Consider the following 57,671-nt stretch of genomic DNA (forward strand, 5'->3'; position numbering starts at 1 on the left):
GCGAGAGGTAAAAAAGGCATACCCGCATATAAAAGTTGTCATTCTCAGCATCTCTGATGATGTGGGAGATCTGATCACAGCCATACAATTTGGGGCCCAAGGCTATCTTTTGAAAAACCTGGAGCCGGACGACTGGATCACCTATTTGCACGCCCTTCTCGGTGAAGACAGCGAGCTCTCAAGAGAAATGGCCGCGCGCTTGTTTACCCGCTTCCGGCAGGAAGAAAGCATGAATGAGCCTGTCCCCGACGTGTTGACTCCGCGCGAACGCGAAATCGTGATGTACGTCGGCGCAGGCAAAACAAACCGGGAAATCAGCGACGCCCTGATCATCGCAGAAAATACCGTAAAAAATCACATCAAGAACATTCTTGAAAAGCTGCAACTGGTCAATCGCGTCCAGCTCGCAGCCTACGCCGTAAGGCATCATCTGATGCTCAGGCAAAGCGACGAGCGTTAGCTGCCCAGCCAGGTGAAAGCGATAGGGCCAGCGGGCACGCTCTGCTGTCCCTTGCGTGTGTATTATGGTTACAGCAACAGCACGTGTATTCCAGGATCAAAAAACTTGTACAAGCGAAACATTTTTGTCCTGAGAAAATAGTGTTGCGCTGTGCCATTTTTTTGTGTTAAAGTTGCACGAGGGAAACATTTATGTCTAAGGATAAAATATTTGAGGAGGGACAACTTTTGAGTGCTAAGACTACATATCAAAGAGTGCTGAAAGGAACGTTTTACTCTGTCTTGACAGCTGCTTTTCTATTGACCGGCTGCGGGACAAAGGAGGAGCCGGCAACAAAGCCGGCTGCTGGTGAGACTGTCTGGAAAGTCACGGCAACGACAGGCATGGTCGCCGATATTGTAAAAGAAGTGGGCGGCGAACATGTCGAGGTGACACAATTGATGGGCGCCGGGGTCGATCCTCACCTGTACAAAGCGTCCGAAGGAGATATCAAGCGGATTGACCAGGCCGATATCATCTTCTACTCCGGGCTGCATCTCGAGGGGAAAATGGTCGAAATCTTCGAGAAAATGAGTGCGAAGAAGCCGGTAAAAGCGGTTACCGCCAGTTTGACAAGGGAGCATCTGCTGGCTGACCCTGCTGCTCCTGAAAGCCCCGACCCGCACGTCTGGTTTGACGTCTCGCTATGGATGAAGGCTGTCGAGCAGGTACGGGACGATCTCGCCGCGTTTGACGCTGCTCACGCATCGAGCTATCAGGCCAACGCGGAGCGATATTTGCAAGAGTTGAAAGAACTTGATGATTACGCACGGGAGCAGCTCGGCTCGATCCCGAAAGAACAGCGCGTTTTGGTCACGGCGCACGACGCTTTCCAATACTTCGGTCGCGGCTATGACGTAGAGGTGATGGGGCTGCAAGGAATCAGCACCGCTTCCGAGTATGGCCTGAAGGATGTGCAGACGCTTGTAGATACGCTGGTTGAACGCAAAATCAAAGCCGTCTTTGTGGAATCGTCCGTTCCCAAGCGCTCTATCGAAGCAGTAGTGCAAGGTGCAGCTGCGAAAAATCACACTGTAGCCATTGGCGGCGAGCTGTTTTCGGACGCCATGGGAGAGCCCGGCACACCGGAGGGCAACTACATCGGGATGGTTCGCCACAACGTCGATACGATTGTGAACGCTTTAAAATAAACTAACTTTTCTAAAGGAGGAAGACAGATGAGCAGCCAGACTGGAGCTGTACCTCTGCTGGTACGCGATATGACCGTCGCCTATCAGAAAAAGCCGGTACTGCGTAATGTAAATCTTTCGGTCCCGGAAGGAAAACTGATCGGCATCATCGGACCAAATGGAGCGGGAAAGTCTACGTTTATCAAAGCGGTTCAAGGCTTGATTCCGACCGCTTCGGGCACTGCGGAGGTGTATGGAAAGCCGTTTTCCCAGCAGCGCAGATCGGTGGGCTACGTCCCCCAACGCGAGTCGGTAGACTGGGATTTTCCTACAGACGCTCTCGACGTAGTCTTGATGGGAAGATACGGACGATTGGGGTGGTTCCGGCGTCCCGGCAAAGCTGACCGGCAGTTTGCCCTGGATTGCCTGAAAAAAGTGGGAATGGCGGATTATGCCGACCGCCAGATCAGCCAATTGTCCGGCGGCCAGCAGCAGCGGGTTTTCCTCGCCCGCGCTCTTGCCCAGGAAGCCCAGCTCTACTTCATGGACGAACCGTTCGCAGGCGTTGATGCTGCCACCGAGAGGGCTATCATTCAGCTTCTGAACGATCTGAAAAAACAGCAAAAAACCGTTCTGGTCGTCCATCACGACCTCCAGACGGTCGATGAGTACTTTGACTGGGTCATCCTGTTGAACAGACGCGTGATCGCCGCAGGTCCCGTCAAAGAGATCTTCACGGCTGAAAACCTGCAAAAAACGTATGGCGGCCGCTTGCAAGTGCTGGGGACCCAGGTTCTCCTCACCAACGACAAAACGTCCGGGGAGGCGGATGCAACATGAATCTCCTTCTCGCCCTTCAAGACCCCAATACGCAATGGGTTTTGATGGGATGCATCCTGCTCGGCACAAGCAGCGGGATTCTCGGCTGCTTTGCCTTTCTGCGGGGGCGTTCGCTCGTCGGCGATGCTCTTGCCCACGCCGCGTTGCCCGGTGTATGCATGATCTTTCTTTTGACTGGCTCCAAATCGATCGGACTGTTTCTCATCGGAGCCGGAGTAGCCGGTTTGTTGGCCAGCTACAGCATTACGGCCATCTCCCGCTACAGCCGGATCAAGGAGGATACTTCACTGGCCATCGTCCTGTCCGTTTTTTTCGGCATCGGCATCGTGCTTTTGACGTTCATCCAGCACAGCGCCAGCGGAAATCAGAGCGGTCTTGACAAATTTTTGTTCGGGCAAGCTGCTTCGTTGGTGAAAAGCGATGTGGTGACGATCATGATCGTGGCCAGTGTACTGATCGGGCTGACGGCGATCCTCTTCAAGGAGTTCACCCTGCTTTCCTTTGACCCGGGATTTGGCCGCGGCCTTGGCTATCCGATGGGCCTCTTGGACGGATTGCTCATGCTGATGCTGCTGATGTCAGTCGTGATCGGCTTGCAGGCAGTCGGAGTCGTCCTCGTCGCCGCCATGTTGATCGCCCCTGCCGTGACCGCTCGATACTGGACGGATAAGCTGAGCAGAATGGTCGTGTTGTCGGGAGTATTCGGTGCGCTTAGCGGCGTGCTTGGTACATTGATCAGCACCCAGCAGGAAAACCTGCCTACCGGCCCGACTATCGTCCTTTCCGCAACCTGCTTTTTTGTCCTTTCGATCCTGTTCTCTCCCCGCAGAGGGGTGCTGGCGCGTCTTTTCCGTTTTTTCAAGCTGCGGCGCAAGGTTCTGATCGAGGATGTTCAGCAGGCCTTGTACGAGTGTTTGGAGGAGCAAGCAGGCAGCTCTCGTCCGGGAGGTGTCTACCTCGGAATCGGTTCGGCCGAGCTCGCTTTGAAAAGCGGAAAAAGCTTGTCCCAGGTGAAAAGCGCTTTGGCAGAGATGGTTCGGCAAAAAATCGTGGCCGAACGTGCCAAGGCGGATGGAAGTTCAACCTGGACGTTTACACCGGATGGGTTGAAAAACTCCTATCTGCTTGTGCTGAACCAAAGGCTGTGGGACCTGTACCACATGAACCAAAATGAGTATCATCACGTTCACATTGATCAATCTCAGGAAGAGCTGGCACCGCAGTTGACTGAAGAAATGCTGGAGAAGATGCTGGCCCAGCTCGAAGCGTATGATTTGACGCCGAAGCTGACGGAAGGCACACAGGCCATAAGCCGCTTGTACGCCCGCGAGCAGGGAGGATTGTCACTATGAATACGTTCTGGATCATTTTGACCGGGGCATTGGTCGCTGCTTCATGCGGTTTTCTGGGCTGCTTTCTGATCCTTCGCAGAATGGCGATGCTCGGGGATGCGATCAGCCACTCGATCCTTCCCGGCATTGTGATTGCCTTTTTGCTGAGCGGGAGCCGCGATATTTTGCCGATGCTGATCGGTGCTGCTGTCGTCGGCCTGTTGACCGTCTTTATCGTGCAGCTTCTCAGTCAAAACGGCGTGAAAGCGGACGCTGCCATTGGCGTAACGTTTACCGCTCTGTTTTCTGTAGGCGTCGTGCTAGTCTCCTTGTACACCGCGCAGGTCGATCTCGATCTGGACTGCGTCCTGTACGGAGAAATCGCTTATGTCCCGTGGGATACATGGCAGTGGGGCGGAATCGACATGGGCCCGCGTGCCGCTTGGGGAATTGGCGGTGTGTTTCTGCTCAGCCTGCTGCTTGTCGGCCTTTTCTTCAAGCAGTTCAAGCTGTGCAGCTTTGATCCCGCCCTTGCTGCCGCGATCGGCATTCCCGTCGTATTTTTCCACTACCTGCTGATGACACTGGTCTCCTTTACAACCGTGGCAGCGTTTGAGAGCGTAGGGGCCATCCTGGTAGTGGCGATGCTGGTCGTGCCCAGCGCGACGGCATACCTATTGACGGAAAAGCTGCACGTCATGCTTTTTATCAGTATGGGGGTTGGCGTTCTCTGCTCGGTATTTGGCTATCTGCTCGCCTCCTGGATGGACAGCTCGATCGCCGGATCGATGACAGCCGTCTCCGGTCTTTTGTTTTTGCTGGCGTTCCTCTTCTCGCCGCGCCACGGGATGGTTATCCGGATGCTGGCCCGCCGCAGGATGCGCTTGGGCACCAATTGATCCGGGAATTGAGTCGTTGTCGTTCCCATGACTTTTCTCATTCAGTTCCCCGAAACGCTGACCTGTTTTCGGAAGAGCCTATGTTTTTTGGTGTAACCACTTCTTGAGTTACCCAAAGTCTAGGGCCATAAAAATAGCTGACGGCAGATACCGTCAGCTTCTTTTTTCTTTTCGGCAAAAGCTCCCCGCTTCGGTGCGTTAACTAGTTTGATCAAGGCGAGGGAGCCGTTTCAAAATTGTAATAGACATACGGGTCCTTCGGCGCCTCTACCTTTTCTACCTTCGATGCCTTCAACACGAGCATGTCGTACTCGTTTACTTTTCTCAACTCCAGCTTTCCCCGAACCTGCACCCAGCTGTCCGTTTTCCACTTGCTGGCCTCCGGCACTTCGACCAGAATGCCAAAGACTGTCGCATCTGCCGTGCAGCAAGAAACAGAGAACCGGGCGACGACGAATTGCTCCGGTGAAAATCCTGCCTCCCGGTACACAAAGCCCATTGTTTGCACTTCTTTGCCGGCAAATTCCTTGGAGAACAAATCCATCGTCGTCAAGCCGTCGAGAAACAGCTTGTCATCCAGCAGAATTACCGGTTGTTTGTACATCTTGACTGCCAAATCGGTATAAAAACCGCCAAATTGTTCAGGATTGAACAAGGCGCGTAGTTCCTCGTCTGTTGCGGCTGTATTGCCAGAAGCGTGACCTGTGTCCGTATTTTTCGACTCGATGCTGTTTGTTCCGGATGAATTCGAGTCAATCGGGACGACTTCCACCTCCTGCCTAGAGCTGGATGCATCCCCAGCTTCTCCTGTAATTGCAGCGGCATTCGCTTTCTGGCCTGTTCCGGACGACTCCGGCAACCGACCGCTTCCGCTCTCCCCTCCTGCACCTTCCTCTGATAAAGGCGCAGCAACGGTGACTTTCTTTACCCAATGGCTTTCCCCTGTCAAGAGCGTAACACCCCGCTTTTCCGCCAAAGAGCTGCCGAGAATCTTGTCCGGCATCACAAACCCCATCAAGAGCGGCAAAGCAAACAAGGAGTACACAACAATCGAAATCCAGCGGTTGCGAGGGAGCTTGTGGGCGTCCTCGCAGTCACACTCATAGGCTGTAGGTCCAATGACAGCCTGGCGGATACTGGCAATCGTAAGCAGGCAAAAAACCCCGAGCGTGACATAGCTCAGCATATGCAGGCGCGGAGCCAGATACTGACTGAGGCTTCCCGACCAGATCAACTCCGCGAGCAGCACCGTAAATCCGGCCAACAGAAAGCTGCGCACCCAATAATGACGTTTTACAGCATTCGCATCCATCTGTCTCCCCCCTACACTGGTATGAGCAATGTGACGGCAAGCACCAGCAGCGTCACAGTCAATAGCAGCTTGACGACAAAGCCGAATCGAAACGAGCCAAACAGCATCATTGTGCTTTTCAAGTCAAGCATCGGCCCGTAGACTAGAAAAGCCAACAGCGAGCTGGCATGAAACGTATTTGCGAAGGAAGCCGCGATAAAGGCATCCGCTTCCGAACAGAGCGAGAACACATACGCCATGCCCATCATGACCAAATGGGAAGTAAACGGTGTTTGTCCGATAGACAGCAACGTCTCCCGACTGATCCAGACTTGCAGTACTGAGCTGATCAGGGCGCCAAACAGCAAGTATTTGCCCATATCAAAAAATTCGTCGACCGCGTGGTTCAGCGTAGCACCGAGCTTGCCGCCGACCGCTTCCGCATGTGCCGTCTCATGGCGAATCTCTTGCTCCACACCGATCCGGAGCGGATTCTTTTTGACGGTCAAAAATATCAGCACACCGGTGATCACGGCGACGAGAAAAGCGGCCAAGACCCGGTAGTAGGCCAGATCAGGAAAGCGTTGAAAAGCAACCACCGTCGATGTAAATACGACCGGGTTGACGACAGGCCCTGCCAGCAGGAAGACAATGCCCACATGAACCGGCATCCCTTTTTGAATCAATCGCCGGACGACCGGAATGATCGCACACTCGCAGACGGGAAAAAGGATTCCCAAAAGGCCCGCAAAAGGAATCGCCGCAAGCGGATGCCGAGGCGTCCAGCGCCTTACCTGCTCTTCCGATACAAACGTCTGAATAAAGGCGGAAAAGAAAACTCCCAACAATACAAACGGGATGGCTTCCAGAAGAATGCTGAGAAAAAGTGTTTTTACATCAAGCAAGCTCGGGGATTGAAGAAAGCCAAGCAAGCCGGACTCGCCACTTCCACCTCTGCCCAGCAACAAGACGACAAACGTTCCCAACAAAAGAGCCCCCATGATTTCCAGAGACAGCCCCCGTATCTTTGCCAGCACAGCTCGTTCCTCCAATCCAGCTTCAAAATTGCTTGTCCTTACTCATTATATGCATTCTTTACAACAATTCCACCTATTGGGAAATGTAAAAAAGAGATTGCTTGCACGAATTGCATACCTGTACTTTTTTTCCAGCTCAATCCGTTTTATAATACCTAAACAGGGAGGTGATGACGTGCCATCTGATGATACGCTCGGAAAAGACGCCCACATATGTGAAATGCAAAGTGTCGATGAAGCCAAGGTAAACCGTTTGAAGCCGCGCATGCAGGAAACCGACGGCGTAGCGACCATCTTTAAAGCGCTTGCTGACGATACGAGAGCGAAAATAATATACGCCCTCGCCCTCGAAGGGGAGCTATGCGTCTGTGATGTAGCAAACGTGATAGAGGGTACGATCGCCAATACCTCTCACCATCTGCGCCTCTTGCGCAATATGGGGCTGGCTCGTTACCGGAAAGAGGGCAAGCTGGTCTACTACTCCCTCGATGATGATCATGTCCGCCATCTGATTCTCTCTGGCGTTGAGCATGCAGCCGAACGAAGACAAAACTGACCTGATATCCCGGAGCCCTTCCCCTTTCTCCCCCTGCTCCGGGCACTTCCATCATCCCGCCAACAACTTTCTTGTCATTCACGCCAGTCTTCTTCCACTTTTATGTTTTCAGATTACCGTGTACTGCATGGAAAGGAGGTGGTCGGCTTTTCCCACGATATAGATTCACCGTTTGACGTTGCTGACTGGTCTAGAGCAAACTCTTGACAAAAGGAGGCGTCATCTATGAATCAACCGGATATCGGGAATATGGATCTGTGCATTAAAGACGTGATGGAGGCAGCCTTGGACAACAACCGAGGACCTGAAGACCCTACGGACTTTCAACAGCTGTATACTCGATTAGTCGCCGCACGGGAAAAGCTCCCGCCACTCTATCAGGATCGCGTCTACCAGCCCTTCATCAAGGCACTGGACGAGCTTTCCGAAAAAGGCTTTGCCGAGCTGCTTCGCCGCGATCCCAACCGGGAGCAGGCTGCCGGTTTGCTGCTCGACATCGCACAGGCCATTCTCCAAAACGGAGAAGGCTATGAAGACCGCGCTACCGATGCCTTCCAGGAAGTGGTCAGCGACTTGTATGACGGCTTTCTAAGTGCATCCGACCGAAATGGAATCAAGCCTCCCGACCTCAGTGTGACAGCTCCGCTGGTCAAGTGGGGACGGCCTGAATACGGTCCTTATACGTGGACCATTGCGGCCGCCTCTCACTTTGGCCTTGAAACAGGCATTGTCAATCTCCCGCCCTCTCATGCCAAACGGGGCCTGCTCGGATGGTCTGCGCTGAGCCACGAAACCGCGGGGCATGACATTCTTCACGCAGACACAGGCCTATTGAAAGAACTGGCGCAAAAAATTCGCGAGCAATTGTTGAAGCAAAATTTCACCTTGGGATTGGCCAATTATTGGTCGCAACGAGTGGATGAGACCGCTTCCGATGTACTGGGAATCCTCAACATGGGACCCGCAGCCGGTATCGGCCTGATCGGCTATTTCCGGGGGCTGAACGGTGCATGGAACGGGACGCCGACCTTGCGAAACACGGGGCCTGAGTACGATTCCCATCCTGCCGATATTTTGCGCGGCTATCTTGCTGCCGAAACCGTTCGCCTGCTTCAATTTGACCAGGCGGAAGCGTGGGCAGAGGCGATTTCCGCCGAGACCGACAAGGATTTGACTACCATCCAGCTCGGAAGGCAGACAGTCGATGCCAAAACTGCCCGGAAATCTGCTGCTGTCGTCGCTCAAGCGATAACAGAATCACGTCTCAATAGCCTCGAACAGCATTCACTCGGACAAATCCAGAACTGGCATAACGAAGATGAGCGCATCGCAAGCCAAATCCGGGCACATATCCACTCAGAGTCAAAGCTGCATGAATGCTACGTTTCAGGGATGTATGCCGCGCATGTCGTGGCGGCTTCCGTCACTGCTTCTCTGGAGAAAAACGCAAACATCGAAGCGATTTTTGCCGGCATGCTCGCCTTGCTCAAGGAGATGCACGATGCCAACCCTGCATGGGGACCACTCTACGTCAAGCATCGAGGCGACCTTACGCGTCATCGCGCCTATCGGTTCCCCGCTGCTCAATCAGTCGCTGGATAAGCTTTTGCTGGGCCGCTGAAACCTGGCGGCCATTTTTTTATTCTCATCATTCAAATATATGCTTGATTATTGTTTTGTTTTTGGTATACTTTTCCTAACAGCATGCGGTACTTCATCTGGAACCTTTAAAATGGGAGCTTTCCCCTAAGAAACGAGGTTTTTGCATGAAAACATACGAGGTTATCGTCGTAGGAGCCGGCCAAGCCGGTTTGGCGATGGGATACTACTTGGTCAAAAAAGGAATATCCTGCCTCCTGATAGACAAACATAAGCGGATTGGGGATGTATGGAGAGAGCGTTATGATTCGTTGGTGCCGTTCACCCCGCGCAAACAAAGCGATCTTCCCGGACTTCCTTTTCCCGGCGAACGGAGCGGCCTTCCTGCAAAGGATGAGGTTGCCGACTATCTGGAGCGGTATGCTGCGCATCATTCTCTCCCGATTCAGCTCGATACGGAAGTACAGACCCTAATCCCAACCGGCTTGGGTTATCGCGTGGAAACCTCGGACGGCACTTATAGCGCCCGACAGATCGTCATTGCAACCGGGCCCTTTCAGGTTCCGAACATTCCGCTGATGCATACGCAGGCAGCCGATGATATTGTGCAGCTCCATACAGCTCACTATAAAAACGAAACGCAGCTTCAAGACGGGCCGGTGCTCGTCGTCGGCTCCGGCAATTCCGGTGCGCAAATCGCCGCAGAGCTTGCTTCCCATCGAACCGTTTACCTCTCCATGGGGCAAAAGAGGATGTTCCTTCCCCGTTCCCTGTTCGGGAAGCCCATGTTCTGGTACTTTCAGGCTACAGGCCTGTTGACGGCACCGATAACCTCAAGCTTGGGAAAATGGCTACAATCAAAACCAGACCCGATCTTTGGCTACAGGCGTGAACTGCGCAAATGGGAAAAGGCCGGAACTCTCCAGCTAAAGGAACGCACCGTCGCTTTGTCGGGACGAACCGCAGTTTTTGCAGACGGCAGCCGCACTGACATAGCCAATGTGATATGGAGTACAGGCTTTTATTCCCGCTACGATTGGATAAAAGTTCCGGGAGTTCTCGATCCCAAGGGTCAACCCCTGCATACTCGTGGAGTTTCGCCCGTAAAAGGCATTTATTTTCTGGGGCTGCCCTGGCAGTATCGCCGCTCTTCTGCCTTGCTCGGGGGAGTTGGCTTGGACGCGGCGTACTTGATCGATCGGATATGCAATTACTAATTTCAATGCTTTCATTCTCATTGACAGAGGAGGCGTATCTTATGGGTTTCCATCACCACCACGGCGATTCCCACGACCACTCGCACCATCACCATGGAAAGGGCGCAAGCAAACGCGCTCTCGGAATTGCCCTGTCCATCATCACCGTCTTTCTTGTCGTCGAGGTAATCGGCGGATTCATGACCAACAGCCTTGCCCTCCTGTCAGATGCCGGTCACATGCTAAGTGACGCAATGGCTCTGTTGTTAAGCCTGCTTGCATTCATCATGGCTTCCCGCCCGCCTTCTGCCGAAAGAACGTACGGTCTGCACCGATTTGAAATCCTCGCTGCTCTAGTCAACGGGGTGACACTGGTCGTCATCTCGCTTGTCATCCTGTGGGAGGCCTACCAGCGGCTGTGGGATCCGCCTGAGGTGGCCAGCGGCACCATGGTTGCGATCGCCGCCATCGGCCTTTTCGCCAATATCGCCGCTGCGTTCGTACTGATGCGGGGCGACTATAAAAATAACGTCAACGTTCGCAGTGCCTTCTTGCATGTGCTCGGCGACCTGCTCGGTTCTGTCGGGGCCATTATCGGCGGCCTTTTGATGATGTGGTTTGACTGGTATTTGGCCGACCCGCTGATCAGCATCATCGTAGCTGTCCTGATCATGTTCAGCGCCTGGCGCGTCACAAAAGAATCGGTCAACATTTTAATGGAGGCAGTCCCATCACGGATTGACACGAGAAAAATAAAAGAACGCTTGGAGCAAATAAGCGGCGTTCAAGAGGTCCATGATCTTCACGTCTGGACAGTCACGTCAGGCTTTGATTCGCTCACCTGCCACTTGACCGTTCACGACAGCTTGCCAAGCTACCCGATCTTGAATGAAGCCATCCGCATTTTGCACGATGAATTTGGCATTCCGCATACGACGATCCAGGTGGAAAACTCCTCGATCAGACACGCAGAGCTGGCTTGCGAAAATCACGGCGACAACCACCAGAAAAAGCAGCCATGGGCAAATGTTCACGGGCATGATCATGGGGACAATCACGGGCACAAGCACGATCACAGACATGATCGCGAACACAACCACGAACACGGCTACAATCACGGACATGTTCACAGCCACGCACCCTCCGATCATGATGACCACGGCTCTGCTCCTGGTCACAGCCGTAGTCATCATCACGATAATCCAAAAGCTACTTCCTGAGTCCTTCTTTCCACGGATCGCAAAAAACTGGAAAGCAAAAAACTCCTGACGCGATTGTCAGGAGTTTTTTCGTATTGTCGGGCGATGCAGGCAAGCTTGCGCTTCTTAATCTTCCAGCGTGGACAGATCGCCGGTTGGAAGTCCAAGCTCCCAAGCCTTCAGCACTCGGCGCATGATTTTGCCGGAGCGGGTTTTCGGCAGTTTGTCGCGGAACTCGATTTCTCTCGGGGCCGCATGCGCAGCCAGCCCTTCTTTTACAAACTTGCGGATTTCTTCCATCAATTCCTCGCTTGGCTCGTAGCCGGCCCGCAGCGAAATGAACGCTTTAATAATTTCCCCACGCACCGGATCGGGCTTGCCGATCACGCCTGCTTCAGCAACCGCCGGATGCTCCACCAGCTTGCTCTCTACTTCAAACGGACCGACCCGTTCGCCGGAGGTGTTGATTACATCGTCTACCCGGCCCTGGAACCAGAAATAGCCATCCTCGTCTTTGTAAGCAGAGTCGCCGGATACATACCAGCCCGGAAAGCGGAAATACTCCTCATACTTGGCCGGGTTTTTCCAGATTTGCCGCATCATTGACGGCCAGCCGGCGCGGACGGCCAGATTCCCCATGCGATTGGGCGGCAGTTCATTTCCGTGATCATCGAGAATCGCCGCGTAGATGCCCGGGAACGGCTTGCCCATCGAACCAGGCTTGATCGGCATGCAGCGGTAGTTGGAGATGATTTGTCCGCCTGTCTCGGTCATCCACCAGTTGTCGTGAATCCGTCTCTGGAAGACCCGCATTCCCCAATGAACGACTTCCGGATTGAGCGGCTCGCCGACGCTCAGGACGTGCCGCAGGGACGACAGGTCAAACTGCTTGACGAGCTCATCGCCCGCACCCATCATCATGCGGAAAGCTGTAGGCGCGCTGTACCAAATCGACACCTTGTACTGCTCGATTGTCTTGTACCAAGCCTCCGGCGTAAATCGTCCACCCCGCACGACGTTGGTGACGCCGTTCAGCCATGGGGAGAAAATGCCGTAAGCGGTTCCCGTTACCCAGCCTGGGTCCGCTGCACACCAGTAGATGTCTCCCTCCTGAAAATCGAGAATCCATTTGCCTGTCTGCAGATGCTGAATCATCGCGTTGTGTACATGCAGGACCCCTTTCGGCTTCCCTGTAGAACCGGAGGTGTAGTGCAGAATCATGCCGTCTTCCCGGTCGACCCATTCGATCTCCAGGTCGGAGGAAGCTTCGCTCATCGCTTTTTCAAAGCTGATCAGCCCTTCACCCAGCGAGTCATCCGCCCCTACTACGATCACGTGCTTCAGATGTGGCAGGTCTTTTACAGGAATGCGAGGCAGCAAGGCTGGAGTCGTGACGATGGCGACTGCTTCACTGTCCTCCAAGCGGTCACGGACGGCAGCCTCCATAAAAGCTTCAAAGAGCGGCCCGACGATAGCGCCGAGCTTCAAAATGCCAAAAAAGCTTACATACAATTCCGGGGAACGCGGCATAAAGACGAATACGCGGTCTCCCTTTTTAATCCCCAGATTGCGCAGCACATTCCCGAATTTGTTGGACAACTCGCTCAACTGGGCAAACGTATAGCTTTCATTTCTCGTTGCGTCGCTGAACAACAGAGCTGTTTTATCCCTACGTTCTGTCAAAAGATGTCGATCAAGTGCTTCGTAAGCCATGTTTACCTTTCCCGTTTCGTACCAGGTAAACTGCTTTTCCACTTCGGACCAATCAAAGTTGGCATATGCTTCCTCATAATTCGTCAGGTTGCTTTGTCCTTCCGTAGTTGGAATCATTTCCACTTTCATACCTCTCACTCTCCTTGTGTGGCTGAAGGATCTTTTTCTTTCAACTTTCATAATATTTCTTCACTTCTTGACAAATTCCTCCTACCAAAAACCTACTTCCCCTATCGAATCTTTTATCCGGTATAATAGACGTACAAATCATAATGCGGAGGTGAGATCCGGGATGACCTGGATTTTCTTTTTTTTGCTGATTGCTGTCCTCTTTGCCCGTGCCTACCGCAATACGTTTAAAGTAAACACCACATTTGTCGATATTGCACTGAAACAGTCGGAACGAGTGCCAAACGCAGAACGGCATTTGCCGCTTTCCATTTTGCACCTTTCGGATTTGCATATGGAAAACCTTTCGATCAAAGCGGAGCAGATCGCCCGTGACTATGCTGCTCGCAACGTCGACTTGATCGCGATCACAGGGGACCTGCTCGATCGCGAGAAAAATATCCCCAAAGCCGTCCGCTACGTGGAAACCGTCATGTCGCTTCAGCCCCGTCTCGGCACTTACGTTGTTCTGGGCAACCACGACTATGTCCTCTCCTCTCCAAAACTGGCCCAGCTAATAGCGGAGCTGAGACGGATCGGCTGCAAGGTCCTGATCAACGAGCACGTAACGGTAAATGCGTATGGCCAACCGCTGCACATTATCGGAGTTGACGACTACGCTACCCGCCACAGCGATCTGAAAAAGGCGTTCAACGGCGTTCCCGAAGAGGGACTGCGACTTGTATTGACGCATGACCCCAACCTCGTCCTGGAAATGAAGGACTATCCGTACGACTATTTGCTCGCAGGCCATTTTCATGGCGGGCAGATTCACTGGCCCAAGCCATACCATTTGGCAAAGATGGGGAAACTGCCAAAGCTCAACATGGTGAAAGGCTTGCATCAGTTCGACGGCCGTCCCTTCTACATCAGCGAGGGCGTGGGACAGACCGGGTTGAACATTCGCCTGCGCTCGCGTCCCGAGATCGCTTTGCACACCCTCGCGCCTGCATCGTATTTCGCCCTGGCTCAGTCTCACGAAGTGAATTCTGAGACGGTGCATGCGGCAGAGGACATCCAAGCTGTAAAGAAGGTACCTGCAGCAGAAGCTGCTCCCACCCTGGCTCTCGATTAAGGTATAATGAGGCCAACGGATAAAAAGACGGGGTGCGGAGATGAACGATTGGAAATACGAAGTCGATAAAATCCGGCAGGCGACAAACCTGCCTATTTCCTATTTGTGCGGTACCGTAGAACAGATCAGGGCGGAGTCGCTGCGACTGGAAGAGGAAGGCTGGGAGATCGTCGCCCAAGCAAGCTCGAGCGGCCAATGCAGCATCGTGATGATTCCGAGCACAGCGTGGGAAGGCGTTCCGCGAGCGCTCCTCTCCCTCATGTTTTCGGAGAAGCTGCAGGCCGCCTCGGACCAGTCACAGCTTGCGAACTGGTTACACGAGATCGCTTTGGGAGCGCCTACTCCCCCTCCTGCCGGGTTGGCAAAACAACTGCATTGGCAAGAGCCGCGGGTTCCTTTTTTGCTGGAGCAGTGCCGGGAAGGCTTTTCATGGCATTCCCTTGCTCCGATCCTGCCGGACTTTTTCAAGGGGGCTTCCCTCTCCCAGTTTCCCCTGCCTTTCCCCTACCTGTTGCTGGCAGTCCCTTTGTCTGCTCTTGGCTCAAAGCTCGACGAGGAAACGGGCTTGGAGTGGGCATCCGGCTTGCATGACCTGATCTCGACGGAATGCATGGAAAATGTGCGGGTTATCGTCGGCGAGCCAGTCGGGCAGCCGCCACAGCTGGGGGACGCTCTGACGCGGGCTTTAACCCTGTCCAGTGCCTTGCGTAAATTCCGGCCAAAAACAATGGTTGCCAGCGTACGCCAATTTCCGCTGGAGCGCTGGGTGATGATGCTTGGCCCGGAGACAACGGAGTCTCTGCAAAAGGCCATCGAAGAGATGATCCCTCTGCCTCAGTTGAATGCGGAGCAGGTTGAGACGCTGGAAACGTTTTTTGCCAGGCACCTGAATGTCAGCGAGACAGCCCGGCAGCTTTTTCTCCACCGAAATACGCTGCTGTACCGGTTGGACAAGCTTACCGAACAGACCGGACTGGACCCGCGGCAGTTCACCGAAGCCGTTCTGCTGCAGCTTCTTCTGCTCTTTCGTCAAAAATAACCAAACAATTCGTGCAATTTGACCATAGAGCACCTCTTTCTGTTGCTGGTACGATATGGATACCATACGTATCAGACAGCATGTATATTCCGGGGAGGTGCCGTTCGTGGCTAAAGTTAGCTTGCAGCACATTTACAAAAAATTCGGAAACAATGTCATTGCTGTTAATGATTTTCATCTTGAAATCGAAGACAGGGAATTCCTTGTTCTCGTCGGACCATCCGGCTGCGGGAAATCTACAACTCTGCGGATGATTGCGGGCCTGGAGGAGATATCGGAGGGCGACCTGTACATCGGGGACCGGCGTGTCAATGATGTCGCACCAAAAGACCGGGACATCGCCATGGTCTTTCAAAGCTACGCCCTCTACCCTCATATGAACGTGTACGAAAACATGGCCTTTGGTTTGAAGCTGCGCAAATTTTCCAAAGCGGAAATTGACAAACGGATACAGGAAGCCGCTCGGATCCTCGACATTTCCCACCTTTTGGACCGCAAGCCGAAAGCGCTTTCCGGCGGGCAGCGCCAGCGTGTCGCACTGGGACGCGCGATCGTCCGCGAGCCGCAGGTGTTTTTGATGGACGAGCCGTTGTCCAACCTTGACGCCAAGCTGCGGGTGCAGATGCGCACGGAAATCCTGAAGCTGCACCAACGGCTCAATACGACCATTATTTACGTTACCCATGACCAGACTGAAGCGATGACCATGGGCGACCGGATCGTCGTGATGAAGGATGGCCTGATCCAGCAAGTGGCTACCCCCACAGACATATACAACTACCCTGTCAATCAATTTGTCGCCAGCTTTATCGGTTCTCCTGCGATGAATTTTATCAAAGGACGCATTACTGAAAAGGAGGGCCGCCTCGTTTTCGACGCCCCCCACATCCATGTCAGCTTCCCTGAGGACAAAGCCAAGCTTTTGAAAGAGCGCGGCTATGTCAACAAAGAGGTCACCTTTGGCATCCGTCCGGAGGATATATACAGCGACAATCAATTTATTGAAGCCAATCCGTTTGACAGTTCCATCGAGGCTGTCATTGATGTAGTGGAAAATATGGGATCGGAGCTGTATGTTTACTTTACCAACGTGGGCGAAACCCAGATGGTTGCCCGCGTCGATGCCCGCGAAGGCTTTAAACCGCGCATGTCTGTCAAGCTGGGCATGGATTTGTCCAAGTGCCACGTATTTGACAGCGAGACAGAATTGGCGGTATTCTAGGTTTGAGTGGCAAAAGGAATGTCCCCGCCGGCATTCCTTTTCTTTATTATGTCCGCAAATGGAAGCAGACAACGAGATTGCGCATGCTGCGTATTGGAGAGGAAGAGAGAGAATGCCATACAAAATCGTCTTTTTTGACATTGACGGCACTTTGCTGAACACAGCGCACACCATTCCCCCGGATACAAAAGCCGCTATCCGCAGGTTGAAAGCGAACGGTGTGCGCGTCGCGATCGCAACCGGACGAGCCCCTTACCACCTGGCCCCGATCGCAGATGAATTGGATATCGACACCTTTGTCAGTTTCAACGGCTCCTATGTCGTTGTCGAGGGAAAACGTATTCACCATACGCCGATGAGCACGGCTACCCTGGAAGCTCTGGAAGCACATGCAGAATCGAATCAGCACCCGATGGTTTTTTTGGGAGCTGACACTTGCTATGCAAACAAGGCTGACCACCCGGACGTCATCGATTCTTTTCATTATTTACAGCTGTCTCCCCCTGGCTACCATGAGCGATACTGGGAGCAGACGCCGATCTATCAAGCATTTTTGTACTGCAAGGAAACGGAAGCAAAAGAATATCTGGAGCGAGCTCATCCGGTCACATTCATCCGTTGGCATCCGAATGTTCTCGATGTCTTGCCGCCCAACGGCTCCAAGGCTAGAGGCATTGAAGCAGTGCTGCGCCATTACGGTCTGGCACCTGAGGATGCGGTTGCCTTTGGCGATGGATTGAATGACAAGGAAATGCTTTCCTTTGTAGGGATGGGCGTCGCGATGGGGAATGCCCATGAAGATGTAAAGCCGTTGGCAAATCTGGTCACACGGCATGTGGATGCAGACGGCATTTTCCACGGTCTTCGCCAGCTAAAGCTGATCTGATCCCGGTCAGTTGGACGAGCTTGCCCGCTGGATCGTTTTTGCAAACAAAAAGAGGACTTTCTATAAACTGTCAGCTTTTTTTCTTCATAATCACTCCTTCCGTGCACACGCTATATCTATAAAAGCATGGAGGGAGTGAGTTTTTTTGCGAGCCTTGCCCCCGATTTTCGTAGCCCTCGCGTTGGTCGGCCTGGCGGTCATCCCACTGACCTGGCACCAGAATCAGGAAATGCGCGAGCCTCACCCCCGCCTTACCTCGGTCAACACCAGCATCCCGAGGATCAACTATATCGAACAAGTGCGAGACGTCCGTCGAGACTTGGAGAAGAGCGCCCATATCAAAACCTTGCACCACAATGAACAGGATAAGAGTCACTATGTCGAACACGAAGTTGTCGTGCGGTTCCACCCTCGCCCCGATCAGAAAACGATCGACAAGCTGCTCGCCTCCTTGGATGGAAAAGTGAAACGCGATTACGGCCAAGCCATGATTATCAAATCTCGCTCGCTTTCGACCAAAGACTTGATGAAGAAGCTGGCCGAACATCCCGACTCCGTCTATGCGGAGCCCAACTATCTGCTGCTGCCAAACCGCGTTCCAAACGATACCTACTACCGGGAATACCAGTGGAATCTGCCGATGATCGGGATGGAGGACAGCTGGAATATCACCAGGGGCAGCAACAAGGTGGTTGTCGCCATCGTTGACACGGGAATTGATATGACGCACCCCGAGTTTCAGGACAAGCTGGTAGAAGGCTACAATGTGCTGGAAGACAACAATACGCCTGAAGACGACAACGGCCACGGCACCCATGTGGCAGGAGTAATCGCCGCCCGGACAAACAATGCTGACGGGATTGCCGGGATGTCCTGGAACAGCAAGCTCATGCCGATCAAGGCAATCGGGGCGGACGGCTCCGGCTCCGCATTTGACATCGCCCAAGGCATATACTGGGCTACTGACCATGGAGCCGACGTGATTAATCTGAGTGTCGGCAACTACACCCCGTCTGCCGCGCTGCAGGAGGCTTGTCGATACGCTTTTGAACGAAATGTCGTCCTCGTCGCCGCATCCGGCAATGACGCCAGCGAACAGCCCAGTTACCCCGCTTCTTACAAGGAAGTCCTGTCTGTAGCGGCTGTTGACCACAATCGGGAACGGGCCGACTTTTCCAATTTTGGCGCTCAAGTCGATGTCGCTGCGCCCGGTGTAGACATTCCCAGTACCTATATCTATAGCGACTACGCTGTGCTTTCCGGCACCTCAATGGCGTGTCCGCACGTCACCGCGTTGGCCTCGCTCCTCCGCTCTGTCCGTCCGGGTATGAAAAACACCGAAGTGATGGAAGTCATTCGCTCTTCGGCGGACGACCTCGGGCCTCCGGGCAAAGACAAACTGTACGGATACGGTCTGATCAACGTCAATACCGCGATCAGAAGCTTGAAGCCCGCCGCTCAGGAAATGAGAGAAGAGAAGCCCGAAACCATCGGCGGCCTGCTCAACAAGTTTTTCCTGCGTCTGCGGCAAGGGTTTGAGTAAGAATAACAGCCTGGCCAAGAGAAAACTGGCGCACTGCACCTGACGACAGCAGGAGGAATGGCATTGAAGGCGTACATCGTTTTTGCTCATGAGGGTCATACAAGCTTTTGCCACGAAATACTGGAGAGGACCAAGCAAACTCTGGACCGGGAAGGAATCTCCTATACTGTCCGCGATCTGTATCAACAAGATTTCCAGCCTGTTTTTCGCGGCGAAGACATGCACCGTGTGGAGGAAGGACATGTCAGTGCGGATATTGCAGAAGAACAGCAGCAAATTACAGACGCGGATCTGCTGGTCATGATCTTCCCTGTATGGTGGTGGTCTCCGCCAGCCATTATGAAGGGGTATTTTGACAGGGTGTTTACAAACGGCTTCGCCTTTCGCTATGAGGAAAAAGGGCCTGTCGGTCTGCTCAACGGCAAGCAAGCCCTTGTCATGACGACGACTCGCGAGTCTGAGCATGACATGCGGGCAAGCGGAATGGATCAGGTCATGAAAAAACAGATGGCGGACGGAACGCTCAGCATGATGGGATACAAGACACTGTACCACAACTTTGCGGCTGTTCCTTACGTAAGCGAGGCTGCTCGCCGTGCCATGCTGGACGAGGTGGAGCATCTTCTCAAAAATACCCTCCAGCCCGTGGAAGTGTAAGCAAAAAGACCCTTCAGCAGGTCGAATGTGAACCTGTCGGAAGGGTCTACTTTCTTTTTTATACTTTTTGCATCCGTTTTTTCGTAATGTAATCCGTCTCGTAATAATGCAGGTCATCACGCATTTGCTCAAAAACCTTGCAAAGCGAAATCGTCAGTTGCTTGAGCTCAGGGGTTACTTCTTTGCGGAAGATAATGGCATCATGGTCTGTGTACGAATAACGGCCATCCTCGTCGTATACTTCTCCTTTGGGGTAGTAGAAGTTGTTGATACAGGAATGATACACCTGGTACAGGACTTCTTCGGCATACTCTTCATTGAACCTCGCCCGGCGGAGAGCAACTCCCAGCCGCTCGTACGCGTTCTCACAGTACACCAGCAAATGGCGCAAGTCGGAAAGGTAGTTGCGGTAGTAAGCCTCGTACTCCTCCGGATCACCGGACTGATTGACCAGCCCCATCAAGGTGACTTGATTTAAAAAGCGCTCCAGATCCATGCTTACTCTTTTCAACTTCGTGTACGTCTCTTCGCACAATTGCTTCAGATGAGTCACTGACATAATGTCCCCCTCGCGTTGAAAGAATCTGCTTTTTTTTGATAAGTATACTGGATAGGTTCTTTGCAACACAAGGATTTCTTTTCTGCAAATCCTGCCTATGCGTTTGTCGTTTCAGGGGCGGCAGCTGCCGCTTTTTTGCTTTGGACTAGATAGGTCAGGTAGGCTGCAAACAAGCCCAGCAGCGTCATGAACAGAAGAACGGACACTTGATACGTAATGTGGGAAAGCCCGTGGCCTTTCGTCAAAACTTCCCGAACTCCATCGAGAAAATACGTCAGCGGCAGTGACTTTCCGATCGCCGCAATCACCGGCGGCATGGACATCAGCGGCCAGGTGTACCCCGAGAGCATGAAGGACGGTACTGCAATCATCATGGCTGCCTGTGTAGCTTGCAGCTGGTCCTTCGAGTAAAACGAGATCGCAAAACCGATGGCCAGCACGGCGAGGTTAAAAGCGGTGCCGATCAGCAGCAAATGTGCCGTACTGCCGTAATACGGGATGCCAAAGCCTTTCAGCAGGATCGCAAAGGTCAGCACGAGGTTGAAGGTCGCAACCAGAAAGTACGGCAGCAGCTTGCTGATTGCGATCGCCCAGAAGGAATTCTCAGCCAGCGTCTCCCTCCATGTCCCCGCTTCTTTTTGCTGGGTGACTGAGAGGGCAATCCCGAGGAACAGAACCTGCTGCATGACGGTTCCAGCCAAACCAAAAACCATGAACGACATATAGCTGAAGGTCGGATTGTACAGGACGCGATAGCGGTAGTCGATCCCGGTGTACAGCTTCATCCCTTCCTCGCCCCAGCCGCCATGCGCTTCCAGCTTTTTCAAGGTCACACCCGCAGAGACCGTCTTCGTGACTGTATTGGCAGCGCGGACAGCGGTATTGGAGATCATCATGTTGCTGCCGTCGATAACCGTAAGTACACTGGCGTCCCGTCCGGCTTTGACGTCCATCTCCAAGTGATCCGGAATGATCACAGCTACTGCCGCTTTGCCTTGGTCAATCAGGTCCATCGCTTGTGTTTCTGTGTTGACGATATGGGTGACGCGGAATGTCTGGTCGGCATCGAAAGCGCGCGACAGCTCCCTGCTCAGCTCTGTCTGATCGGCGTCGACCACGACCGTCGGAATTTCCGTCACTTTTTTCTCGCTGTACAAAAATCCGAACAAAGTCAGGTAAATCACCGGTACGGCAAACATTACCGTCACAATCGTCTTGTTTGTAAAAATGCGACGCCATTCTTCCCAAAACAGCCGGGACAGGTTACTCACGCTCACCAGCCCCTTCGAGCTTCCATTCTACGCTGAGGCCCGGCAGAATTTCTGGATCGTGAATTTCCATTTTGACCTGGAATGCGCGGATATCGCGATCGCCCAGCTCCTGTGTCGCTTTTTTCACCGCGAAATCGGCCGCAGGCGCTACATTGACTACACGCGCTTCGGTTTCACGATTCAATGAAGGCACGAACAGGTTGACCGTATCCCCGGCTTTGATTCCGGCAATCTCGTATTCATCCACGTAAAATTTCACGTAGTTGTCTTGCTTCGTCTGGATCGTCAAAACAGTGAAGCCTTGCGAAACCAGCTCACCCTTCTGCACAGCTACCGATTTGACGACGCCGTCGACAGGGGCAGTCAGCTTGGTGTTGTTCAGATACGCTTCTACCTCTTCCAAAGCTCCCTTCGCTTGCTGTACTCCCGCTTCAGCCGACTTTACGTCCAGTTCTTTAAGGCCGACCTGTCCGCGTGCAGCGACAGCTTGATCGTAGGCGGCCTGCGCCTGCTCCCACTGCGCCTTGGCTGCATCGAGCTGCTCCTTGCGCGAGCCGGACTGGGCCATTTTCAACTGCTCCTCAACTGCCTTCTGCTCCGCAACCGCCTTTTCGTAATCCATCTGCGCTTCGTCGACCTTCACCTGCGGGACAGCCCCTTCTTCGAGAAGCTTTTTCATCCGTTGGAGCTGCGTCTCCGCAATTTGCTTGGCCGTTTGCGCCGCTTGCTGCTTGGCTTTCAGCTGGGACACTTCTTCTGAGCGGGCGCCGTTCTTGTTCGCTTCATACTGCGCCTTGGCAGCATTGACCACGGCCAAAGCCTGGTTTACCTGCGCGTTGCTGGAAGTATCCGTTATTCCGACGCCTTTCTTTGCCTGTTCCAGCTTTACCTGTGCCAGATGGTAGGCAGCTTGCGCCTGCTCGCGCTTTGCCAGCAGCTCTTCGTTGTTCAAGGTCGCGACCAGTTGTCCAGCCTTTACCTCGTCGCCTTCCTTGACCATGATATCTGCGATGGAGCCCCCCATTTTAAAGGAAAGATCCACGGATGTTCCTTCGACAACCCCGGCGACTTGCTTGGAGCGCTGACCAGCCACGCTACCTGCACCCGGTCCCATCAGGTATGCCCCCAGTACAGCAATGCAGACGACAAAACCGGTTACTCCTATCCACGCTCGTTTATTCATCGTTCATTCTCCTCTTTTCCATTCTCTCTTTGCATGTGTCGTGCTCGGCTGCATGATTCATCAGCCTTTTGATTGCTTTACCCTTTCATCAAGACTCCGGACAGCAACATATGAAGCGTCCTTCGGTCTGAATCCGTAATTCCCGTCTCTTTGCGGAACTGCTTCCGCAGCATCGTAAAACCAGCCATGCCGAACAGCGAGGAGACCATTGTACGGACCTCAATATCCGGTCTGACAAAGCCTTCCTGCTGCAGCTCGGCAACATAGGCCTCCATGGCCATGAAATAGCCGGACAGCAGCTTCCCGATCATTTCATCCCGCTGCTGGTCTCCGGTAAAGAAGCTCAACAAGAGAAGACAAAGCTCCCGATGCTCGGAAAAGAAGCGAAGATGCTCATCCAGAACGCACAGCACGCGTTGATCCATTGACAAATCCTCTCGCTGCATCACGCTGTCCACGGAATCGATCAGCATCTTCACGCCTTTTTCAATCACGTACAGAAACAGCTCTTCCTTCGTTGAAAAATGGTAGTACAGCGTCCCTTTCGCCACCGCAGCCACATCGGCAATCGCATCCATCGTCGTATCGCTGTATCCGTATTGAGCAAAGGCAGTCAACGCTGCTTCCACAATCTGATCTTTCTTCGAACGTGCCATCCCTCCTCAGCCTCCCGTTTGTTTTTTTGAACTGACTGGTCAGTACAAAAAGTAGTTTACGTCGTTTTCCTGATTTCGTCAATAGGTCCGATGAAAAAAGCTTCCATCGAAGCGCTCGTAAAATGCAGGCATAAAAAAAGACCGCATCAGTTTGCGGTCTTAGCCTTCCATAATAAAACGGTACGTATCCACAGTCTGCGGCATCGGCTGCACGCCGAGCTGCTTTTGCAGGTTTGCCACGCATTTGTCGTAGATGCGGATGGCCTGTGCCCGGTTGTTTTGCCGATAGTAGGCCAGCATGAGGAGCCGGTATGCCTCCTCCCAGCAGTCGTCAGCCATCAGGATCGATTCGCACCAGCGGATCGCTTCGTCTATCCGCTTCGAGTCCAACAGCAGTTTGGCCAGGCGCTCTGCCCCTCGCAGGAAAAGCAGCTGCAGCCTTTCTCTTTCCGCTACACACCAATCATCGTACCGACAATCCGGCATGTACTCCCCCTTGTAAAAAGACAGCCCTTTTTCCAATAAGACAATCGCTTGAGAAGCGACACTCGCCTCCAGCCCGAGTGTTACGTAACGGTCGAACTCCTCCGCATCGATCTGAAAGCCCGAGGCCAGGTTAAAGCCGTAAGAGCTGCCGTGACGCTGGATGAAAAAAGCGCTCGCTCTGGCTTCCCGATTCGGCTCGAGGGCTTTGTTCAGTGCGTTCAAAGCAACCTTGAAGTCACGGGCGGCGGTCTCTTCGTCACTTTCTCCCCAGAGGGTCGCGACGATCTCTTCTCTGGCCAGCAGATGCTGCCTTTTCGTCAGGAGAAGCTGAAATAGCTGCTTTGCCTTTCCGCGCTGCCAAGACTTTTCCCCCAGCTCCCGTTCGCCAAGCCAGACACGAAACTGACCGAGCGTCTGGATTCGCAAGGTATAGCCGGGATGAAAAGTGACGTTCTGCAGGCCCAGGTCAGTCAGAAGCTGCGAGACGTAATCGGGAGAAACCTGGCGCCTCTGAGCCTCGATCAGTACCGGCATCAGCTGCTGGACATCATGCGGAGTAAACATCGTCGGCCGCTGCAGCAGGAAATGGTATTCCCCCGCCTGGATCGCGGTCAGCGCCTGAGTCACGGCCGGGATAAAAGCAGGCCAATTTTTCTGGCGATAGGCAAAAAAACTGAGCCATAAATGACAGATCGCGACCCCAAAGCTATCTCCACAACGGCTTAAGCGCTCCTCGCAATCGCGAATCCACTCTTCCGCCTGCTTGTCCTGCCCGCAGGAGGCATACGCGATGCCGATTGCGAGTCGCACCAAGCTGTTCAGCCAGTCATCACGCATCGCCTCTGTTTCCTGGAGTCCCCGCTGCCCGTAAGAAAGCGCCATATCCAGATTCGATTCCCGCCCGTAGAGAAGAGTCAGCCCAAGGAGCGTCTCCGATTTTCCTCGCGTCGACTGCAGGTCCTCCATCATTTGCAGACCCAGTTGGTACAACTGACGAATTTGGTCATAGGGCATTTGTTGACTGACCAAAGCCGCCGTCGCCTTGCGCACGTATCCATTTGCCTCCACGAACGGGGAGTGCGCTTCTTTTCCTTGTTGGATCGCGTACTCTGCTGCTCTGAGCCCCTTTTCCCATTCGCCGTTCAAGCCGTATACAAAGGCCAGCAGCAGGGAGGTTTCCCGGTAGGATCTCATCAATGCAGGCTGGTTTACCTGCTCCGACTTCCACTCGCTCTCCAGGAGCTGGATCGCCGACTGAAGCCTGCCCGTCCGGAACAGCAGGCGGGATTCCAGCTCGACCTCCGTCCGCTGCTCCCATTCCTGGCTCCGCCGGTACCAATCGGCAGCCTGCTGCGAGTCTCCCCTGTTGGTATAAATCTCCGCGAGCAAGCGATAAAGCCGTGGAGCCAGCTCATGGTCTGCAGGCTCAAGCAGACGAATCGCAAGCTTCAGCAGTTCCTCTGCCTTCACGCTTTGGACACTGTCCAGATGGACCCGGGCGAGTCCTTCCAGCCCTCGGCACTGACCGATAATATCCCCCTTTTCCTCGCACAGCGAGAGGAATCGCTGATAAGACAGAAAGGCCTTCGGGTACAGGCAGCGGTACCGCTCGATCTCAGCCTGATACAGCCAGAGAACATAATAACGCTCTTTTACCTCGTCCGGCAGAAGCTGCAGCCACTGTGACAGCTGGTCCAGCTTGCCTGTCTGAAGCAGCGGGTTTGCCGCTTGACAAAGCCATTCTCCGAGCTCGTCCCACGCCTCGATCAAGCGCAAATGTTCAAAGCCTTGCTGCACGTCTCCTTTTCGCTTGTACAAGGCAGCAGCAGCTCTGTGCATGTGTATGTATTCCTCCGGATGTCCCGCCAATTTGCTGATCAGTAGACGCCGCAGCAGCGGATGATACGCATAGACATTGTCTTCCCTCAGCAAAAAAAGGTTGCGCCGAAGTGTTTCTGCAAGCAGATGAGCAGCCTGTTCACCGAATACCTGGCGGATGTCTTCCGCCTCAAAGCTCTCAAAAACGGAGGACCTCATTAAAAACGTCTGAAGCTCCTGCTCCTGCTTGTCCCATACCTCTGTTTCCAAGAATGGCAGAAATCGCGAGGATTCGGAAGCGCTGCCCACTGTGTGGACGCCCATTGCCAATGTTTCTCCAATCGTTCGGACAGCAGCCGCCCACCCTTTGGTTATGTTTGCAATCCGCTCGCTATCGTCCTTTGACAAGGCGATGTCGTATTCGTCCAGAAAAAATGTCTCCATCTCTTCACGGGAAAAAGCGAGGTCGGATACCGTCAGCTCCATCCCATCGCCGCGTGCGGACATGACATTCAAAAATGGCCAGTCCGGCCGGGTTCTGGTCAGTATGACTACCCGAACGTTCTGCGGCATGTTCTGCAAAAAATATTGCATCCAGTTGTCCACTGTCACTTTGGAGTGAACATTGTGAAAATCATCCAGAATCAATAGGAGCTCGCCCTTGACTTCCATGCATGCGCGAATAAACAGGTCAGCAATCGATTCCGTTGAATCGTCTCCGGGCTGTGTGCCCGAAGCCCTCACTGCCTGCAAAAAAGAATCGCCGAAAGCCGGATGAACCATTCGTATGCTCTCCACCAGATGTAACAGAAAAACGGGCAGCTCGCCATCCTTCTCGCCAATCCGATACCAGCACGCCTCTTTGTTGCCATGATCAAAAAATGCAGCCACTGCTGTCGTTTTTCCGTACCCCGCACCTCCATGGATCACAGACAGAGCTTTGTGCTTCATCAGCCTGAGCTTCCTCGCCAATGACAATCTGTGAAACACGTAAGGCCCCAGTCTCGGAGGGGTTATCCTGGTCAGGCTCACCCTGGATGCATTCATCGTTCGTACACTCCTCACCGATCACATCATCCAAGATATAGTTCCATGAGCCTGGCCAAAATCCTCCCTCCCGTCCATGACAAAAGCCACCCGGCGGTCAGGTGGTCTTTTACGTCCAAATCATTCATCGTGTGTCAATCAACCAGATTGAACCCTTTTGTCGTATAGCCGATGTCGTTTAACAGCGTTTGGAATTCGTCTTCTGGAACACGTTCTCCCCGTACGACGCGCTGGTGGATGTCAGCAATGCGCTGATAAACAGCCGGATTGGTTGAAACGTACATGATGTTGTAGCGTGTCTGCGCCTGGAGTCTGCTGCGCATCACTCCCGCTACACGCTGCTGGAGGCGGTCCGTATGCCCGTTATCGATACGTGCAGGCTTGCCCGGCGTATAGAGCACCGATGGCGTAGGATCAATACTGTCGGGTTTCGTTGCACCATCAGGAAGCACCCCGATCAACAAATTATCCTTATACGCAAGTACCTTGATGTCGACGACACCCGGAATTCTTTCCGCTTGTGCCTCCAGAGTCCGGACGAGATCCGGCTCGCGGTGATGCCTGTTCTTTTGGACAAGCATCGCAGCCGGTCCCTTGTCTGTACCGACGTTGTCATTTTTTATATTGATCCCGTAAGCATCATACTTGGCAGGCTCTCCGTGATAGTCTTCTCCGCCTTGTTCCTTATTCGGTGTACAGCCTGACCCGACGACTCCGGCAAGCAACAGTGCACAAAGCGCTGAACCCCATCGTTTCAAAGAAAAACACCTCCTCACTCCCTAGTGTGAGGAGCCGGAGGTATTCTTACTCGATGAGAAAACTGCTTCTTTTTTCTAATTCAGGATGACGAATGTTCCTTCCACGGTCTGCTTTTCATCGCCTTTTTCAGCTAGTAGCGTATATTCTTCAGCCGTTATCTTCTCCGTCCATTCAAACAAAAATGTCCCGTCTGATTGGATCTGGACTTCGTAGCTCGCATCAATCAGCTTTCCTTCTTTGCTGCCAGCAGGCTTTTGTGCAACCGGATTTTACTCCTGCTTCCTTTCCGGCGATGTGACCAGGCTGGCTGGCGCTTTACCCTCTTCTGCTTTGTCTTTGATCAGAACGGTCTGGTTACTTCCATCCCAATTCACGTCGTAGGATAGAGCTTCGGCAATGAAGCGAACCGGAACCATCGTCCGCTGGTTGACGATTTGGGCGGGCACATCCAAGCTGATGATCTCGCCGTTACGCTTTGCAATCTTCCGGGAAACAATCAGTTTAATTTGGGCGTCACCCTTTTGAATCAAACCCGTTCTTGTCTGACTGTTCCAGTCTACGTCAAAGCCTAAGCCTTCCGCGATCGGACGAAGCGGTACCAGTGCCCGGCTGTCTTTGATCAGCGGTTTTTGATCGGGGAACGCGATCGGCTTGTGATTATATTCTAAGCTCCATGGCGGTATTCGGGCCACATGGAGATGCTTCCCACACGTGATAGGTGACTTCTTGCCTCCGACTTCTTTCCTATTTTCAAATTGTTACAAAAATGAAACCAATTTGCTACAAAAACACGCTACAATGAACATACATCGACGACATTTTTCCCGAAAGAGGCCGAAGCTATGAAACGATTTATCCCCTTCCTCATTCTTGTCCTGATTTTAACCCTCATTCCTCCTGGTGGAAGCTTTGCGAACACTTCTGCGGTTCTGCTCGGAAGCGACGTGCTATTCGACCAATTTCACCATGTCATCAAAGGAAAAAAAGTCGGCCTTGTCACAAATCAAACAGGTGTAAGCAGTCAAGGAATCAGCACGATCGACCTGCTTCGCCGGGACAAATCGGTGACACTGGCGGCTTTGTACACACCGGAGCACGGTCTGGACGGGAAAACACCGGCCGGCAAATACGTTGCCTCCTACCAGCATCCCGTCTACGGCATTCCTGTCTACAGCCTCTATGGTTCGACAAGAAAGCCCACAAAGCAAATGCTCGCTGGCATTGATCTTTTGCTGGTCGACTTGCAGGATATTGGAGCCCGTACCTATACGTACATATCCACTCTCCAATACTGCATGACGGCGGCAAAGGAGCAGGGCAAACCGATCATCGTACTGGACCGGCCCAATCCTGTTGGCGGAACCATTGTCGAAGGGCCCGTTCTGGAATCTGCCTACCGCTCATTTGTCGGTGTGGACACCCTCCCGATGGCACACGGGATGACAATCGGCGAGCTGGCGCAATTTTTCAACCGCAACATCGACGCAAACCTGACCGTTATCCCCATGAAAGGTTATACGCGTCAAATGCTGTTCCAGGATACCGGACTGCACTGGATTCCGAGCTCTCCGCGAATACCGGATCTGGCTGCTGTATTCGGTTATATGGCAACCGGCCTGGGAGAAGGAACCGGAATCGTCCAGGCTGACAATTTCCGCTGGATCGGCGGCGAAGGGATCGATTCGGGCAAATACGCTGATCTGTTAAACGGAGCGCTGCTGCCTGGTGTCGTTTTTCTCCCCGAGAAGAAAGATTCAAAAGGCGGCGTCCGGCTCCAGATCACCAATCCTCATCTGTTCAATCCGGCCAAAACGGGGATTTACGCTTTGGCCTACGCTCATCAATTGAATCATTTCAAGGTTCCGAAGAGCGGAAAGACAAAAGTGATGTTTGATCTGGTGATGGGAACAAACAAAATCGGCCAGTACCTGGAGCAGGGGCTGTCCCCCAAACAGATTGAGGAGAAGTATGCAAAAGATCTGGAAGCATTTCGCAAGCTTCGCAGCAACTATTTGATCTACAATGACCAGCCTTACGTTCCTGTTCAGCCCATTCAATCAAAGAAGGGCATTTCACAGGCAAAACCTGCTGCTCCCGGCAAGCCAGGTCCAGCCAGCTCACAATCGCAGACGAAGCCGACAGCCCAGACGAAGCCAGCCGCGCAAACGCCTTTGCCGAACCAATCAAACAACAGCACTGCGACAGCAACGCCAACTCCAGGGTCTGGCGGATCGGCAGGACTGCCCGAGTCTAAACAACCGTCTGTGGCGGGACAACCGAAGCCGGTGGCAAAACCCGCCGTACCTTCAGTTCCGTCAACCGACCAGACGCCAGCTAAGCCGGGCGGCAGTCAGACGCAGGAAAAAGTGGCGTATCTGACATTTGATGACGGTCCTTCTCCAATTACAACTGAGGTGCTGGACATCCTCAAGGCCCATGACGTCAAGGCGACCTTTTTCGTCGTAGGGAAAAGCGTGCCGGGACACGAAGCGATCTTGAAACGGGCGATTGCCGAAGGGCATGTCGTAGGAGGACACACATACTCCCACAACTATCGCACGATTTATAAAGATCTCTCCTCCTTTTTCGCCGATCTGGAAAAAGGCAATCAACTGATCGAAAAGGCAACAGGAATCAAGCCGACTGTCTTTCGGTACCCAGGCGGCAGCACCAATACCGTCAGCAAGACCTACCAGAACGCAGCGCTCTACAATAACCAGCATACGGTGATGAGTGCCATCAAAACGGAGGCTGCCAAACGCGGCTATACGTTTATTGACTGGAATATCACAAACGGGGATGCCCGCAGCAGCAAGTATACGCCAGAAACGGCCTTGGCAAATATAAAGGCGCAGGTAAGAAATCAGAAAGAAATTGTCGTACTGATGCACGACGCCGCGACCAAGAGCGCAACGGCCAAGTCCCTTCCAGCCGTAATCCAGTTCCTCAAAGAACATGGTTACCGCTTTGAAACAATCCATGCAGAGAAATCCACAGTAGCCACTGTGAAATAATGGCGACTCGACAACCAACTCATTCGTGAGTTGGTTGTTTTTATTCCGGCAACAATATCATTGACGATCATCTACATGGGGAGGAACATCTGGTGAGCTACACCTGCTACTATTGTGAGCACGAATCCGAAACGGCACATCTCATCACGTTCTTTCAAGGGACAGAGGAAAAGAACGAGCTGCTTTGCAGTTCCTGCTACGCTGATTGGCTCGAAGGCCTGAAAGTAGAACCGTAAAATCATGGGAAAAACCGCCTGATCGATCAAGCGGTTTTTTCGCATTCTTTATCCGTTTTGACAAGGCTGCCTTTTTTAGCTCTGCTGCGAGGCCAGACTCTCGTACTTTGCCCGCAGTTCCCGTTTTAGTATTTTTCCGCTTGGATTGCGCGGGAGGTTTTCTGCCAGGACGATATGCTTCGGAGCTTTAAACGCAGACAGTCTGGCTTTGCAAAAGTCAAGCAGCTCTTTGGCAGTCAAGGCTTCTCCCGCTTTGGGAACGACGACTGCGGCGACCGCCTCGATCCAGTATGGATCAGGGATTCCGATCACGGCTACTTCAGAAACAAGCGGGTGCTGGTAGATCACCTCTTCTACCTCCCTGCTTGCGACGTTTTCTCCACCCGATTTGATCATATCCTTTTTTCGGTCAACGACAGTAATATATCCTTCCTCGTCCATGACGCCGAGGTCACCGCTGTGGAACCAGCCTCCCTGAAAGGCTGCGGACGTTTTTTCTTCATCGCGGAAGTACCCCAGCATAGCATGGCTGGTTCGGTGTACGATCTCCCCCACCGTACCGCGGGGCACATCCTGGCCGGAATCGTCGACAATCCTCGTTTCCACATTCAGAGACGGTCTGCCGGCGGAGCCAGCTTTGCGGATTTGATCCGCGGGCTTTAGGACAGTAGCGAGCGGGGCTACCTCTGTCTGGCCGTAAAAATTCCAGAACTGCGCGTTCGGGAGCCTCCGCCCCAGCTCTTTCAAGATTTCGACAGGCATGATTGCTGCTCCGTAGTAGCATTTTTTTAATGAAGACAAGTCCCGCTCCGCAAATTCAGGAGAACGGAGCAGGGCGATCCAGACGGTCGGGGGGCAAAAGAGCTGTGTCGCCTTGTACTCCTCGACAGTTTTCAGCAGGAGCGCAGGCTGTGCCTGCTCCAAAATAATTCCGCTCGCACCGAGGTAGACGTACGGCCCCAGGAAGCAATGCAGCTGGGCGCTATGGAAAAGCGGGAGAGCGTGGATAGCGACATCGTCTTCGGTCATTCCACCGTCGATAATCGTACTGACGTATTCTGTCAGCACACTCTTATGCGTCAGCATGACTCCTTTTGGCCTGGATTCCGTCCCGCTGGTGTAGAGAATATGCACAACATCGTCATCCTCCAGTTCCAGCTCCGGCTCCTCTGTACTCGATTGGGCGAGCTGCGTACGGAAATGGCCCCAGTCATTTGCCTGCTCTGTTTTTTCGGAGATCGAGCATCTCAGGACCGGAGAACAGCCTGATCGGCGAATCGCCTCGTCGGCGACTGGATGGAATTCCTGGGAGGCAAAGATCGCTTTCACATCGGCATGTCCCAGAATAAAGGCCACGTCGTCAGCGTTCAGCATGTAATTGATCGGGACCATAATCACTCCCGCCCTGGCGAGGGCAAAGTTGAGAATGACAAAATCCATTGAATTGCGGGAGAGCACAGCTGCCCTGTCTCCCTTTTGCAGTCCAGACGCCAAAATCATATGCGCTGCCTGATTGGCCAGGATGTCCAGTTGTTCGTATGTAAGCGCCTCGTTCCCAAAGCGCAATGCAATCTTCTGCGGAAATCTGCCTCGGCTTCTGCGCAAAATATCTCCCAGCGTATTCCTTCTCGCCCGCTGAATATCTTTCATGGACATCCCTCCGTCATTTTTCCTGCCTCTATTATACAATGAATATTCAGAAAAATAGAATCATTATTCTTTCCCGATATATCCATGCAATGTAAAAAACCCCTGACTCGAAATCAGTCAGGGAGAAGAACTCAAGGTTATGAGGTTGTATCTATAGTATAGTATATATTCGAGTATATACTCAACCGGGATATATTAGTAAACGGAAACAAGCCGCACCTTGGACAAATTCTTTTTGCCCGAGCGCGACAACTCCCGCTTTCCATATTTGCATGGTTTCAATCCGGTCCGTTAACCTGCCTACTCCAATCAAAAAAAATGCGGCGACCCGATCTGCATTAGTAAGTCGCCGCAGCCCCCAAGAAGTTTAGTCTGAGTGCTTACCTACAGAATATATCAAAGGGTACATACCATGCGATATGAAGTCGATGGCTACGGAAGAAAGTTTTGGTTTTTGCCATAAATGTATCGCAAAAATTTCAAAATTGCCTATGTTCCATTGATACATGCCCTTTAACTCGATAGAATAAGTGGAGACTGGTTCTTTACTCACTGGAGGTGTTCCCCTTGCTAAAAACGCCCCTTGGCCGTCTTCGTTTTATCGGCCTCATCGAAGGAATTTCGTACCTCGTCCTGCTTGGAATTGCCATGCCACTGAAATATTTTCTGGAGATGCCAAAAGCTGTGACGATTGCCGGTTCCTTGCATGGCGTGTTTTTCGTATTGTTCATGCTGGCACTCGCCCATGTCTTTTTCGCAAACCGGTGGTCGATCCTGCGGGCGCTCGGCGCGTTTGTCGCGTCTTTGATCCCGTTTGGAAATTTTGTTCTCGATGCGCAATTGAAAAAAGAAGAAGCTTCCATGAAGCGATCATAAAGGAAACCGCTTGACGACCTTCTCCCGTCAAGCGGTTTTGAATAGATGGGGTATCTGAAAAAAAGAAAAAACAGGTGCAAGACCTGTTCGCAGTGCTTTCTTATGGCGGAGGGAGAGGGATTCGAACCCCCGTGACGTTGCCGCCTAACGGTTTTCAAGACCGCCCCGTTATGACCACTTCGGTATCCCTCCGCATGGTTGAACAAGTTATACTATAACATACTCATTCCCCTGAAAGCAACCGTTTTTTACAAAAACGAGCTTCCTCCAAACGGGGAAGCTCGTTTCCTGTACCGGCCTCAAAACAGCTGTCAATTGCCTTTGACAGCAGCTTTCTCTTCCTGAAACCTATCGCTTCACGACAACCAGCTTTAACTCCGTTAGCTCTTCGATCGCGTATTTGATTCCTTCCCGGCCCATGCCGCTTTCCTTGACACCGCCGTAAGGCATATGGTCGACGCGGAAGGTCGGGATATCGTTAATCATGACGCCGCCAACATGCAGCTCATCTGCCGCTTTCAGTGCGAGTGACAGGTTTTGCGTGTAGAGTCCGGCTTGAAGGCCGAAACGAGAATCGTTTACGAACTCAATCGCCTCCTCTACAGAGTCCACCGGATTGATCAGGACGACCGGTCCGAATACCTCCTGGCAAGACAGTTTGGCGTCTGCCGGAACTCCTGTCAATACGGTAGGCTGCAGCACCCGTCCATCTGCTTTTCCTCCGCATTCTACCCTGGCGCCTCTCTCCCTGGCTTCCTCGATCCAGGCCAAGGCCCGATCCGTTTCCTTCGGAGAAATCATCGCGGAGTAGTCTGCTTCCTCGGACAGAGAGTCGCCGCCGACCAGCTTTTTGGTCTCCGCCACAAAGCGCTCCACGAATGTCTCGTATTCATCCCTGACCACATAAATCCGCTGTACGGAGATGCATACCTGTCCGGAGTACGCAAATGCGCCAAAAATACAGCGCGGGATGACCTCGTCGAGATTTACCCCTTTATCGATGATGACGGCAGAATTGGAGCCCAGCTCCAACGTAACCCGCTTGAGTCCGGCCCGATTGCGGATGTCGATGCCGACAGCCGGGCTGCCGGTAAAGGTCAGTGCTTTCACCCTCGGGTCTGTCACGAGGAGATCGCCTACTGTTGCTCCGCTGCCGGTCACAACATTTAGTGCTCCCGCTGGCACTCCGGCCTGCTCGGCAACCTCCGCCAGAAAATATGCGGAGAGAGGCGTCTGGGATGCCGGCTTGAGCACGACGGTGTTCCCTGCAGCCAATGCCGGACCAACTTTATGGGCGACCAGATTCATCGGGAAATTGAAAGGAGTGATCGCGCCAATCACGCCCAAAGGCTCACGCACGGTGTATGCAAGGCGCCCTTCTCCTCCGATGGCGGCATCCAGCGGCAGTGTTTCGCCGTGAATCCTTTTTGCTTCCTCCGCAGCGAATTTGTAAGTCTGTATTGTACGGATCACTTCGCCGCGAGCGGTTTTGATCGGCTTGCCTGCCTCCAGCGCAATAATTTTGGCAGCCTCCTCCAGCCGTTCGTCCATGATGAATGAAATTTTCTCCAGGATAGCCGCACGCTGATAAGCAGGCATGCGCCGCATTACCATCGAAGCCTCCTGAGCTGCGGAAATCGCCTTTTCTACCAGTTCGGCGTCAGCCTGCGCGATTTCCGCTATCTGTTCCCCGCTGTAGGGAGCGTAGAGCGGCGCGTAGTTTTTGGCCTCCACCCACTGCCCGCCAATGTAGCACGCTTTTTTCATCCATCCAGCCTCCCTCTCATCGACTCTCCTATGAGTTTTCCCGATATACGTCTTTCAGTCCGCGCTATTCTAGCCATTCCTTTATGCTTGTGAAGGCGTACACAGTTCCTCTAACACTTTCTCCATCACACCCAAACCTTCCTCCAATTGTTCGTCGTCAATCACGAGCGGAGAGAGAATCCGGATGACATTGCTGTAAAGACCGGCCGTGAGTACGACCAACCCGCGCTGGCAGCAGGCTTGCGCAATTTTTGCCGTCAATTCCTTGTCTGGCTCTTTGCCTGATTTGTCTTTGACGATTTCGATAGCACACATCGCTCCAATGCCGCGCGCATCTCCTACCTGTTCAAAGCGTTGCTTGAAGCCTTCGAAGCACTGCAAAATCCTGGTTCCGATCTGGTTGGCTCTGTCCATGAAGCCTTCCTGCTCCATCATTTCGATCACCTTCAGAGCGGCGATACACCCGAGCGGACTGCCTCCATATGTTCCGCCGATCTCCCCTGGATTGGGAGCATCCATGATCTCAGCCCGGCCAGTAACTGCACTGATCGGCAGCCCGGCCCCAAGCGATTTGGACATGACAATCAAATCAGGCTCTACGCCGAAATGCTCCATCGCAAACATTTTGCCTGTGCGGCCAAAACCCGTCTGGACTTCATCGGCGATGAACAGGATGCCGTGCTTCTCGCAGATTGCTTTTACCCCTTGGACAAAACGCTTGGACGGTACCACGAATCCGCCCTCGCCCTGAACTGGCTCCATAATGACGGCCGCGACTTCATCCGCAGGCACTTCACCCAGGAAGAAGTCTTCGAAGCGTCTCAGCACTTGTTCGTCGCATTCTTCCGGAGTCGTTCCCGGCATTGCACGGTAGTAGTACGGATAGCTCATCTTATACACATCGGGAGCAAACGGGCCGAACTGGTATTTGTACGGACGCACTTTGCTCGTAAGTGACATCGCCAGCAAGGTACGGCCATGGAAGCCGCGTTCAAACGAAATAATCGCTTTTCGCCCCGTGTACTTTCTGGCGATTTTGACCGCATTTTCCACAGCTTCCGCACCGCTGTTAAGGAAGAATGTTTTCTTTGCATGCGTCCCTGGCGTGATTCTGTTCAAAGTCTCGGCCAGTTTGACGTACGGCTCGTACATCATGACGTGAAAGCAGGTATGGATATACTGATCAAGCTGTTCCTTCAGGGCTTCCACCACCGCAGGCGGGCAGTGGCCGGCATTGATCGTCCCGATGGCTCCGGCAAAATCGATAAACGTATTTCCGTCGACATCAGTCAGAAGCGCTCCTTCCGCCTTCTGGACAAAGGTCGGCAAGGTGTTGAACGGACCGCGCGGCACATGGCTTTCCTTTCGTGCCAGAAGCTCCTGAGCCTTTGGTCCCGGAATCTGTGTTTTGATCTGAATGTACTTTGTAGTCGTCGAATCCATTTTTGATCTGCTCCCTTCATCCCTTTTCTCTTTATCAAGACCACATCATTTTGTTTCGTAGCCGCACCACTCCATAAGCGTCAGGGCAAATATCTCCGCGCAGCGGAATACTTCATCCAGCTCGACGGATTCATTCGGATAATGGGCGACTGCCGTTGTACCCGGGCCTACGATAATCGCAGGAGTATCGGCCAAGGTTGTCAGCAGCCCGCCATCCGTTCCCCATGGCGATGCCTCCACGACCGCCCGCTCACCGGTTACCTTGAGGAATTGATCCTGCAAAATCTCCATCAATGGATGATCTTCACCCACGTCACCAGGCACCCAGCGGGCCCCGAACCACTCCAATTCAACCGGATGCTCCGCGAACCACGGGTCGTCATGGGCAAGCGCTGCGAGAGCTTCTTCCATTTCTCGTTTCGCAGCTTCCATCTTCTCGCCCGGGGCTACCCCCATCCGTCCCTCCAGCTTGACGAGATCGGCTACGGAAGACGGCCATTTTCCACCCTCAATCACGCCGAGGTTGATCGGGATCGGGATCGGCAGCTTTGCGTAAAGCGGGTCGACGATTCGATCATTGCGCTCTTTTTCCAGCTTGCTGATCGCGGTGACGACCTGCATGCTTTTCTCGATGGCGCTGACTCCTTCGTAGCGTGTGCCTCCGTGTGCAGAGCGGCCTTTCACCGTCAATCTGAACCACATCGAGCCTTGCTGCTTGGGGAAGATCTTCATGTTGGTCGGCTCCGGAATCAATGCCGCATCCGCTTTGTATCCGCGTAGGATTGCAGCGAGTGTCCCCGCTCCGCCGCTCTCCTCCTCCACGACGCTTTGAAAGATGACGTCTCCCTTCAGCCGGATGCCCAGCGCTTGCAGGACCTGAATCGCCAGCAGCGAGGAGAGGTTGCCGCCCTTCATGTCGGTGGAGCCGCGCCCGTACAGTTTCCCCTCCTCGATCTCGCCGCTAAACGGATCGTGTGACCATTGCGCAGGGTCTCCGGCAGGCACCACGTCCACGTGTCCGTTCAAGATGATCGAGCGGCCGCCGCCGGTTCCCTTCCAGACGCCGACGACATTCGGACTGCCTGAAAATTCGCTTCTCGGCGATACAAAATAGGGATGCTTCAGCAGCTCCTCTCCTCCCATCACCCAAAGATCCACTTCCATTCCCATGGCGTGCAGTCTTTGCGCGATTTTTTCCTGGATGGAACGCTCTTCTCCCTGAACACTCGGCTCGCGAACCCACTCCTGCAGAAGTTGCGTTGCGGCAGCCCGTTCCTTCTCGATCTGCTCCCGTATCAGCGCTTGCCAGTTTGTCATCGGTATCCTCCTTTATCGGAAAACTCTGACCTCTTCGTCCATTTTCAGTTCCGCTTCTGTGGCTCCGATCACGTCCGCCACCGTATAGGGGTGCATGACTTCTTTCAAATACAAGCCATCCTCCCGAACCTCCATCACTGCCATATCGGTGATGATCAGATGGGCTGCGCCTACGGCAGTCAAAGGGAGGGAGCATTCACGCACAATCTTCGACCTCCCGTTTTTGTCCAGATGCGTCGTCAACACCATGACCTTCTTTGCCTTCTGCGCCAGCTCCATCGCGCCGCCCATGCCGGGCACGCGCTTCCCGGGCACGATCCAGTTGGCGATGTCTCCGCGCTCGCTGACCTCCAGAACGCCGAGAATGGTCATGTCCAGCAGACCCCTGCGAATGATGGCAAAAGCGGTGGCGCTGTCAAAAAAGGAAGCGCCGGTCGCCAGTGTGACGGGAAAGCCGCCGGCATTGCACAGCATCGGATTTTCTTCTCCCGGAGCGGGGCTCGGACCCGTGCCGAGGATGCCGTTTTCCGCGTGAAACAGAACCTTTTTGTCCTTTGGAATGAAGTCTGCAACCAACGTGGGAATGCCGATTCCCAGATTGATGATCATGCCGTCCTCGATCTCCTGCGCCGCTCTCCGCGCGATCTTCTCACGAAAGCTTTCCGTTTCTTTTACTTCTCCCACGCCCATTGCCAGTTCACCCCCTCGCTTTTCACGATGTAGTTGACGAAGACGCCAGGTGTGACGATCTCTTCCGGATCAAGCGCTCCGATCTCCACGATTTCGTCAGCTTCGACGATCGTGATATCGCCCGCCATTGCTACCAATGGATTGAAATTGCGGGCACTGGTGTCGTAGACGAGATTGCCGAAGCGGTCCGCCTTTTTCGCATGTACGATGGCTACCTGCGCAGTCAAGGGCGTTTCAAGCAAATATTCCTTGCCCCCCACCAACACCTTTTCCTTGCCTTTTTCCGCAATGGTGCCGATGCCGATATCGGATAAAATTCCGCCCAGACCCACTCCGCCAGCGCGTACACGCTCTGCGAGGATGCCCTGCGGACAAAATTCCACCTCCAGCTCTCCAGCAGTCATTTGCGCCCCGGCATTCGGATTGGAGCCGATATGCGAAGCGATCACTTTCTTGACCCGCCGCTCTGTCACCAGCTTTCCTACGCCGATATGTGGGAATGCCGTATCGTTGCTGATCAGCGTGATGTCTTTGATTCCTTTGTCGAGAATGCCCTGGATCAGGGTAGGTGGATTGCCTACCCCGCCAAAGCCTCCCGCTATCAGCGTCATTCCGTCATGAAAATGGGCGAGTGCTTCTTCGACTGTGATTACCTTGTCAAACTGGTTCGCCATGTGTCCTCCTCCCCTGGATCAGGTCAGTTGCATTTCCTGTCTCATTTCTTCCTGTACACGCTGAACGGACTTTTTCAGCAAGTCTACAAGCTCGTCAATTTCCTCTGTCGTAATCGTCAGCGGCGGCGAAAGGATGACCGAGTCGCCCGCTACGCCTTCCAATCCTCCTGTCGCCGGATAGACGAGCAGGCCGTTTTCGAACGCCCGGGAAATGACCCGCGCTGCAACTCCCCTGGAAAGCGGGAACGGCTCCTTGGTCCGTTTGTCTTTGACGAACTCCAGACCGCACAACAGCCCGAGACCGCGCGCTTCTCCGATAAGCGGAGACTCGTCCGCCAGCTCCCGCAGTTTTCTGAGCAGGTAGGCTCCCTGTACAGCTGCCTTCTCGACCAGGTTGTGCGCTTCCACGTAGCGAAGCACGGCGAGCGAAACGGCTGCGGACTGCGGGTTCGCGCTGTACGTGTGTCCGGCCATGATCAGACCGGAGCCGCGTGTAATCGTATCGATGATCTTTTCCGTGGCCATCGCTGCTGCCATCGGCGTGTAGCCCGCGCTCATCCCCTTGCCGAGCGTTATCAGGTCAGGCTTGACGCTCCAGTGGTCAATCCCGAACTTCTCGCCCGTCCTTCCCACCCCCGTCATGACCTCGTCGGCAATAAACAGGACGTCGTATTTGTCGCAAATCTCCCGAATGCGCTGGAAGTAGCCGTCAGGAGGCACGACAGCGCCGCCAGAAGCGCCGATGACCGGTTCGGCGATAAAAGCCGCTACCTGCTCCGGACCGACCCGCAAAATGGCCGTCTCCAGCTCATCAGCACAAAGCCTCGCGTACTGCTCCAGGGACATGCCATCCGGTCTGCGGTACGGATACGGCGGCGAGATGGCCGGATAATCAGCCAACAGCGGAACGAACCGCTTGCGGCGCAGCACATGCCCGGACATCGACAGCGCCCCCATCGTAATGCCGTGATAGCTCATCCAGCGGGAGATCATTCTCGTCTTCGACGGTCTTCCCTGCTCCTGCCAGTATTGAATCGCGATCTTCTGCGCCGTCTCCGTCGCCTCGGAGCCGCTGTTGACGAAAAAGCTCCAATTGAGCTCGCCCGGAGCCCATTCGGCAAGCTTGGCGCCCAGCTCTTCGACTGCCTCGCTGCTAAAGTGCGAACGGTACGCAAAAGAGACCTTGCGTGCTTGCTCCGCCATCGCTTCGGCAATTTCCTCGACGCCGTGGCCGATGCTGGCCGTTACCGCACCGGAACAACCATCGATGTATCGTTTGCCCGACGTATCGTACAGGTAAATCCCTTTGCCATGGGAAACCCGGGGATACTCTTTGCCAAGCTCAGGCTTTATGACATAACTTCTCTGCATGCTAGCCACCTCTCCTTCTCTCTTCCCTTATCGTAGCGAATGAGCATGACGGTGCCATTCGACTGCCTGGAAGAAAAAGCGTGACAAAGAGACGGAATGTTTTATACATTTTGTATAAGAGATTCGTAGGGGGTTCGAAAAAAATGACGATCACCATACGCGAAGCGCTGCAGCTCCCTGACATGGTTCAAACTCGTTTGGTCGGTGGCGCAGAGGGCTTGGACAATCCCATCCGCTGGGTGACAATTGTAGAGGTATTGGAGGACGTAGGACGTCTGCAGGAAGGCGAGTTTTTGATCACGACCGGCTTTGGTCTGGCCGAAGACGCGAAGCGCAGGGCCTCCCTCATCCCGGCGCTGGCCAAGCAAAAACTTAGCGGCATCGCCTTTCATACCGGCTTTTATTTGCGGGAAATCCCTGTTGATTTGATCGAGATGGCCGACCGCCACCACCTGCCGCTTATCGAAATTCCCGTTGAAATGAACTTTTCAACGATTACCAAAGCAATCCTACAACCTATCGTCAATCGGCAATTCGAAACGCTCGCCTATTCGCAAGCCATACACCGTCAGATGATTGAAGCCGCCCTCTCCAAAGGCGGACTCCGGGCAATCGTGGAGAAGCTGGCGTCACTGACAGGCGGCCGCGTTTCTTTGACAGACGCGCTCGGATTCAAGGTTTACGGCAATCACGAAGGGGACGCTGGACAGCAGGCCGATCGAAGCGGCAAGGACCAGGAAAAAGAGCAGATCCATACGGTTGAAATTCGGGCCCATCGCGAGAAGTTCGGGACACTGCGATTGGCCAAGCCGAGGGAAGAGTGGAAAGATCTGGATGATGTAGCGCTGCAGCATGCCGCTACGCTTTGCGCGATGGAATATATCAAAGAAAACGCGGTAGCAGCGACGGAATGGAGACTAAAAGGAGATTTCGTGGAAGAACTGCTCAGCGGCACAGAACTGGCTCCTGCCGAACTGGAGAGCCGCTGCCGCATGCTCGGCTATCCGTTGTCCGGTGCTCACTTTGTCGCGGCCGTGCAGGTAGAGGCCTCTGTCGACCGCTCTTCCTTTGAGCTTCATCAGGCCTGCATAACACTCATGAAGCGATTGTTTGACTCGCACAATCGCCCCTATCTGCTGCGGGAGAGACCACACTCTTTGTTTTTCATCATGCCGCATGACCAGACCAGTCTTGCTTTGCTGGAACAGTTCGCTGCCCGTTGGGACAGGCTTCATCGCGAGCACGACCTGCGAATTGGACTGAGCTCCCCACGCGGACGCCTGACCGAACTGGACGAAGCCGTGCAAGAAGCGCTCTTTGCCCTGCAGGCCTACCCGCTGCTGGTGCGTTCTCCCGCTCTGCTGTCGTACCAGCAGATGCAAGGCTATCAGTTTCTCTTTCCGTACCATCACAAAGCCGAAATGCTTGAGGCGATCTGGAAGCCGTTTCTGGAGCCTCTGCTGCGCTACGATCAGAAGCATAAGCAGCAGCTCCTCGAGACGCTGGACATGTACCTTATGCATAACGGAAATGGTTTACAAACGTCTCAGGCTCTATATATTCACCGGCACACGCTCACATACCGGCTGGCGCAAATCAGAGAGAAAACAGGCTGTGATTTGGACGACGCCCACCAGCGATGGCAGCTGCAACTGGCGCTGATGGCGCGCCGGCTGCAGGAACAGCTCTTTCCGCCGGAGTAAGGAACGCGGAAAGGCTACTCCCGGGTCGGGCGCAACGATTTCACCCATATATTCATGTCTTCATAGCCGGAAAAGATCGTACAGTTGTTTATCAAACGGCCTCGATAAGCATAGCCGTGTTTTGCCGCTGTAATATTCATTCCAGCCGATTGGGCGCGGGTCAGGGTGTACAAGTAATAAATGCCCTGCCCGTTCATCTTTTCTTCCAGCGCCGTAAAGATCGGCTGAAGCAGCCCTTTCCCCGCGTGGTCCGGATGCGTGGCACAGTCCGTCAATTCCGCCGAACCGAAACGCTCTGTCACTTCCGCCGAGGCCGCACAGGCGATCCGTCCATCATGCTCAGCGACGATATAGTAGGTTGATTCCCTCATCGTCTTTCGAACGTATTCTGGATCATCCATGGGGGTCGGATAAGTAGCAAACACCGTCTTATACAGACTGGCAAGCTCCTCGGCATCTTCTTCGGTTGCCTCGCGCAAGCTGTACCCTACCGGCAGCGTTTTTGTCTCCGGGCGCTTGGACAAGCTGAGCTGCAGGATCTCCTCCTCGGCAAGATGGTGCATGGAGGTGGCCCGCTCCTCTGTCAAAAAGCTGGCGAGCATGTACGCGTTTTCTCCCTGAAAAAAACCGTCGATCACTCCTTCCTGGCGGTAGCCGAGTGAAAGCCAGGCCGGCACATCCTTTCGTTTTGCGTACACAATCAACTTTGTCGCTTCAGACTGTTGGGCGCATTCGATCATTTTCCCGTGCAAGTCAGTAATGGCTTCCGGGTCATAAACATGTACTTTCACCCGTTTGTTCCGGTGATCAATAACCAGATCTCCTGTTGAAATCATCGCAGACACATCAAGCATGACTAACCGCCCCTCCCGTTGTTTCTCTTGCTGCTATTGTATCATGTCGCTCAGATCATTCATCCTCCAGACTGTACAAAACTGCGTAGGTATTTGGCGAGTGCCAATCACGACAGGCAGACATAGGATAAAGTACGCTAGACTGCCGAGAGGAGAGAATCAGATGAGCTGCAGCCGGAACAACAACAGTACCCTTATACTGGTCCTGTTCATTTTGCTCGTTATCGTGCTTTGCTCATGTACGTAAATACCATTGCGCCCCTCTCTTCTGGTAGTAGCGAGGGGCGCAATACATATGTATGTAATAGGACCACTTGTGCAGGACCGAACGGAAGGAGGAAGCTCTCTTGACACCACTGATCTACGCTCACCGCGGTGCTTCCGGCCGCTATCCGGAAAATACGATGGAGGCTTTTCGCGCCGCTGTGCGACGTCGCGCAGACGGGATTGAGCTGGATGTTCAGTTGAGCAAGGATGACAAGGTGGTCGTGATTCATGACCACCACCTCGAGAGGACCACCAACGGACGTGGAACCGTGCGGCAGCATACATGGGAAGAGCTGAAAAAATTTCGCGCTGACAAGGCCGTTCCATCACGCCAAAAGCACATCCGAATCCCTACTTTGCGCGAGGTGCTCCACACATTTGCCCCGACGAAACTGCGTTTTTGCATCGAGCTCAAAAACTTCTTCTTTGCCCAACCCCAACTGGAGGAATACGTGATCGGGCTGATCCGACAATACGATTTGACGAGCCGCACAGTTATCTCCTCTTTTAATTTTGACAGTCTGCTTGCTGTCAAAGAGCTTGATCCCAATCAGACGACCGCCTTGCTGTATATCGGGCCGCTCCATAACCCTTGGGAGGTCGGGAGCCGGTATCGCGTCGACGAATTGCACGTACCCAAAGATCAATTGACTTCCGCGTTGGTCAGCAAGGCAAAAGAGAACGGATTTCGCGTCGTCGGCTGGACCATTAATTCAACTGCCGGCATACGTGATGCCGCCAAAATGAACGTTGACGGCATCATCACCAATTACCCGGGCAGAGCGAGAAAAGCCCTGCACAAACCATGAGACGAAAAGAGGGCGCCCCGCCAACCGCCAGAGACGGTTGAGGACGCCCTCTTTCTTATCGAGAACACGGTGTATGAAACTTCCCTTGCCAACTGTTTCTGCGAACGAGCTCGGCATCAATTCCGTTCAACACTTCCCATTTTTTACGGCTCCACATCGGACCGATGAGAAGATCAGGCGGTCCATCTCCGGTGACACGGTGCACGATCATCTCCGGCGGCAAAATCTCCAGTGTGTCGGCCACCAGCTTGGTGTATTCCTCCTGTGTCAAAAATTCCAGCAGGCCAGCCTCATACTGTTTGACCATCGGAGTCTTGCGCAGCAAATGCAGCAGGTGGATTTTAATGCCCTGGACATCCAGATTGGCCACAGCTTTGGCCGTCTCCATCATGTCTTCGTGCGTTTCGCCTGGCAAACCGTAGATAATATGCGAGCAGACGCGGATGTTATGCTTCCGCAGCTTTTCCACGCCGTCCAGGTAGCACTGATAATCGTGCGCACGGTTAATCAATTGTGCGGTCCGTTCATGGATGGTCTGCAAGCCGAGCTCTACCCATAAATACGTTCGTTCATTCAGCTCGGCCAAATATTCGACAACGTCATCCGGCAAACAGTCAGGGCGTGTGGCGATTGAAAGTCCGACGACTCCCTCCTGTTTCAGTACGACCTCATACATCTCGCGCAGCTCTTCCACGGGAGCATAGGTATTGGTATATGCCTGAAAGAAACCAAGGTACTTCGCTTCCGGCCATTTTTGATGCATTCTGTTTTTCACGTCATGGAACTGCCTTTCCAGATCCATCCGTCGATCCCCGGCAAAGTCTCCCGATCCCCTGGCACTGCAAAACGTGCAGCCTCCCGTTGCGACGCTGCCATCCCGGTTCGGACAACTGAACCCCCCATCCAACGGCACTTTAAACACCTTCTCCTGAAATGTTTGGCGGAGATGGTAGTTCCATGTATGATAACGTTTGTCGCCCCACAGTTGCGGGGTGTCCAACGGTTTTATTTGCATATTCATCATCCTATCTCCCTTCTTGGCGGCCATGCTCTTCGAATCCACTCTCGGTTGAAACCTCGTCCACAGTCCTGCCCGTAGCCTCCTGAGAAACTGTCCAACAACTCATTATATACGTTTCGCGATACCATAACCGCGGTTCTTTTGCATAAAGTGTTTCAGATGCGACTTCTCCATTATACCAGACAGATAGGTCGAGAGGGGAAGCGCAATACAGGAAACCACAGGGTACGTTTTCCCTGTGGTTTTACATTTACGCTGTGCTATTGTTGAATCTCTTCGATGCGTATCGCACGAGTATGCGATGTGTGGCTCCACACTTGGTTCTTCTTTGTAAAAAATGCATAAAACATGATCGGCAGCCATGTCAGGAAGAAGAAAGGCAGCAGCAATAGCCCAAAGTACCCTTTCCACGGCACTTTATCAAGATAGAGCGCAAGAAGCGGCAGCATGTAGAAGACTGCTGTCGAGCCATAAACAAGCCAGGTTGGCAATATGGTTGCCGCCGGCATGAGCATCTCGATCTCCAAAAAGCGGCCCAGGAACAGGATCGACATCATCGTTACCATCAGCACATACATCGGCTGAAACAGGTAAAATGCCGCATCAAGCATGCCTAGTTTACGTTTGAGCAGGCCATTCTTCAGCACCGAACCGATATAGCGGCCGGCCACATCGTAATGACCCTGCATCCAGCGCAAGCGCTGGCGCATAGAAGCTTTCAAGTCGATCGGCTTCTCATCCCACACCTTTGTATCATGGGCCCATGTCGGGTAGATCCCCCGCTCAATACAGCGGGTGGCAAACTCCAGGTCTTCCGTCAAGCTGGTAGCTCCCCAGCCCATCTCTTTTAACAAGTTGCTTTCAATGCAAAGCCCTGTTCCTCCCAAAGTGTTTGGAAGTCCCAGATTGTGACGTGCCAATTGCCACATGCGGTTTGTGAACCAGTAAGTCACAGCGTATGAAAGCGTAATCCACGAATCAAATGGATTTTTGGAGTCAAGGTATCCTTGGATGACCCGTGCTCCTTTACACAAGCGGTCATTCATGACACGTAAAAAGTTCTTTTCTACCAGGTTGTCAGCGTCAAACATCACGACGGCATCATATTGCTTAGGCCTTGCCCACAGGTTTTCCAGCATCCATTCAATCCCGAATCCTTTGCCTCGCTTCGACGTGTCAAAACGCTCACAAGCATAGGCTCCATGCTGACGTGCGATCTCGGCTGTATTATCCGTACAGTTGTCACAGATAACAAAAATATCGTACATCTCGCGCGGATAATCCAGCTTCTTCAAATTCTCGATAAGCGGCGCAATTACGGCGCTCTCATTGTGTGCTGCAACCAGGACGGCAAATGTCTTTTGTGGCTCATGTGTAACCTGCTCCTTTTTACGGAACAAGCCCGCACATGAAACAAGTGTCTGGTACGTACTTACTACACCTACCGTACTAGTAAATCCGATGAACAGTCCCTCAATGATCTCTTTCAATTCACTCATGGATTCTTCTCCTCGACCTAAATCTTATTTTTTTCTTGATTCAGGCAGTGTTTTTCCAAATTTTTACTCTTCTCTCTCTCTCAATTGGGAGTGTACCTCAAAATTCAGTATATCGCAATGACCCAAAAGTGGGAAAAAAAAGAGGCACTTCTATCACCATTCCCACCTTTATTCGGTTCTATTCGAATCCATGCCAGTAAGCAGAAAAAAAAGCCTTCGGAAAAGGCTTAGTCTAAAACCCGTATGCCAAAAAAGTGGTGACCCGTAGGGGATTCGAACCCCTGAATGACAGCGTGAAAGGCTGCTGTGTTAAACCGCTTCACCAACGGGCCAGATTGCAGGATTTCTCCCGCTTCAGAACATAATGCGGTCGGCGAGACTCGAACTCGCACGGGTCGCCCCGCCACCCCCTCAAGATGGTGTGTCTGCCAATTCCACCACGACCGCAGGTTGATAATAGAAAGCCCTAGGAAGATGCGCATTCCCGACCTACTGGCTTTAAAAGCAAGAGCGCTTTGCTGATCTCCGAATACCTCATATAAGCCTTTTCATCATACTTGAAGGTGACTTATGGTCCCGAATGATTCCTGCAGATTCACTCACAATTACGAAGTATACACGGTTGTAGTTTTCGAGTCAATAGGAATTTTGATACTCCTCGTTTCTCTTTATACTAATGTGTTTTCGACACGAATCCTAATTCTTCGTACTACTTCTGCTTGCTCTTACAAAACGACAGCCCTACCAATAAAACAACTGGAACCGACAGGAATGTCGAAATTTCGACATGTATTCGACTCATTCACTGAATAATCTTCCTGACCGTAAAAGTAATGAAGTAGCAGGAGCGATTCTAACTTTTTCAAAATCTGAGACTCTTTATAACAATTGGAAAAACAAAAATAGTAATTTCCTAATATATACAATTATTAGATAACAGTTATATTATAAAAATGTAAGAAAAATACAATTTTCTGGGAGGAATCGCTTATGTGGAAAAAATTGAGTGCTGGGGCTTTCGCTTTTGTTTTTGTTCTTGGCAGCAGCATCACTCCGACATTTGCAAAAGTATCCGTAGATTCAACTAATCAAGCAGTGACTGAAGCTTCTCGTAGAGTCGTGTATGTTGGCAACTGGGATACAAAATACGGCAATGACTATGAGTTCACAGAAGGAGCCAACCTGGTCGGAAACGTAGTATTCGATGGCAGAAAGCTTACGTTTCAGTTCCAGAAGCCTGGATATGTAACGCTCAAAGTATGGGATGACGGCGGCGTTAGCATCTACTCCTACTCTGTCAAATAATGAATGAATGACCTTTTCAAGCCACTGGCATGTCGTCAGTGGCTTTTGTAACGGCCAGTATCTTTGGCTGATCCAGCTGCTCTCTGATCTAGCTGCCGTCTGCTCCAGCTTCCGTCGATGGAAAAAGACCTACTCTTTTGGATATAAATGACCCTTTCAGGTCAAACTGAGTGTACATTTGTTCTTTATGGAGGTAATCCATGATTCCGGATGACATCAAACGTACCTTGCATGACATCAGGTTAATTGGAGGCGGGGTCAAGAAATACGAGCACCCCGACGATTGGCAGCTAATCCGTAACCTGATCGGGGAGAAAATGAATGTAGACTTGTCCGATGCAACACCTGAATATTGGGATGAAATCAGAGCATCTCTTGAGAAAGAGAAATCCGAGGCCACTCAGATCGCAGATAAGCGGTATTTTGGCGGACTATACAATTACAATCCTTTTGTCGATTGAATACCCACCAACTGTCCCCTCTTTCGGAAGGCACGCATCGTTTGTTCGTTTCTTCGTTCGTTTTCTTCTTCCTCGTTTCGCCCGGATGTCTGGGTGTTTCATCATCCGACAGAAACGGCATCCGTAGAACACTCATCTTTGCGAGACCCATAGCGGAAGTTGACGTCAAAAAACCTCCCATGGACTTAAAAAAAGTCTACGGGAGGTTTTCTTTTAAGAGATGGCGTCCCAGGAGAGATTCGAACTCCCGACCGACGGCTTAGAAGGTATCGGACGTATCCGTTCGTTCCCGTTTCCTTGCGGCTGCCTGTTTCGTTCATTCGACGGTGACACACGGTCATAACGCAGTCCCACGGACTAGCTATTACACTTCCGAAGTATACCGCTAATGAACTAATGTGTCAAACGTTCGACACCGTTAGACGAGTTTCTTCCTATTATATATGTATCAAACTGGCCCACTCATTTTCGCCATCACCACGGCATGCTGCGCCTCCCCTACGCGAAGCACGTTCAGCGCGTGATACCTCGGCATCTTCACGTAATCCTCCACGGTAAACGGCGCCAGCTCCTCGGCGAGCTCCCGGAACGTCTTCTTGCTCGCGCGGAACACGGAATAGTGCGGTCCGGCACTCCGGATGATCTCCGCTAGGTCGCCCGGTATTTGCTCCCACGAATGGAACAGCCACGCGTACGCATACCGCCATTTCCGCGATTCGACCGCCGCCGCCTTCCACGCGCGAGCACTCCGGAGGAACTGATGCGGCTCGTCATATACGATGAAAAACGGAAATTGATCGGCCTCCTCCCGCAATGTCATCGCCAGGTCCAGTTTGACCGTCAGGAGGTTCACGATGAGGTCGACGCCTTCCGGTCCTAACGCGGACTTCGGCACATCGATAACGACCGCTCGCCTCTCGCTGGTCAACCCGACCATATCGAGTGAATTGTCGGACGCGAAGCATTCCGCGAGGTACTCGTCGCCCAGGATCGTGTCGAGCCGGTTGTAAATCGGAGCCAATACTTGCGCCCGCTTGCCGTCCGTCATCCGCCCGAAGTCCTCGAGCGTTGTCCGGTGCATCCCCGCGCCCATTTCCGCGATACACTCCGCCCGATACTCGTCATCCTCGAATATCCGAATGATTTCCGCCAGCCGCGCCGTCCGCATCGCCATGATCGCGGCACGCAGGTATCGGGCCGTCTGCGCCCCGGCCTCGTCGGTCGCCGTGTTAAAGAACGAGATAATCGCGTTGGCGAGGCGGTTCTTGGCGCGCGGCGACCGGGCGATCTCGCAAAAATCTAGCGCGAACGGAGTCACGCCGTCAATGCGTATCCGGGTTACGCGGTCACTCGGTAACGCGGTCGCCACCATGTCGCCAATCTGCCCCTTCGCGGGATCGATCGCCAGCCCGCCGAAACCATTACGGACGGCTTCCACGATCAGGTTCGCGCCCGCCGTAGTCTTTCCGCTACCCATTCCGCCAATGATCACGCGCGGCAGGCATAACTCATCGTGGTCGCTCGTCGACATGTATACGGGAATCTCTGCGCCCTTATGTTTCACGGTGCCGAACCGCATGCCGCCCTCCGATATTTCCGCAGGGACACCCGTCTCAAGCTGCTTGATCGCGTCGATCCCATAGCGCTCCTGTAACGGCCGCGTCGGTAACAGGAACAGGCGGGACACCTCCGCTATCGACAGGTAATCGCGCTGTAGGCGGAGCCCCAACGTCCTCTCACGCATCTTGCGCCATGCCCGGTCGGCCCCCGTCTCGGTCGCGACGAAGTGATTGTCGCCGTCGAGCTCCCGGAATGCCATCGTGACCATCCGCATGAGTGCGCGTGCTCGCGCCGTATCCGCGCAGACGACGCCGACCCGCACCTCAACGTCATAAGCGTCGCCCCGCGTCTTGGCGAGCGTTTCCGACCGGAGTTTGCCGTCGCGGAGGATGGCCGCACGCTCGCCTCCGTCAATATTTATCGGTTCCGGCTCCTCGCCCGTCATAAGTTCGGTCACGACGGAGATTGCGCCGAGCACCGTCTTCGTCGCGAGTTTGAGCGCAGTCCGCCCGACCGTCCGCTTATTCAGCGCAAGCTTTTGCGGCATCTCGCCCGCCTTAAACCGTTCGTAAGCCTGCGCCGCCCCTTCGTACCAATCGCGTTCGGCCGGGACCGAAAGCGTCTGCACGTATACGGCATCGTCCGCCTCCATTGCGCGCACCGTTTCGAGGAGCGACGCCAGGAACGAGACTTCGCGCCGATCCACACGGATTGCGAACATGTAATGATAGTGGAGGCCGAGAGTCGCCGTCAGTGCCGGGCGCTCCCCGAACGGGTCCGCCACCTCCGCCACCGTTACGTGCGGCCACGTCGACTCTATCGCTTTACGCGCGAGCGATTCGTAATCGCGGCGGACCGTTACGGTAAACGACGTCCCCTGCCGCCGCAGCGCGGTTTCGAACGATACGAACGGGGCGCGGGCTATCCGGCGGCTGGCGGAGTCCCACCGCTCAAGTGGCGATTGGTAAACGCAAAGTGTTTGCGCGAGCTGTTCGACCGCCTCGTTGCTTACGCGTGCGTCCGGCGTTATCCGCAGGTGGATTAGCGCGCCACCATCGCTTTGCCTACGCTCACCAATATCTGCATGATCGCGGGTGCAAACTGAATCCCGATGTAGCCGACCGCCGCCCACTTCATCATTGCGAGACCCTTCGAGCGCTGTCCGACCATGATCAGCAGAAATCCGCCGGTTATCATCAGAAACGATATGGGGTACGCGAGCCCTTGCGTCAGGTCTATTATCGGGTCGAACGCCCGGACGATCCGCTCGGCAATCCCGCCCGCCGCCTCCACGTGCTCCAAACGTAATACGTGCGCTGCCGCCGCACCCGCCAGGAGAGCGCGTATCGTTCGTTTTTGTCGCGTTGTCAGTGCGCTCCCCATCCCGTCGAAAAAATCGCGCCATGGTATCACCTCGACTTTCTCACGCCCAAATCGCGGCAAACTGACCGAATAAAACACGGTATATCTCTCCCCTCGTTTGTCGATACTACGCGTAATACCATCGTCAGGAGGTCGCACAATGCCGTTACTCGTATACGCTGGTTACGCGCTTGTTGCCGGAGGAACCGGACTGCTTGCGCTGAAAATCATTGTGGATGTTTTGAAGTAGCACACGTTTCCCGTTCCCTGCCCGATTTCACTCGTAAATCACCGCCTTTCCCTCGACCCTGTACCGGACGCGATAACGCTCCTCGGCGCCATGTATCCGCTGTACGTGGTCGATGATATTCGGTGTGTTGACGCATAGGCGCACGAGGTCCAGCGCCATCGTCGTCGGATGCTTGCCGCATGCTATCGCGAGCCGTATCAGTTTCGCTCGCGTGTCGTCGTCTGGCGTGAGTCCGATCCGTTTACCTGCGATCACTTGGCCGCCCTCCTTTCGCCACTTGACGTAACGATACGCGGTGACTCCGTGACTTATGCACGTACACACAAAAAAAGCGGCCCCGGCGCGGAGAAATTCCGTACCAGGGCCGTTATGCATACGATGGGCAACCGCTCGCTTGCGCCTACGCGCTACGCTAGAGCGTATTCGGAGTCAGGCGGATTTATGCGCGTTCGCCCAAAAATTTTGCGATTTGTAACGCAGTCACTTCGTCACGCTCACGACATTCTCCACGCGAATCCACTTCGCTTCCCAATCGGACACCAACCGGAACCTCCGCCCATTCGCGTCATTCTCCCGCCCATCTTCGCCAAATATTTCGCGAATCTGACCGTAGAGGCGGACGGGCATGTCCGGAAACACGAACGCGAGGCTTCCGTCTTCCTGCGGCTGGATCCGGTATGACGCGCCGATTTCGATGAGCTGGCGGTGGATGGCGGTGGCCTCGCGCCAGGTAACTACGTAATAAAACGATGGGTTCACGGTGGAATACGCTCCTTTCCGTTAGAGCGTAACATGACCGTTTGGGACAAAAAAAAATAACGCCCCGGTAACGTAGTCACTCCGTAACAGAGCGACCGCGTCACCAGGGCGTTCGTTATTCCGCGTCCTCCCGCTTGCCGTCAACGTATCCTTCCGCGAGGATATACGCTGCGACCGATCCAAATGCCGTAATCATCGCGGTCACATTCTCGATCGTTCCCGCGTCGGTCCCGAACAGGACGAGAATGGACGTGACAAACCCGGCCACGGCGAGCCAGAGCTTGCGCGACGAGAGTTTGCGTTTCAATGTTTCGTTCATTACTTCCCACCTCCGTTTGTTGCACGGTCGACCATGACAAATAGCAGCCACGGCATATCCTCGAGCACCTTCTGCGGCTCTTTGCGGAGGCGCGCTTTCCACTCGTCCGCATTCTGCAAGAGCGACTTTCCGGTCGCATCCTTCTTGACCGCGAGATTATCGATCGCCTTATCCGCGAGTTCCAGTTTCCACGCTTCAATCGCCTTCATAACGTCCTCCTCCGCTTTCTTCGCTATTTCGGCTGCAACCACCGGCTCCTTAACGGCCGGGCAGTACTCGCGCAAGTACGCGATAGGGTCCGTGTGCGTCCCGTATCCTTTCCGCCTCACCTCGTAATGCAGGTGCGAGCCGGTCGACCGGCCGGTACTCCCCTGCCGCCCCACCACGTCTCCGCGCTTTACACGCTGGCCCACCCGGACGGCGGCGTCGTGCAGATGCGCGTACAGGTGCGTCGCCCCATTCCGGTCCTGCACCGCGACGACTACGCCAAATCCGCCATAGCCCGTGCCCGCCACGCCCATCTTCGCGTGAGTGACGACCCCGTCCGTAAACGCGTGGATCGGCGCAAGGTGTCCCTTCACGAGATCAATGCCGGTGTGAAAAACGGGCGCCCCGGTAAACGGGTCCTTGCGCGGGCCGTACGGACTTGTAACGCGATATGGCGCAAGCATTTCGTCGACTACGTTAAACTCGCGCGTCATAATCCTCCGCCTCCTCTTCGGCCGTGTCCGACTTTTTCTTGCGGAACTCCTGGACCGCGCGAACACCGAACACGCCACCCGTTATCGTCATGAGGACCGGCGCCACCATATCGAGCAGCGCAATGTACATGGCGTCGATTGGGCGGCCGAGCAATACGAGAATCAGTCCGATCACGACGAAAACGAAAAAGACGGTCGTGGCCGCGAGTAGGAGATAGTCGCGCTCGCTCACGCCGTCCCTATCGTTGAGGAACGTTTTCATCCGCGTCACCTCGTTAGAAAATAAATCAGGACGGAGCCGATAAAACTCGTCCCCATCCCGATAATGACGCCCCACTTTCGCCGGTCGTCCGCTTTGATCTCGGCGATGGCACGGGCGTTTTCGTTTGACAATGCGTAGGCGTCACGCGCAACCTCGTACGCTTTCTCCGTCCGTTCACGGTCCCGCGTAAGGTGGTCGACCTTTTCCTCGACGCGAACCATCCGCTCGCGCACGTCCTGCAACACCGATACGATATCGTGCTCTCCCATCGGGCACCTCCGCAAATAAATTAAGCGCCCGTAGGGATGAGCGCCGCTGTCTCGTCATATTCCGTTTGGTTGATGTAGCCGTACGCAAAAGCGTTATCGATCTGCGGGCGCGTAAACGTAGAGGCCGCGTTCGCCTTTACTGGACCGTGGTAGGCTTCCGGGATTCCGTTAAATCCGTCGCGCGCCGTGAAACGCTCGGTGCCGTACAGGTAAATGTTACGCGCATAAATTCGTACGAGTGTGTTGTTCACCGACATGTTACCGTCTCCTTTCGTTATTAGGCGCCAAATACGTATTCCGCGATGACTTGGAGATCGCGGTTGGTGTCCGCGAGTTGATGGCGGAGGGCCGCGTTTTCTTCCGCAAGGGATTTCCGATACACCGGCGGCTCCTCCGGCTGGTTCGGGTCGGGGTACGAAAACTCCAGCGTACGGGTTTCGGGATTAACCCGGTATCCGTTGCACTCCGCGAAATCTTGCGCGTACTGCCCGTATTCGAGCTGGATATAATCGACAGTATCGCGGACACGTTCGGCAAGGGCCGCATAGCTCGCGAAGTCTTCGTCGACCGTTGTTTCGCGAACGGCACCGGAGCGCTCGCCAGTGTTAACGATGACGTTTCCGGTTGATTTTTCGTAGTAAATTTTTCTTCCGATTTGCACACTCAAAATAATCACCGCCTCTATTCAAAAGCAATCCAATATACAGTCTTGCCCACGGCTGAACTCCCTCTGTAATCATTACAAATAAATCCATCTGCTGTAAATGTTATATCAGAATGCGTACCGTAGCTATTTGACGGGTAGGCAGCAAAGTCAAAACCAAATCCATTATTAGTACCAAATGCCGCTGTCGTGCGTGCTGATTGTGTTGGGTAGGAAGAACCTACGGAGCCGTTTAGTTTAGTCAGTACAAGACCAGGGACAAATGATAAACCTGAAACTGTCGCCATATAATTTGAATCTATTGTAGCCGTTCCAGTTGCCCATTTCTTACCTGCAGTCACCGCCCCCGCCACTCCGAATATGGACTTTCCCGCCAGTATGTTAGCCGCAATTAGGTTCGGATCACCTTTGACCGTGATCGCGCTTGAATAATAACCGGCAGCTTTCGTTTGGTCCGTGGTGCCCGGTGTAACTATGCCGCCAGCGCCGCGATTTACCATAGTTCCGGTTACTTTGCTACCTTTTACGTATGCTGTTTTTCCTGAGAGTAGATCGGCTGCCACCGCTGTAGCATCAGAGGTGTCCAGTCCGGCCGGAATACTTTGGATGCCTTGCGCTATCTCCGCAAAAGATCGCGGGTCACTCCCAGGCACCGTACCACCCTTGCCAGTAATGACGGGAATGAGTGACGCTTTTCCACTACTGACAGACGACTTTAAACCTTCGAGCGCTGCCTGGACATTTGTTTCCGTAAATTGTGAGCTGGATAAAGCGATATCGGACGCTTCGAGTGCATCCAAACGCTCGAAATTTTCGTTGAACTCCGTTCGACTCGGTTTGTCCGATCCCGACCATATGTGTAGCCCGAGGTTGGGCGTTTGACTCGAACTCATCGTTTTTCCCCCTTATCACGTTGCTAGCCATGCCATCAGCGTATCAAGGCTGGTTCCGGCAGAGTTATATGATGAAACGTAACCACCCTTAAACACATAAATAGCTTCGCCATACTTTACCGCTCCAAAGTTAGTGAAAATCTCGGTCGGACCTTGCTTGATAGAAAGTGCATTCGTTGAAGGAGCGTACTCCTCTACTAGGACCGTCCCTTCTCCTCCAAGAATGTAAACTTTATCGTTGAAAACTACCGCCCTACAGCCTGTCCTGGCGCTGTTCATTGTCCTTTTCGTGGTCCAGGAATTATTCGCTGGGTTATACAAATAGATGTTGTTCGAATCATTACGTCCGTTGCTACCATAACTTAGAAAACCACCAAAAAGGTAAATTTGCCCGTCATATTGAGCGATTCCCATGTTAGCCAAAGTGATCGGCATCGTTCCTTTTTGCGACCATGTTCCTGACGTTAGGTCCAAGGCGTAGACGGCATCGCTATTCCCTGAACTGCCCGACCACCTTCCTCCGAAAAGATAAACAGAGTTGTTTACAGATGCACAAGCAGCCTGATGTAATCCAAGATTTTCGGGAGTCACTGGTGGAGAATCAGGACCAGTAGTCCACTTTTTCTGCACCGTGTCGTATATGTCCACGTAGCGTACTGCGCCGTATACTCCAGACGACAAAAGGCCGCCGATGACGTAAATTTTCGATCCAACTAAGCAAGTAGCAAAGTTATACCGTTTACGCTCCGCAGGCATCGGAGGCTCCTGATCCCATCTCGCATTTGCGAAATCATATACCTGCGTGTAGTTAGGGCTGAGCACATAGGCTTTATCCCCGATGATTTCCGCAGTCGTAAAACTGTCATTATTTGGAATCCCCATGACGCGCTGCCAACGGTACGGCTCAACTTGTCTCGCTAATGCATATCCTACTGAATCCACCGTTAACTCACCGCCTTTGTGACAGAGCCGAGAGTACCGTCCGTGTTGTAGATTAACGTTGTGGTCACGGTCTTGCCTCCTGCGGATTCCGTAATTTTATTTGCTCGCCCGTTCGTGTCATATCCGATTGTTGTTGTTTTCACTACGGTCGATCCGTCTTTTTCCTCTACTTTCGTGAGGCGCCCAGTTGTATATGTGAGTGCCAATGACCGTGTATCGATCGGGAAGTCTAATGCCTTGCGAAAGTTGGTTGATCGGTTATCGCTTCCAAGTGTGGTGATTACACTGTCAAGCGTGTCATAGTTTTCATTAAGGATAGATATATCTGCCCACTCGGCCGGTAGTGGTTTTTTCAGCCCAAGTCGCGGTGTTAGATTAGGCATTCCACAGTCCTCCTTTCACATCTCCCCAGGTGTAATTAGCAAGGTTGCCCCATGTTGTTTTCCGAACGTCCTGCCACAACGAGTACTCGTTCGTAAACTCCACGCCAATGTGCGCCGGAATGATTTCGAGCACGGCCGCTTTCGCCGATTCGTAGTTCGGCGGAATCCCCACGTTACTGACGAATTTAATCGTGATCGCGTACCGGTCGTTATGTTCCGTGATCTCCACGGTCCCGTTCGTGTACGACTCGACCACGCTCCGAATCATCTCTTTCGTAGCCGTCCCGGTCCCGCGCATCCTCGCTTTGATCGCGGACCTACGATCAACGTCCGGTTGCCTTACGAACGGCGCGACGTCCAGTTCGTTCCACGTATACTTTTCGAGTTCATCGAACGTTGCAACGTTTTCTTCCAGCACATCCCACGTTAAGGGCGCGTACTTGTTCTGCGTGAGTCCGAAGATCGCCTCCCACCGGTCGAGCGACCATGTTGCCGTCTCAGGCGAATACTGGTCGGTCACGTCCCGAATCGCCACGTGCAGCCGCTCAAACTCCGCCGCCTCAACGTCCATCAGATTCGCGACCACCACGGACTCGGCGTAATAGTCCGGCAGGTAATCGTGCATATCCTGTCTAATATCGCGTTCCATCACGTAAACGTCACCGTCCCCATGATCGCGACTGAACCGTCA

General features: G+C 53.4%; 58 protein-coding genes and 3 tRNA genes (2 of these 61 running past the window's edge). 23 read left to right on the forward strand and 38 right to left on the reverse strand.

Going from position 1 to position 57,671, the window contains the following annotated elements; all coding sequences use genetic code 11:
• From V5G20_RS17420 to V5G20_RS17440, 5 genes are all read left to right on the forward strand, one after another.
• Positions 1–460: the 3' portion of a response regulator gene (locus tag V5G20_RS17420; RefSeq protein WP_003387450.1), read on the forward strand. It extends 203 nt beyond the left edge of the window; 460 of the gene's 663 nt are visible here — the last part of the coding sequence; its start codon lies beyond the left edge, outside the window; it ends in the stop codon at positions 458–460.
• Positions 461–687: 227 nt separating this feature from the next.
• Positions 688–1,650, forward strand: coding sequence for a metal ABC transporter solute-binding protein, Zn/Mn family (locus tag V5G20_RS17425; RefSeq protein ID WP_003387451.1), 963 nt, complete (start codon positions 688–690; stop codon positions 1,648–1,650).
• A 27-nt stretch (positions 1,651–1,677) separates the two neighbouring features.
• Entirely contained in the window at positions 1,678–2,469 is a 792-nt protein-coding gene (locus V5G20_RS17430) for a metal ABC transporter ATP-binding protein (protein ID WP_003387453.1), read from the forward strand.
• Positions 2,466–3,821, forward strand: coding sequence for a metal ABC transporter permease (locus V5G20_RS17435; RefSeq protein WP_024985133.1), 1,356 nt, complete (start codon positions 2,466–2,468; stop codon positions 3,819–3,821). The genes V5G20_RS17430 and V5G20_RS17435 overlap by 4 nt, the downstream gene beginning before the upstream one ends.
• A complete protein-coding gene (locus tag V5G20_RS17440) occupies positions 3,818–4,699 on the forward strand; it encodes a metal ABC transporter permease (protein WP_003387455.1) in 882 nt (293 codons plus the stop codon). Before V5G20_RS17435 ends, V5G20_RS17440 begins: the two co-directional genes overlap by 4 nt.
• A 211-nt stretch (positions 4,700–4,910) precedes the next feature.
• On the opposite strand, the gene V5G20_RS17445 is transcribed toward V5G20_RS17440, so the two are convergent.
• Together V5G20_RS17445 and V5G20_RS17450 are read right to left on the reverse strand one after the other, a co-directional pair.
• Positions 4,911–6,011: a TIGR03943 family putative permease subunit gene (locus V5G20_RS17445; RefSeq protein WP_024985132.1), complete on the reverse strand. Its 1,101-nt coding sequence runs from the start codon at positions 6,009–6,011 to the stop codon at positions 4,911–4,913.
• An 11-nt stretch (positions 6,012–6,022) separates the two neighbouring features.
• On the reverse strand, positions 6,023–7,027 hold the full coding sequence (locus V5G20_RS17450) for a permease (protein ID WP_003387457.1): 1,005 nt from the start codon (positions 7,025–7,027) through the stop codon (positions 6,023–6,025).
• A 220-nt stretch (positions 7,028–7,247) separates the two neighbouring features.
• On the opposite strand from V5G20_RS17450, the gene V5G20_RS17455 reads away from it, so the two are divergent.
• The 4 genes from V5G20_RS17455 (at position 7,248) to V5G20_RS17470 (ending at position 11,598) form a co-directional block, all read left to right on the forward strand.
• The gene (locus tag V5G20_RS17455) at positions 7,248–7,583 is read left to right on the forward strand and encodes an ArsR/SmtB family transcription factor (protein WP_051994747.1); all 336 of its coding nucleotides are present in this window, start codon (positions 7,248–7,250) and stop codon (positions 7,581–7,583) included.
• A gap of 225 nt (positions 7,584–7,808) precedes the next feature.
• On the forward strand, positions 7,809–9,185 hold the full coding sequence (locus V5G20_RS17460; RefSeq protein ID WP_024985130.1) for a hypothetical protein: 1,377 nt from the start codon (positions 7,809–7,811) through the stop codon (positions 9,183–9,185).
• Positions 9,186–9,349: 164 nt separating this feature from the next.
• A complete protein-coding gene (locus tag V5G20_RS17465) occupies positions 9,350–10,399 on the forward strand; it encodes an NAD(P)/FAD-dependent oxidoreductase (protein ID WP_338461481.1) in 1,050 nt (349 codons plus the stop codon).
• A gap of 41 nt (positions 10,400–10,440) precedes the next feature.
• Positions 10,441–11,598, forward strand: a complete 1,158-nt coding sequence (locus V5G20_RS17470) for a zinc transporter (protein WP_003387463.1) — start codon at positions 10,441–10,443, stop codon at positions 11,596–11,598.
• Between the two features lie 105 nt (positions 11,599–11,703).
• Here V5G20_RS17470 and acsA read toward each other — a convergent pair whose 3' ends face one another.
• Complete coding sequence (gene acsA, locus V5G20_RS17475) at positions 11,704–13,419, reverse strand: acetate--CoA ligase (RefSeq protein WP_003387464.1); 1,716 nt, start codon at positions 13,417–13,419, stop codon at positions 11,704–11,706.
• A gap of 163 nt (positions 13,420–13,582) precedes the next feature.
• Between acsA and V5G20_RS17480 the strand changes: the two genes are divergently transcribed.
• From V5G20_RS17480 to V5G20_RS17505, 6 genes are all read left to right on the forward strand, one after another.
• On the forward strand, positions 13,583–14,533 hold the full coding sequence (locus V5G20_RS17480; protein ID WP_003387465.1) for a metallophosphoesterase: 951 nt from the start codon (positions 13,583–13,585) through the stop codon (positions 14,531–14,533).
• Between the two features lie 40 nt (positions 14,534–14,573).
• On the forward strand, positions 14,574–15,572 hold the full coding sequence (locus V5G20_RS17485; RefSeq protein ID WP_243014616.1) for a PucR family transcriptional regulator: 999 nt from the start codon (positions 14,574–14,576) through the stop codon (positions 15,570–15,572).
• A 106-nt stretch (positions 15,573–15,678) separates the two neighbouring features.
• Positions 15,679–16,794: an ABC transporter ATP-binding protein gene (locus V5G20_RS17490; RefSeq protein ID WP_003387467.1), complete on the forward strand. Its 1,116-nt coding sequence runs from the start codon at positions 15,679–15,681 to the stop codon at positions 16,792–16,794.
• Between the two features lie 112 nt (positions 16,795–16,906).
• Entirely contained in the window at positions 16,907–17,680 is a 774-nt protein-coding gene (locus V5G20_RS17495) for a Cof-type HAD-IIB family hydrolase (protein ID WP_172920641.1), read from the forward strand.
• 145 nt (positions 17,681–17,825) lie between these two features.
• Entirely contained in the window at positions 17,826–19,223 is a 1,398-nt protein-coding gene (locus tag V5G20_RS17500; RefSeq protein WP_003387469.1) for a S8 family peptidase, read from the forward strand.
• 57 nt (positions 19,224–19,280) lie between these two features.
• The gene (locus tag V5G20_RS17505; protein ID WP_338461488.1) at positions 19,281–19,880 is read left to right on the forward strand and encodes an NAD(P)H-dependent oxidoreductase; all 600 of its coding nucleotides are present in this window, start codon (positions 19,281–19,283) and stop codon (positions 19,878–19,880) included.
• A gap of 58 nt (positions 19,881–19,938) precedes the next feature.
• Here V5G20_RS17505 and V5G20_RS17510 read toward each other — a convergent pair whose 3' ends face one another.
• The 7 genes from V5G20_RS17510 to V5G20_RS17540 form a co-directional block, all read right to left on the reverse strand.
• Positions 19,939–20,439: a DUF3907 family protein gene (locus tag V5G20_RS17510; protein ID WP_024985124.1), complete on the reverse strand. Its 501-nt coding sequence runs from the start codon at positions 20,437–20,439 to the stop codon at positions 19,939–19,941.
• 95 nt (positions 20,440–20,534) lie between these two features.
• Positions 20,535–21,710, reverse strand: coding sequence for an ABC transporter permease (locus tag V5G20_RS17515; protein ID WP_003387472.1), 1,176 nt, complete (start codon positions 21,708–21,710; stop codon positions 20,535–20,537).
• Complete coding sequence (locus V5G20_RS17520; protein WP_024985123.1) at positions 21,703–22,893, reverse strand: HlyD family secretion protein; 1,191 nt, start codon at positions 22,891–22,893, stop codon at positions 21,703–21,705. Before V5G20_RS17520 ends, V5G20_RS17515 begins: the two co-directional genes overlap by 8 nt.
• 77 nt (positions 22,894–22,970) lie before the next feature.
• Positions 22,971–23,549, reverse strand: coding sequence for a TetR/AcrR family transcriptional regulator (locus V5G20_RS17525; RefSeq protein ID WP_003387475.1), 579 nt, complete (start codon positions 23,547–23,549; stop codon positions 22,971–22,973).
• 159 nt (positions 23,550–23,708) lie between these two features.
• Entirely contained in the window at positions 23,709–26,804 is a 3,096-nt protein-coding gene (locus V5G20_RS17530) for a BTAD domain-containing putative transcriptional regulator (RefSeq protein WP_243015017.1), read from the reverse strand.
• 230 nt (positions 26,805–27,034) lie between these two features.
• The gene (locus V5G20_RS17535; RefSeq protein ID WP_122957757.1) at positions 27,035–27,658 is read right to left on the reverse strand and encodes a YhcN/YlaJ family sporulation lipoprotein; all 624 of its coding nucleotides are present in this window, start codon (positions 27,656–27,658) and stop codon (positions 27,035–27,037) included.
• A gap of 270 nt (positions 27,659–27,928) precedes the next feature.
• Positions 27,929–28,351 (reverse strand): copper amine oxidase N-terminal domain-containing protein, encoded by a 423-nt coding sequence (locus V5G20_RS17540; protein WP_051567434.1) that lies wholly within the window; start codon positions 28,349–28,351, stop codon positions 27,929–27,931.
• Between the two features lie 150 nt (positions 28,352–28,501).
• On the opposite strand from V5G20_RS17540, the gene V5G20_RS17545 reads away from it, so the two are divergent.
• Together V5G20_RS17545 and V5G20_RS17550 are read left to right on the forward strand one after the other, a co-directional pair.
• The gene (locus V5G20_RS17545) at positions 28,502–30,673 is read left to right on the forward strand and encodes an exo-beta-N-acetylmuramidase NamZ domain-containing protein (protein WP_251237705.1); all 2,172 of its coding nucleotides are present in this window, start codon (positions 28,502–28,504) and stop codon (positions 30,671–30,673) included.
• 92 nt (positions 30,674–30,765) lie between these two features.
• Positions 30,766–30,909 carry a hypothetical protein gene (locus V5G20_RS17550; RefSeq protein ID WP_003387480.1) on the forward strand — a complete coding sequence of 48 codons (144 nt, stop codon included), beginning with the start codon at positions 30,766–30,768 and terminating at the stop codon, positions 30,907–30,909.
• A 75-nt stretch (positions 30,910–30,984) separates the two neighbouring features.
• Here V5G20_RS17550 and V5G20_RS17555 read toward each other — a convergent pair whose 3' ends face one another.
• Complete coding sequence (locus V5G20_RS17555; protein WP_338461497.1) at positions 30,985–32,559, reverse strand: acyl-CoA synthetase; 1,575 nt, start codon at positions 32,557–32,559, stop codon at positions 30,985–30,987.
• Positions 32,560–33,126: 567 nt separating this feature from the next.
• On the opposite strand from V5G20_RS17555, the gene V5G20_RS17560 reads away from it, so the two are divergent.
• On the forward strand, positions 33,127–33,435 hold the full coding sequence (locus V5G20_RS17560) for a DUF3817 domain-containing protein (RefSeq protein WP_003387482.1): 309 nt from the start codon (positions 33,127–33,129) through the stop codon (positions 33,433–33,435).
• Positions 33,436–33,538: 103 nt separating this feature from the next.
• On the opposite strand, the gene V5G20_RS17565 is transcribed toward V5G20_RS17560, so the two are convergent.
• From V5G20_RS17565 to V5G20_RS17595, 7 genes are all read right to left on the reverse strand, one after another.
• Positions 33,539–33,627, reverse strand: a tRNA-Ser gene (locus V5G20_RS17565).
• Positions 33,628–33,783: 156 nt separating this feature from the next.
• Complete coding sequence (locus V5G20_RS17570) at positions 33,784–35,202, reverse strand: aldehyde dehydrogenase family protein (RefSeq protein WP_122957758.1); 1,419 nt, start codon at positions 35,200–35,202, stop codon at positions 33,784–33,786.
• A gap of 81 nt (positions 35,203–35,283) precedes the next feature.
• On the reverse strand, positions 35,284–36,645 hold the full coding sequence (gene gabT, locus V5G20_RS17575) for a 4-aminobutyrate--2-oxoglutarate transaminase (RefSeq protein WP_122957759.1): 1,362 nt from the start codon (positions 36,643–36,645) through the stop codon (positions 35,284–35,286).
• Positions 36,646–36,690: 45 nt separating this feature from the next.
• The gene (locus V5G20_RS17580; RefSeq protein ID WP_003387487.1) at positions 36,691–37,962 is read right to left on the reverse strand and encodes a peptidase; all 1,272 of its coding nucleotides are present in this window, start codon (positions 37,960–37,962) and stop codon (positions 36,691–36,693) included.
• Between the two features lie 12 nt (positions 37,963–37,974).
• Positions 37,975–38,652 (reverse strand): 3-oxoacid CoA-transferase subunit B, encoded by a 678-nt coding sequence (locus V5G20_RS17585; protein ID WP_003387488.1) that lies wholly within the window; start codon positions 38,650–38,652, stop codon positions 37,975–37,977.
• Positions 38,634–39,326: a 3-oxoacid CoA-transferase subunit A gene (locus V5G20_RS17590; RefSeq protein ID WP_003387489.1), complete on the reverse strand. Its 693-nt coding sequence runs from the start codon at positions 39,324–39,326 to the stop codon at positions 38,634–38,636. Before V5G20_RS17590 ends, V5G20_RS17585 begins: the two co-directional genes overlap by 19 nt.
• An 18-nt stretch (positions 39,327–39,344) precedes the next feature.
• Positions 39,345–40,697, reverse strand: a complete 1,353-nt coding sequence (locus tag V5G20_RS17595; protein ID WP_338461503.1) for an aspartate aminotransferase family protein — start codon at positions 40,695–40,697, stop codon at positions 39,345–39,347.
• Between the two features lie 143 nt (positions 40,698–40,840).
• Here V5G20_RS17595 and V5G20_RS17600 point away from each other — a divergent pair, with 143 nt between their 5' ends.
• Positions 40,841–42,400, forward strand: coding sequence for a PucR family transcriptional regulator (locus V5G20_RS17600; RefSeq protein ID WP_031931727.1), 1,560 nt, complete (start codon positions 40,841–40,843; stop codon positions 42,398–42,400).
• A 14-nt stretch (positions 42,401–42,414) separates the two neighbouring features.
• On the opposite strand, the gene ablB is transcribed toward V5G20_RS17600, so the two are convergent.
• Positions 42,415–43,254, reverse strand: a complete 840-nt coding sequence (gene ablB, locus V5G20_RS17605; protein ID WP_024985116.1) for a putative beta-lysine N-acetyltransferase — start codon at positions 43,252–43,254, stop codon at positions 42,415–42,417.
• 347 nt (positions 43,255–43,601) lie between these two features.
• Here ablB and V5G20_RS17610 point away from each other — a divergent pair, with 347 nt between their 5' ends.
• Positions 43,602–44,330: a glycerophosphodiester phosphodiesterase gene (locus V5G20_RS17610; RefSeq protein WP_024985115.1), complete on the forward strand. Its 729-nt coding sequence runs from the start codon at positions 43,602–43,604 to the stop codon at positions 44,328–44,330.
• 55 nt (positions 44,331–44,385) lie between these two features.
• On the opposite strand, the gene V5G20_RS17615 is transcribed toward V5G20_RS17610, so the two are convergent.
• The 4 genes from V5G20_RS17615 to V5G20_RS17630 form a co-directional block, all read right to left on the reverse strand.
• Positions 44,386–45,354 (reverse strand): TIGR01212 family radical SAM protein, encoded by a 969-nt coding sequence (locus V5G20_RS17615; RefSeq protein ID WP_422387976.1) that lies wholly within the window; start codon positions 45,352–45,354, stop codon positions 44,386–44,388.
• 257 nt (positions 45,355–45,611) lie between these two features.
• Positions 45,612–46,850 carry a glycosyltransferase family 2 protein gene (locus tag V5G20_RS17620; RefSeq protein ID WP_003387495.1) on the reverse strand — a complete coding sequence of 413 codons (1,239 nt, stop codon included), beginning with the start codon at positions 46,848–46,850 and terminating at the stop codon, positions 45,612–45,614.
• Between the two features lie 255 nt (positions 46,851–47,105).
• Positions 47,106–47,182 (reverse strand) — tRNA-Glu (locus tag V5G20_RS17625).
• A gap of 33 nt (positions 47,183–47,215) precedes the next feature.
• Positions 47,216–47,297 (reverse strand) — tRNA-Leu (locus V5G20_RS17630).
• Positions 47,298–47,840: 543 nt separating this feature from the next.
• Here V5G20_RS17630 and V5G20_RS17635 point away from each other — a divergent pair.
• The gene (locus tag V5G20_RS17635) at positions 47,841–48,155 is read left to right on the forward strand and encodes a hypothetical protein (RefSeq protein ID WP_003387497.1); all 315 of its coding nucleotides are present in this window, start codon (positions 47,841–47,843) and stop codon (positions 48,153–48,155) included.
• A gap of 200 nt (positions 48,156–48,355) precedes the next feature.
• Positions 48,356–48,616, forward strand: a complete 261-nt coding sequence (locus tag V5G20_RS17640) for a hypothetical protein (RefSeq protein ID WP_024985113.1) — start codon at positions 48,356–48,358, stop codon at positions 48,614–48,616.
• 448 nt (positions 48,617–49,064) lie between these two features.
• On the opposite strand, the gene V5G20_RS17645 is transcribed toward V5G20_RS17640, so the two are convergent.
• Entirely contained in the window at positions 49,065–50,960 is a 1,896-nt protein-coding gene (locus V5G20_RS17645; RefSeq protein WP_338461507.1) for an ATP-binding protein, read from the reverse strand.
• A gap of 15 nt (positions 50,961–50,975) precedes the next feature.
• Between V5G20_RS17645 and V5G20_RS17650 the strand changes: the two genes are divergently transcribed.
• A complete protein-coding gene (locus tag V5G20_RS17650; protein WP_338461509.1) occupies positions 50,976–51,221 on the forward strand; it encodes a hypothetical protein in 246 nt (81 codons plus the stop codon).
• On the opposite strand, the gene V5G20_RS17655 is transcribed toward V5G20_RS17650, so the two are convergent.
• From V5G20_RS17655 to V5G20_RS17720, 14 genes are all read right to left on the reverse strand, one after another.
• Positions 51,218–51,589, reverse strand: coding sequence for a hypothetical protein (locus V5G20_RS17655; RefSeq protein WP_338461511.1), 372 nt, complete (start codon positions 51,587–51,589; stop codon positions 51,218–51,220). The genes V5G20_RS17650 and V5G20_RS17655 overlap by 4 nt on opposite strands.
• Before the next feature lie 226 nt (positions 51,590–51,815).
• A complete protein-coding gene (locus V5G20_RS17660) occupies positions 51,816–52,043 on the reverse strand; it encodes a hypothetical protein (RefSeq protein ID WP_338461513.1) in 228 nt (75 codons plus the stop codon).
• Positions 52,044–52,268: 225 nt separating this feature from the next.
• A complete protein-coding gene (locus tag V5G20_RS17665) occupies positions 52,269–52,547 on the reverse strand; it encodes a hypothetical protein (RefSeq protein ID WP_338461517.1) in 279 nt (92 codons plus the stop codon).
• Between the two features lie 115 nt (positions 52,548–52,662).
• Positions 52,663–52,866, reverse strand: coding sequence for a hypothetical protein (locus tag V5G20_RS17670; protein WP_338461519.1), 204 nt, complete (start codon positions 52,864–52,866; stop codon positions 52,663–52,665).
• A complete protein-coding gene (locus tag V5G20_RS17675) occupies positions 52,866–53,567 on the reverse strand; it encodes a M23 family metallopeptidase (protein ID WP_338461521.1) in 702 nt (233 codons plus the stop codon). Before V5G20_RS17675 ends, V5G20_RS17670 begins: the two co-directional genes overlap by 1 nt.
• Complete coding sequence (locus V5G20_RS17680; RefSeq protein ID WP_311068322.1) at positions 53,551–53,829, reverse strand: hypothetical protein; 279 nt, start codon at positions 53,827–53,829, stop codon at positions 53,551–53,553. Before V5G20_RS17680 ends, V5G20_RS17675 begins: the two co-directional genes overlap by 17 nt.
• Before the next feature lie 5 nt (positions 53,830–53,834).
• The gene (locus V5G20_RS17685) at positions 53,835–54,098 is read right to left on the reverse strand and encodes a holin (RefSeq protein WP_311068321.1); all 264 of its coding nucleotides are present in this window, start codon (positions 54,096–54,098) and stop codon (positions 53,835–53,837) included.
• A 20-nt stretch (positions 54,099–54,118) separates the two neighbouring features.
• The gene (locus tag V5G20_RS17690) at positions 54,119–54,355 is read right to left on the reverse strand and encodes a hypothetical protein (RefSeq protein WP_338461525.1); all 237 of its coding nucleotides are present in this window, start codon (positions 54,353–54,355) and stop codon (positions 54,119–54,121) included.
• 20 nt (positions 54,356–54,375) lie between these two features.
• Positions 54,376–54,759 (reverse strand): hypothetical protein, encoded by a 384-nt coding sequence (locus V5G20_RS17695; RefSeq protein WP_422388003.1) that lies wholly within the window; start codon positions 54,757–54,759, stop codon positions 54,376–54,378.
• Positions 54,760–54,779: 20 nt separating this feature from the next.
• Entirely contained in the window at positions 54,780–55,655 is an 876-nt protein-coding gene (locus tag V5G20_RS17700; RefSeq protein WP_338461529.1) for a hypothetical protein, read from the reverse strand.
• A 15-nt stretch (positions 55,656–55,670) separates the two neighbouring features.
• Positions 55,671–56,597 (reverse strand): Kelch repeat-containing protein, encoded by a 927-nt coding sequence (locus V5G20_RS17705; RefSeq protein ID WP_338461531.1) that lies wholly within the window; start codon positions 56,595–56,597, stop codon positions 55,671–55,673.
• Positions 56,598–56,599: 2 nt separating this feature from the next.
• Positions 56,600–56,980 (reverse strand): hypothetical protein, encoded by a 381-nt coding sequence (locus V5G20_RS17710; RefSeq protein WP_338461533.1) that lies wholly within the window; start codon positions 56,978–56,980, stop codon positions 56,600–56,602.
• On the reverse strand, positions 56,973–57,629 hold the full coding sequence (locus V5G20_RS17715; RefSeq protein ID WP_338463479.1) for a putative phage tail protein: 657 nt from the start codon (positions 57,627–57,629) through the stop codon (positions 56,973–56,975). Before V5G20_RS17715 ends, V5G20_RS17710 begins: the two co-directional genes overlap by 8 nt.
• Positions 57,629–57,671, reverse strand: the final stretch of a protein-coding gene (locus V5G20_RS17720) for a baseplate J/gp47 family protein (RefSeq protein ID WP_338461535.1). Its footprint extends 1,013 nt past the window's final position; 43 of the gene's 1,056 nt are visible here — the last part of the coding sequence; the start codon falls outside the window, past its right edge; the stop codon is at positions 57,629–57,631. The genes V5G20_RS17715 and V5G20_RS17720 overlap by 1 nt, the downstream gene beginning before the upstream one ends.

Source organism: Brevibacillus borstelensis, assembly GCF_036700025.1.
Classification (GTDB): Bacteria; Bacillota; Bacilli; order Brevibacillales; family Brevibacillaceae; genus Brevibacillus; species Brevibacillus borstelensis.

Excerpts from the sequence above, each read along its gene's own strand:
- V5G20_RS17430 (WP_003387453.1), top strand. The coding sequence starts at position 1,678 with ATGAGCAGCCAGACTGGAGCTGTACCTCTGCTGGTACGCGATATGACC.
- V5G20_RS17435 (WP_024985133.1), top strand. The coding sequence starts at position 2,466 with ATGAATCTCCTTCTCGCCCTTCAAGACCCCAATACGCAATGGGTTTTG.
- V5G20_RS17440 (WP_003387455.1), top strand. The coding sequence starts at position 3,818 with ATGAATACGTTCTGGATCATTTTGACCGGGGCATTGGTCGCTGCTTCA.
- V5G20_RS17445 (WP_024985132.1), bottom strand. The coding sequence starts at position 6,011 with ATGGATGCGAATGCTGTAAAACGTCATTATTGGGTGCGCAGCTTTCTG.
- V5G20_RS17455 (WP_051994747.1), top strand. The coding sequence starts at position 7,248 with ATGCAAAGTGTCGATGAAGCCAAGGTAAACCGTTTGAAGCCGCGCATG.
- V5G20_RS17460 (WP_024985130.1), top strand. The coding sequence starts at position 7,809 with ATGAATCAACCGGATATCGGGAATATGGATCTGTGCATTAAAGACGTG.
- V5G20_RS17465 (WP_338461481.1), top strand. The coding sequence starts at position 9,350 with ATGAAAACATACGAGGTTATCGTCGTAGGAGCCGGCCAAGCCGGTTTG.
- V5G20_RS17470 (WP_003387463.1), top strand. The coding sequence starts at position 10,441 with ATGGGTTTCCATCACCACCACGGCGATTCCCACGACCACTCGCACCAT.
- acsA (WP_003387464.1), bottom strand. The coding sequence starts at position 13,419 with ATGAAAGTGGAAATGATTCCAACTACGGAAGGACAAAGCAACCTGACG.
- V5G20_RS17480 (WP_003387465.1), top strand. The coding sequence starts at position 13,583 with ATGACCTGGATTTTCTTTTTTTTGCTGATTGCTGTCCTCTTTGCCCGT.
- V5G20_RS17485 (WP_243014616.1), top strand. The coding sequence starts at position 14,574 with ATGAACGATTGGAAATACGAAGTCGATAAAATCCGGCAGGCGACAAAC.
- V5G20_RS17495 (WP_172920641.1), top strand. The coding sequence starts at position 16,907 with ATGCCATACAAAATCGTCTTTTTTGACATTGACGGCACTTTGCTGAAC.
- V5G20_RS17505 (WP_338461488.1), top strand. The coding sequence starts at position 19,281 with ATGGCATTGAAGGCGTACATCGTTTTTGCTCATGAGGGTCATACAAGC.
- V5G20_RS17510 (WP_024985124.1), bottom strand. The coding sequence starts at position 20,439 with ATGTCAGTGACTCATCTGAAGCAATTGTGCGAAGAGACGTACACGAAG.
- V5G20_RS17520 (WP_024985123.1), bottom strand. The coding sequence starts at position 22,893 with ATGAATAAACGAGCGTGGATAGGAGTAACCGGTTTTGTCGTCTGCATT.
- V5G20_RS17525 (WP_003387475.1), bottom strand. The coding sequence starts at position 23,549 with ATGGCACGTTCGAAGAAAGATCAGATTGTGGAAGCAGCGTTGACTGCC.
- V5G20_RS17530 (WP_243015017.1), bottom strand. The coding sequence starts at position 26,804 with ATGAAGCACAAAGCTCTGTCTGTGATCCATGGAGGTGCGGGGTACGGA.
- V5G20_RS17545 (WP_251237705.1), top strand. The coding sequence starts at position 28,502 with ATGAAACGATTTATCCCCTTCCTCATTCTTGTCCTGATTTTAACCCTC.
- V5G20_RS17555 (WP_338461497.1), bottom strand. The coding sequence starts at position 32,559 with ATGAAAGATATTCAGCGGGCGAGAAGGAATACGCTGGGAGATATTTTG.
- V5G20_RS17570 (WP_122957758.1), bottom strand. The coding sequence starts at position 35,202 with ATGAAAAAAGCGTGCTACATTGGCGGGCAGTGGGTGGAGGCCAAAAAC.
- gabT (WP_122957759.1), bottom strand. The coding sequence starts at position 36,645 with ATGGATTCGACGACTACAAAGTACATTCAGATCAAAACACAGATTCCG.
- V5G20_RS17580 (WP_003387487.1), bottom strand. The coding sequence starts at position 37,962 with ATGACAAACTGGCAAGCGCTGATACGGGAGCAGATCGAGAAGGAACGG.
- V5G20_RS17585 (WP_003387488.1), bottom strand. The coding sequence starts at position 38,652 with ATGGGCGTGGGAGAAGTAAAAGAAACGGAAAGCTTTCGTGAGAAGATC.
- V5G20_RS17590 (WP_003387489.1), bottom strand. The coding sequence starts at position 39,326 with ATGGCGAACCAGTTTGACAAGGTAATCACAGTCGAAGAAGCACTCGCC.
- V5G20_RS17595 (WP_338461503.1), bottom strand. The coding sequence starts at position 40,697 with ATGCAGAGAAGTTATGTCATAAAGCCTGAGCTTGGCAAAGAGTATCCC.
- V5G20_RS17600 (WP_031931727.1), top strand. The coding sequence starts at position 40,841 with ATGACGATCACCATACGCGAAGCGCTGCAGCTCCCTGACATGGTTCAA.
- ablB (WP_024985116.1), bottom strand. The coding sequence starts at position 43,254 with ATGCTTGATGTGTCTGCGATGATTTCAACAGGAGATCTGGTTATTGAT.
- V5G20_RS17615 (WP_422387976.1), bottom strand. The coding sequence starts at position 45,354 with ATGATGAATATGCAAATAAAACCGTTGGACACCCCGCAACTGTGGGGC.
- V5G20_RS17620 (WP_003387495.1), bottom strand. The coding sequence starts at position 46,850 with ATGAGTGAATTGAAAGAGATCATTGAGGGACTGTTCATCGGATTTACT.
- V5G20_RS17635 (WP_003387497.1), top strand. The coding sequence starts at position 47,841 with ATGTGGAAAAAATTGAGTGCTGGGGCTTTCGCTTTTGTTTTTGTTCTT.
- V5G20_RS17640 (WP_024985113.1), top strand. The coding sequence starts at position 48,356 with ATGATTCCGGATGACATCAAACGTACCTTGCATGACATCAGGTTAATT.
- V5G20_RS17670 (WP_338461519.1), bottom strand. The coding sequence starts at position 52,866 with ATGAACGAAACATTGAAACGCAAACTCTCGTCGCGCAAGCTCTGGCTC.
- V5G20_RS17675 (WP_338461521.1), bottom strand. The coding sequence starts at position 53,567 with ATGACGCGCGAGTTTAACGTAGTCGACGAAATGCTTGCGCCATATCGC.
- V5G20_RS17680 (WP_311068322.1), bottom strand. The coding sequence starts at position 53,829 with ATGAAAACGTTCCTCAACGATAGGGACGGCGTGAGCGAGCGCGACTAT.
- V5G20_RS17685 (WP_311068321.1), bottom strand. The coding sequence starts at position 54,098 with ATGGGAGAGCACGATATCGTATCGGTGTTGCAGGACGTGCGCGAGCGG.
- V5G20_RS17690 (WP_338461525.1), bottom strand. The coding sequence starts at position 54,355 with ATGTCGGTGAACAACACACTCGTACGAATTTATGCGCGTAACATTTAC.
- V5G20_RS17700 (WP_338461529.1), bottom strand. The coding sequence starts at position 55,655 with ATGAGTTCGAGTCAAACGCCCAACCTCGGGCTACACATATGGTCGGGA.
- V5G20_RS17710 (WP_338461533.1), bottom strand. The coding sequence starts at position 56,980 with ATGCCTAATCTAACACCGCGACTTGGGCTGAAAAAACCACTACCGGCC.
- V5G20_RS17715 (WP_338463479.1), bottom strand. The coding sequence starts at position 57,629 with ATGGAACGCGATATTAGACAGGATATGCACGATTACCTGCCGGACTAT.